The organism is Actinomadura sp. NTSP31, assembly GCF_041951385.1.
Classification (GTDB): Bacteria; Actinomycetota; Actinomycetes; order Streptosporangiales; family Streptosporangiaceae; genus Spirillospora; species Spirillospora napierensis.
Map to the genome: position 1 here is coordinate 1 of NZ_JBGNUT010000012.1, position 56,419 is coordinate 56,419.

Below are 56,419 nucleotides of genomic sequence, written 5' to 3' on the forward strand. Positions count from 1 at the left end.
TTCCACCGCCATGATCCACCTCGCAATGATCGACCTCATGAGCCGCCGCCTCACCGGCGAATCCACTCCCACATGGCGGGGCACCTGACCCGAAATCAAACGGAACTCGCAGGATGAAACGCCCAGTCAGTCAAGCGGTGTCGCTCCGCGAGTGCTTATGAAGTGCTTGTGTGCGGTCACTGTCGGAGGCATCGTCCAGGGCCGGCGACGATATCGTGCCGGCCCCCCGGGGGGCGGGGATGGGAGGCGCGGCGGTTCCGTCTTCGCCCCGTGTCGGGGCGAAGACGGAACCGTTTCGTGGCCGCTGGCTATCCTTGACCCGAGGGGCCAGCCAGATACGCGCAGGCTGGGCCCTCTTCTATGACGCCAACTGGGCCCGGGCTTCCTCGTATATCAATTTATCCGTCATGAAGCCATGAAGGTCTCAGAAACTCATCAGCACATTCCCCTGTCAAACTTTAACGAACAAAGGCGACTCCGTGAAAAATTCAACCTATTCCAAACGTCCCTCAATGGCCTCCATCAACGACCTGAAGATCAACTCGATCTCTTCAACCGGAACGTGGACGTTATCGAACTGCCCGTATTTATCACGTATTTCCGCCAATCCATTTCCAGTTCTCCTTATCACTACAGTAGTGAGATTTATGCCGTCATCGGCACGATCGTCAGCATTCTCAAGCCAAGCCTCCAGAGCGAGTTCGACGGGCCACACCTTAAATCGAAAGGAGAGCGCCAACGTCTCCACCGCACGCAACAGATTCACATCAGCTGCCGGGCTCCGAGAAGGCACCCAGTACTGCCCGGAATAGTTGAAAATCCACGCCCCGACATCCGAATTTGACATATCAACCACCATTCGGGAAGAACGTTGAAAGTTCCCCCTTTGACAATAGGCCAGTCATCGAAACTCCGCGATGCATGCCTGTCACGATGCTCCCGTTACGACTGTAAGTGCCATTGGCAAGAAGATCCTCACCTGCCGCAGCAATCTCCTCCGGCCCCCAGCCCTCCGGAAAGAAGGTATGGCCAATACTATTCTTCGCAGTAAGATTCCAACCTTCGTCGTATGATCCGACTGTACCGCGTACTGTCGCCGTGCCATCTGGATTCATCTCCAGTGTACCGTTGATAAAACGACCCGCTGGATACGCCTCAGGGTCGCTTCCGGGATGCATGTGCCAGCCACCGAACTCGCCATCTGTGTTGACATTTCCATGCAGCACGTGATTCATCGTCTCGTCCGAGATTTTCCCGCAGTTGTGGACGAGGACGGGGGTGGCGCCTGCTTCTACATAGTAGGTGTGGAGGCCGTCGATGGTGAGGTTGTAGGTCGTGATCGCTGCGGTGAAGGTGTGCAGGCCGGCGATCGTGACGTGTGGCCGTTGGCGGTTTGGAGCTGGTCGCCGACACGGAGGTGGTCGGCGGGGGTCCATGCGGAATTGGTGACGTCCCAGTAGAGATGGTGGGCTGTGCCGTGAATCGCCTGGGGGCCGGCGCGTGTGGGGATGGTTACGTCGGTGTAGTCGCGGTCGGTGTGGGTGATGTGTATGGCGGTGACCCTGTGGGCTTGGTCAGGCGCCGGGCTCCCAGCAAGCCCTATCGGTACGGCGGCGGCTATCTTGTCGCCTACCTTGATCTGGCTGATGGGTTTTGTGGCGCCGTCGGCCAAGCGCACGGGAGTCGCGCCGGAGAAACTGTCGCTTTTACCGAACCTTCGCGCAATGCGGGATACGGTGCGTCTGACTATGCCGGCGCCGACCGCCGCGCTCTCCTCTTCGCCGCCCGGGATGAGCGCTGGAGCAACGATTTCCGTGACGGTCTTAGTGATCTTATATGTGGGGCTCTTGGTATCACCTCCGAGATTGACGTGAACATTTAGGTGCTCGTCGATTTTCTTGTTTTGCGCGTTTTCGTTAGCTTCGGTATTTCCGAGGCATGCGCCCTGTACGGTTGGCATGCCAATGCATCCGAGTCCAACAAGGCTGCCGGCGAGGTTGGTGAAGAAGTGGCCGATTTCTTTGCCCAGGTCGGCCCCGACCTGGCCGACTCCATCGACAACGCCATTGCCCACGTTCCTGAGTTGACACATGACACTGCAACTGGGGCGCGGATGCGACGCGGCCCCGCCGCCGCCGCTGCTTCCGCCGCCGCCACTGCCGGCCCCGCCGCCGCCGCTGCTTCCGCCGCCGCCACTGCCGGTCCCGCCGTTGCCGTAGTTCCCTCTGCCGGAGCTACCGCCATTTCCGGTGCCGCATCCGGCTATGGTCCAGTAGGCGCATCCGCCGGCGGCGCCGTCACTGTGGCGGCCGGTTCCGCGGCGTTGGTCGGGGTTTGTCGGGCATCCGATGTCGGGTGCGCACAGGCCGCTGGGGTCGCTTTTGGCGATGGGGTTGTCGGCGGCGTAGGTGTAGCCGTTTTGCTGTTGGGTGTCGGTGGCTTGGAAGATGGGGTCGAGGCTGGCGAAGCGGCCGAGGTCGGGGTCGTACCAACGGGCGCCGATGTTGGTGAGGCCGGTGGTGTCGTCTTGCGGTTGGCCGAGGAATTCGTGGTTGTCGGGCCAGTTGGCGGGTTTGGTGCCGCGGGGGCCGCCGTAGGGGGTCTGCTGGCGCCAGGTGGCTGTGGAGAAGGCGGGGTCGATGGTGAGGTCGGCGGTGCCGTGCTGGTCAGCGGTCTGGAAGAAGTACTTGGTGCCGGTCGCGTCGGCGGTGCGGACGGCTTGGGCGCCACCGGGCAGGGCGTAGTAGCGGGTGCCGCCGATGGCGCCGGTGGTGGTGTTGAGGGTGAGTTGCTCTGCGGGCAGGTAGAGGGTGGTGGTTTTGGTGTCGGAGTCTTTTTGCAGGAGCAGTTGGCCGTCGGCGTCGTAGATGTAGCTGGGGCCGCCGCTGCCGTTGGTGACGGAGGTGAGTTGGCCGGTGTCGTCCCAGCCGAGGGTGTCCTGGTTCTTTTTCTCGTCCGCTTGGCCGGGGTCGCTGGTGGTGGTGCGTTCGAGGGTGTCGCCGGTCTTGTCGTAGGTGAAGGCCTGCGTGCGTGTGGTGGTGGGGGTGGCGCCGGGGGCCGCGGCGGTGGTGGTGCTGGTCGCGGTCAGCGCGTGGGGCTGGGGGTTGCCGGCGCCGTTGTAGGTGTAGGTGGTGGCGGTGTCGCCGGCGCCGCCGGTGCCGTGGCGGGTCTCGGTCTGGCGTTGGCCGAGCGCGTCGAAGGTCCAGGTGCTCCAGTAGATGCCGCCTTGGATGCCGGACCCGACGGTGGCCCCGTTGTTGCTGCTGGGGTCGGTCTTGCATGCGTCGGTGGCGGTCCATGCCTGGCTCAGTCTGTCCAGAGCGTCGTAGCCGAAGCATTGGGTTTCGGCTTGTGTCCCTTGGCGGATCGTGGTTTGGCTGGTGGGGTTGCCGGCCAGGTCGTATTTGTAGCTGGTCTGGTCGATGGGGACGGATGTGGCCGCGGGGTTGGTGAACTGGGTGTCGGTCAGCGCCTGGGTGTGGTCGTCGTAGGCGTTGGTGATGAACGCGTTGGTGCGCGTTGATCCGACTTTGGTCTGGGCGACCTGGCCGTAGGCGGTATAGGTCGCCTCGAGTGCGTAGGCGTTGTCGCCGCCGATGGAGGCGGGCAGGTCGAGCGGCCCGGTGTAGCCGTAGTCGACCTCTTCATCCGACAGCGTCCCCTTGCCCGGATAGAGGGCGTAGGAGGGTAGCCCGGTGGTGTCGGTGTAGCTCCGGGAGAAGGTGTAGTCCCCCGCCAAGCCCCCCTCGCTCTTGGGGAAGGTGACGGTGGTGCCGAGTGTGTTGCCGAAGGCGTCGAAGCCGTCGGTGATCTGGGAGGTGTAGCCGCGCTGCAGGCCTGTCTGGCCGTTGACGGTGGTGTTGCCGCCGGGCCCGTATGCGGTGGAGGAGGTCAGGTGCCCGATGGGATTGGTGAGGCCGGTGACGGCGACCGACCCGTCCGGGTTGCGGTTGTCGTAGGTCCAGGAGGCGATCTGCTGCGCGGGGGCGGGTTGGGCGGTCGCGGGGCCGTGGTAGGAGCCGGTCTTGCGGCCGAGTGCGTCGTAGGTGAACGACAGCGTGGCGCCCTTGGCGTCGGTGGTCTGGAGCAGGTTTCCTGTCAGGTCGTAGAGCAGCGTTGAGGTGCCGGCGTCCGGGTCCTTCTTGGTGGTGACCTGCCCCAGGTGTTGTAGTCGGCGTGCCAGGCGTCGCCTGAGGCGAGGCTGGTCACGTCCGTCTGGTGCCCGAGGGGGTCGATGGTGTAGGCGGTGCCCTGGGTCTTACCGTTGGCCGTCTTGGTGCTGCCACCGCTGATGGTCACCGTGGTGATCGGGGCGGAGCCGCCGCTGTTGGAGACGGTGACGTCGGGCAGGGTGGTGAACTGGTCAGCCTCGGTCGTCCGGCCGAGGGCGTCGGTGAGGGTCTGGGTCGCGACGCCGCCCTTGGGCGGGACGGTGACGGTCTTGTCGCCGTAGTAGGCGGTGGCGGTCCGCTCCCGGATCTGGGACTGGTAGTACGAGGTGGTCAGGATGGCCCTGCCGAGCCCGTCGTAGTCGGTCACCGTCTGGTTGGGCACCTTGGCGTCATCGATGCCGACCAGGGTGGTGTTGGGTGCGCTCCCGGAGTCCCACCAGGGGTTGTTGACCTTCCAGGTCCAGCCGCGGGTGTCGTAGTAGGTGTTGGTGACCAGTCGCCCGCTCTGCGGGGAGGGCGACTGGGTCTGTATGGGGCGCAGCATCGCGTCGTACAGCGCGGTCGAGGTGACGTAGCCGGCCGAGTCGTTGAGCGTCTGCGTGGTGACCGCGCTTGGTGCGGTGTCGGAGAGCCGGTAGGTGACCAGTGTGTTGTGGCGCACGAGACGTCCCAGCCGCTGATGCGGGCCATCGCCCAGGCCTCGGGAGCCATGGTCGCCGCGCTGCGCGGGGACCAGGACCGCGTGGAGAGCCTCTCGGCGGCGGCCGAGCAGGTGGCCCTGCCGGTCGGTGCCCGCCCGGTGCTGGCCACGGTGCAGCTGGCGCGTGGTCTGGCAGCGCTGGGTGAAGGACGCTATGCCGACGCCTACGACCACCTGCGAAGGATGCACGACCCCGCCGATCCGGCCTTCCACCTGGCGCTGCGCTGCTTCGCCGTCGCCGAACTCGCCGATGCCGCAGTGCACACCGGTCAAAGCCATGCGATCGCCGGCATCATGGAGGAACTGGAGACGATGGCTCTGACCACGCCATCGCCGGCTTTGCACGCCGACCTGCGCTACGCCCGGGCGGTCCTGGCCGATGAGGCCGCCGCGGAGCCGTTCTTCGAAGCCGCGCTCGCGGCGGACCTGCGGAGATGGCCCTTCGTGCGAGCCCGGGTTCAGCTGGCCTACGGCGAATGGCTCCGGCGCCAGCGGCGCACGGCCGAGTCTCGGGCGCCTTTGCGGATAGCCCGCGAGACGTTCGACGCCCTGGGTGTCATCCCCTGGAGTGAGCGCGCACGCCAGGAGCTGCGGGCCTCCGGCGAGAACAGCCGCAGCCGCGGCCGCCAAGCACGCGATGTGCTCACCGCACAGGAATTCCAGATCGCCCAGATGGCGGCCGACGGCCTGACGAACCGGGAGATCGGCGAGAAGCTCTACCTGTCGCATCGGACCGTCAGCTCCCACCTTTACCGGATCTTCCCCAAGCTGGCGATCACCTCGCGCTCCGAGCTGAGCACGGCCCTGCACACACCGGCCTGATCTCACCGAACGGCGCCCCCCTCGCTCGGGTGACGCTCAGTGACGCAGTCATGTGACGTACGCGAGGGGCGCGGGCGGCTTCCTACGGTGGGGCCATGCTCACACGGAGTTCGTTCAGAAACGGCAGCACACCGACCATCGTCCTGGTGCACGGCGCTTTCACCGACGCCTCAAGCTGGACGGACGTGATCGCTGACCTGCAGGCCGACGGGTTCGCCGTGACCGCGGTGGCCAACCCGCTGCGTGGACAGGCCACCGACGCCGCCTACCTCGCCGGCGTCGTCGCCGCGATCGACGGTCCCGTCCTGCTGGTGGGCCATTCCTACGGCGGTGTGGTCATCACCCGGGTCGGAGCCCAGGCGGGCAACGTGGTCGGGCTGGTCTACGTGACCGCATTCGCGCTGGAGGCAGGGGAGAGCGTGCTGGACGTCGCGGGCCGTTTTCCCGACAGCCTGCTGGGCCCGGCGCTGCGCCCGGCCACCTTCCGCACCGGCGACGGCGAGGAGGCAGTGGAACTGTTCCTCAAAACCGACCGGTTCGCCGCGGTGTTCGCCGCGGACCTGCCCGACCGTTTCACCGCGGTGGCGGCCGTGGCGCAGCGCCCCATCGCCGCCGTGGCGTTCGAGGAGAGCTCCCCTGACGCAGGTTGGAAGACCCTGCCGTCCTGGTACGTCGTGGCGACCGCCGACCAGGCGATCCACCCCGCCGCCCAGCGTCACATGGCCCAGCGCGCCGGGGCCGACACCATCGAGGTCGACGCATCACACGCGATCGCGCTGTCGCAACCGGCAGCCGTCGCCGGCCACATCCGTACCGCCGCGACCGCGACCCAGGCGATCAAGAACATCACCCAGTCATGACCAGCCGCATTCCGTACACCGACGAGTAACAGGAGCGACCGATGACCACACCGGCCACTCCCGTCATCTTCATCCACGGCCTATGGCTGCACGCCACCTCCTGGTCCTCCTGGGCCGAGCCGTTCAGGACCGCCGGCTATGAACCGATCGCTCCCGGCTGGCCGGGTGACGGCGAGACCGTCGAACTGTCCCGCAAGGACCCGGCGAGCATCGCCGACCATGGCATCGACGACGTCGTCGCCCATTACACGCAGATCATCACCGCTCTGGACGTCAAACCGATCCTGATCGGCCACTCCCTCGGCGGCATGATCGCCGAGAAGCTGCTCGGCCAGGACCTGGCCGCGGCCGCGATCGACGCCGCGCAGATCAAGGGAGTACTGCCGCTGCCCCCTGTCGGGGCTGCGCTCGACCCTGCCGGTGTTCAGGAACCCGGCCAACAAGCACCGAGCCGTCTCCCTCACCCTCGACCAGTTCGGCAACGCCGTCCCGGCACAGGAAGCCGCTGAGCTGTACGAACGCTGGACCATCCCCGCCCCCGGCAAACCGCTGTTCGAAGCCGCCGCCGCCAACTTCTCCCCCCGCTCACCTGCCAAGGCGACACCACCAACAACGACCGGGGACCGCTGCTGCTGATCGCCGGCGGTAAGGACCACACCGTCCCCGAGACCGTCACCAAGGCGACGCTCAAGCAGTACCGCAACTCCACCGCGATCACCGAACTCCAGAGGTTCCCCGACCGCGGCCACACCCTGACCATCGACCACGGCTGGCGTGAGGTGGCCGACGCCTGCTGGCCTGGCTCGCCGGAAACGGCCTCCAGGCGAGCTGGTAGCGACCCGCCGCGTAGCCCACCACCGGCGGCTCTGCGGTCGGTGCCGTCAGGAAGGGATCGAAATGGATTTGGGACCGCAGGGCAAAATCGCGGTGGTCACCGGCGCCGGCGGCGGAGGGAGCTACCGGGCAGGTGAAGTGGGGATGGCGTTGTCGATGAGGACGGCGGCGATGGCGGCGGCGGTGGGGAAGGAGTCGCTGTCGAGGACCCGGGTGCGGGCCGCGGCGCCGTCGAGGAGCAGCGCCAGTTGTTCGCCGAGTTGTTCGGGGTCGGTGGCGCCGGCTTCGCGGGCGGTTTCGGTGAGCCGCGCGGCGATGGCTGTCTTGTACTCGCGTGCGTACTGGGATGCAGGGTGTTGAGGGTCGTGGAGTTCGACGGCCGCCGCGATGTAGGGGCACAGGGGCGTGGACGCGGGCATCTCGAAGGCGGCCAGGAGTCGTTGGCGGGGTGTGAGGTCGGTGCGGTCGAACACTCCGGACATGACCTCGGGATCGAATCGCCGCAGGTATTCGGCGACGAGTTCGTCCTTGCCGGCGAAGTGCTGGTAGGCCGTGCGCTTGGACACCTGGGCCACGGCGCAGAGTTGGTCCATGCCGGTGCGGTTGATGCCCTGCTCGCGGAACAGCTGCTGTGAGGCGCTGATGATGCGCTCGCGGGCCCCCCGGCCGCGGCGGCGGCCCTGAGGGCCCTTCTCCAACTCCGTCATGCCTCCAGCATAGACCGTTCGGTACCAACCGGTGTACATAACTTGCGCTCCGGGCGGCCATCGGCTACGTTACGCACACTGCCTGGTGTACATAAGAGTCGGGCCGGTCCGGACACCCATCAGTTCAAGGAGTGATCATGGGAAAGCTCGATGGCAAGGGAGCGGTGATCACCGGCGGATCCACCGGCATGGCACTGGCCGGCGCCAAGCTGTTCGTCGAGGAAGGAGCGCACGTCTTCATCCTGGCCCGGCGGCAGGAGGCACTGGACGAGGCCGTCAAGCTGATCGGCCGCAACGTCACCGCCGTCCAGGGTGACGCATCCGACCTGGACGACCTGGACCGCTTGTACGACACCGTCAAGCGGGAAAAGGGCTCGATCGACGTGCTGTGGGCCAGCGCCGGGATGGGCGAACCCGCCGCCCTCGGCGAGATCACCGAGGAACAGTTCGACCGCGCGTTCTGGCTCAACGCGCGCGGCACCCTGTTCACCGTGCAGAAGGCACTGCCGCTGATCAACGACCACGGCTCGATCTTCATGACCGGATCCAACGCCTCCCTCGGCGCCTTCCCCGGCTGGAGCCTCTACGCGGGAAGCAAAGCCGTCCAGCAGGCCTGGGCCCGCGTCTGGCTCAACGAACTACGCGACCGCAAGATTCGGGTCAACGTCCTGACCCCTGGCCAGGTCGCCACCGCCAAACAGGAAGAACTGTTCGACGAGGCAACCAAGGCCGCATTCGAGTCCCTCATCCCCCGCGGAAAGATGGGCCGCCCCGAAGAAATCGCCACCGTCGCCCTGTTCCTCGCCTCCGACGACTCCAGCTACGTCAACGGCCTGGAACTGGTCGCCGACGGCGGCACCACCACCATCTGAACCACCTACCAGGAATGCAGAGCGACACCTCAAAACGGGAAGAGAGCACACCTCATGAGCAGCATCACCTTCATCGGCGCGGGAAACATGGCCCGTACCATTGGCACGCTCGCGGTGGCGGGCGGCAACACCATCGAGGTCATGGCACGCGATCAGTCCAAGGCCGATGCCCTGGCCAAGGCTCTGGGCGGCGGCGCGACGGCGGGCAAGTGGGGCGCCGTTCCGGCCGGGGACATCGTCATCACGGCCGTGTTGTACGCCGGTGTCGTTCCGGTCGTCGCCGAGTACGGAGACGCCCTCGCGGGCAAGGTCATCGTCGACATCAGCAACCCCTTCAACGCCGCGTTCGACGGACTGGCCCACGGCGAGGAGACCTCCATCGCACGGGAAGTCGCCAAGGTCGCCCCGGCCGGCGCCGCCGTGGTGAAGGCATTCAACACCATCTTCCGTGGTGTCCTGGAGAACGGCCGGCCCAACGTCTTCATCGCCGGCGACAATGCGCAAGCCAAGGCGGACGTAGCGACATTCATCGAGAGCCTCGGACTGCGCCCGCTGGACGTCGGCGGCCTGAAAATGGCGCACTGGCTGGAAGGAATGGGCGTGGTCACGGTGGGCCTCGCCGGCAACGGAGTCGGCCACGGCGACTTCGCCCTCGGCGTCAACGAGACCGCCGGCTGAGTCGCGATGAGGCTCGGTCTTGTCATTCCCGTTGCCGGGCCCTTCCTCAACGACACCCCGTGGGTCGGCGATCACCTGGTCACGCCCGTTGATACGGACAGCAGCCATCTGGCCCACGGGCCGCAGAACGACCCGCTCCCTCGATCCGATGCCGCTGTGGACCCTCGCTGCGGTGGCGACCAGCCGGATACGCCTGAACACCAGCACGCTCAGGTGATCGCGCGTACCGGCCGGTTGTGACCACCGAAAGAACGAACGAATCGGCTGCCACGGAAAGCATCGACACGCATGACGGGCGGGCATGCCGTTCATCTCAGAACAGAGAAAGAGAGCACGCACCATGAGCAGCATCAGTGTCATCGGCCTGGGCGGCATGGCCCACGCCATAGCCGCACGCGCGGTCGCCGGCGGCAGCTCCGTCGAGCTCATCGGCCGCGACGCGGCCAAGGCGAAGGACCTGGCCGCGACGCTCGGCGGCGGGGCCACGGTCGGGACATTCGGCGCCGTCCCGGTCGGAGACATCGTCGTCCTGGCCGTGCCATACGCCAGCGCCGTGCCGGTCGTCGCCCAGTACGGGGATGCACTGGCCGGCAAGTTCGTCATCGACATCTCCAACACGTTCAACGCCGACGCCACCGGGCTCGTCACCCCTGAAGGCACGTCCGGTGCGCAGGAGATCGCCAAGGCGGTCCCGGCGAGCGCGCACGTCGTGAAGGCGTTCAACACGGTCTTCGGCCACGTGCTGGCCCAGGGGCGCCGGCTGGACGTGTTCTTCGCCGGAGATGACGCGCGGGCCAAGGCCGACGTGTCGGCGTTCATCGAGAGCCTCGGACTGCGCCCGCTCGATGTCGGCGGCCTGGAAATGGCCCGCTGGCTGGAAGGGGTCGGGCCGCTGCTGATGGGCCTGGCCCGCAACGGAGCGGGGACCTTCGACATCGCCCTCGGCGTCGACCTCCCCGGCTGAGCGCTCCCCTGCCAGTAGCTCGCGGCGCTCCCCCCGCGGACTCTCCTCGAAGGAGTCATCGTGCGTCTGATATGGCAACTCTTGGCGGTTGTGGCGGTCTGGATCCTCGGCAATCTGGGCATCGCGGCGGTGAAGGACGACCCCTGGCCGGCGCTCGTCGCCGGCCTGCTGACGGCCGTCGTCGCGATCCCGGTCTACGGCTGGGTGGTGCGGCGCACCGAGCACCGGGCCCCCGTCGAGGTGTCACTGGAGGGAGCGGGCGCCGGGATCGGCTGGGGCACGCTGCTCGGCATCGCACTGTTCGGGGCGGTCATCGCGAACATCGCCTTGTTCGGCGACTACACGATCAACGGCCTGGGCTCGCCGGCGAGCGCCGTCGGCCTGCTCGGCATCATGGCGGGTGCCGCCGTGACCGAGGAGCTGGTCTTCCGCGGTGTCCTGTTCCGGAACGTCGAGCGCTGGACCGGAACCTGGATCGCGCTCGTGCTGACCGGCTCGCTGTTCGGCCTGCTCCACCTGCTCAACGCGAACGCCACCCTGTGGGGCGCCATCGCCATCGCCATCGAGGCAGGCGGGATGCTGACCGCCGCGTTCATCGCCACCCGCAAGCTGTGGGTGCCGATCGGTCTGCACTTCGGCTGGAACATTGCCGCGAGCGCCATCTTCAGCACCGAGGTGTCCGGCAGCAACACCCCGAAGGGCCTGCTGGACGCGACGATGTCGGGTTCCGAGCTGGTCACGGGCGGTGACTTCGGACCGGAGGGCAGTGTGTACGCCGTGGTGTTCGGCGTGGTGGCCACCGTCGTGCTCATGTGGCTGGCAGACCGGCGTGGTCACGTGGTCCCCGTCCGTCGCTCGGCCCGGGCGGACGTGGCCGCTGCGCTCGCCAAGTGATCGAACTCCGGCGGGTCCTGGACCGGTGATGGCAGATCGACGTCACCGGTCCGGGAGTGCCGCTCGCGTTGGGTGGCTGGAAGGAGTGGGCCCGCTGCTGATGGGGGCCCGGCCCGCCACGGCGCAGGGTTCAACATCGACCTCGGCGTCAACGTCTCTGGCTGAACGCGCCCGCGCCACCACTTCTCGCGCCACATTATTCACAAGGAGCAGTAGCATGCGCGTTTTCGTCGCTGGCGGGACCGGCCATTCCGGTTCGTACATCATCCCCGAGCTCATCGCAGCCGGGCACGAGGTCACCGGCCTGGCCCGGTCGGACACGGCCGCGGCGGCGGTTTCGGCGCTCGGCGCGAAGGTGCGCCGCGGCGACCTCGAGGATCTCGACGGGCTCATGGAGGCGGCCGCGGACTCCGACGGCGTCATCCACGTCGCGCACAGGCAGGACCTGCTTCCGCTCGGCGGGATGGACGCCGTGTCCGCCGCGGAGCTCCCGGTCATGCTCGCCTACGGCGAGGCACTCGCGGGAACCGGAAAGCCGCTGGTCGCGGCGGGGAGCATCGGCTCGTCCGGGAAGCTGGGCCGCCCGGCCACCGAGGAGGACCCGGCCCTTCCCGTCGGCGATGAGCACAAGGGCACCCTGCGGGTCCGCAATGTCGTGGAAACCGCCGTCATCGACCTCGCCGAGCGTGGAGTGCGGTCTTCGGTCGTGCGGATCGCCAACATCATGCACAGCACGGCCGATGCCGGCTTCCTCGCCATGCTGATCGCGCTCGCGAAGGACAAGGGCTTCGCCGGCTACCCCGGAGACGGCGCGAACCTGTGGAACGCCGTGCACGTCCGCGATGCCGCCTCCTTGTTCCGCCTGGCGCTGGAGAAGGGCCCGGCCGGCAGATTCTGGCACGCAGTCGAGGACGGGGGCATCCCGTTCCGCGAGATCGCCGAGGCCATCGGTAGCCGCCTGGGCCTGCCCGCCGTCAGCATTCCCGCAGACGAACTGATGGTGCCGGGATACTTCGGGCTCCTCGCGAACATCGTCACGCAAAGCTACCCGGCGTCCAACCTCATCACCCGCCGGACCCTCGGCTGGGAACCCGCTCAGCCCGGCCTGCTCGCCGATTTGGACAACGGCCACTACTTCCCCGCCAGCTGACGGCAGGGACCCGAATCACGACGAATTCGGCACCTACAATCATGCGGATCTTCTGAAGGGATGCTGAAAATATGACCACGGTGGGATTCATCGGAAGCGGAAACATCGGCAGTACCATCGCACGGCTCGCCATCGAGGCCGGGTACCGGGTCGTGCTCAGCAACTCGCGCGGTCCCGAAACGCTCGCGGACACGGTCGCGGAACTGGGGCCGCGAGCGTCCGCCGCGACGACCGGGGAGGCCGCTGCGGCCGGTGACATCGTCGTGGTCACGGTGCCGGTCACGGCCTTCCCTGACGTGCCCGCCGCGCCGCTGGCCGGGAAGACGGTCATCGACACGTGCAACTACGGCCCCGAGCGTGACGGGCACATCCCCGAGCTCGACAGCAAGTCGCTCACCTCGAGCGAACTGCTGCTGCGATACATCCCAGACGCCAGGGTCGTGAAAGCGTTCAACAACATCTTCTTCAAGCACCTGCTTTCACTCACCCGCCCGGAAGGGGCGGCTGACCGCTCCTACCTGCCGATCGCCGGGGACTCCGCGCCGGCGAAGGGCGGCGGTGACCGCATTCATCGAATCCATCGGGTACAGCGTCGTGGACGCAGGGTCGCTGGCCGACAGCTGGCGGCAGGCGACGGACACGCCGGTGTGGGGGACCCCATACGGGCCGCCCTCGAACGAGAAGGGCCAGACGGCCAGCGAGGACGCCATCCGCGCGGCACTGGCCACCGCAACGCGGTAACCGCGAGCTGCGGCGGGCGCGGTACGTGCCCGCCGCAGGTGCGAAGAGCCCGTTTGCCCAGGTGGGAAGTTCGGTGATGCTGAGGGCGAAGTCCAGGTTCCCCACCCCGTGGTTGGCGAGGCCTGCTGTGACCACGCCCGCTCCTCAGCAGGCTGCACACCACTATGCAACGTTGCACTGTGCTTCGAAGCTCAAGAGAAGAGAAGAAGGCAATGACCGCACCGACGACGCCGGCCTCGGCCCTCGTCCGCCCGTTCACCGTCTCGATCCCGGACTCGGAGATCGACGACGTGAAGCAGCGACTGGCCAGAACGCGATGGCCGGATCCGGAAACGGTGGGCGACTGGTCGCAAGGGGTTCGCGTAGAGAACGCCAGATCTCTGGTCGACTACTGGGAGCACGGCTACGACTGGCGGCGCTTCGAGTCCGAACTCAACCGCTTCCCCCAATTCCTGACCGAGATCGATGGGCTCGACATCCACTTCATCCACGTCAGGTCCAAGAATCCCAACGCGATGCCGCTGATACTCACGCACGGGTGGCCGGGCTCGATCGTCGAGTTCCTGAAGCTGATCGGCCCGCTGACCGACCCGGTCTCGCTCGGAGGAGACGCCGCCGATTCGTTCGACGTCGTCGTCCCATCGCTCCCCGGGTTCGGATTCTCCCAGAAGCCCACGGAGACCGGGTGGACCGTATCGCGCATCGCAAGCGCGTGGGCGGAGCTGATGAAGCGTCTCGGCTACACCAGATGGGCCGCACAAGGCGGCGACTGGGGTGCCGTCATCACCACCGCCCTCGGGGCCATGCAACCCGAGGGACTTCTCGGAATCCATCTGAACACCCAGTACGCCTTTCCCGCACAGATACCCGACACCTTGTCGCCCGAACAGCGCCACGCCGTGGAGACCCTCGCCCTCTACACCGGCTATCTCGGCGGGTCGAACCACCTTCAGGGCACGAAGCCGGAGACCGTCGGATTCGCCCTGGCGGACTCCCCCGCTGGTCAGGCGGCCTGGATCTACGAGAAGTTCCAATCCAAGACCGACAACCACGGGCTCGCCGAGGACACCCTCAGCATGGACGACATGCTCGACGCGATATCCCTCTACTGGTTCACCAACAGCGCAGCGTCGTCCGGACGCATCTACTGGGAGAACAGATCGGCCACTCTCGCCGGCCCGAAGCTGACACTTCCGGTCGCCGTGACCGTCTTCCCGAAAGACATCCCACGGCTGCCACGAAGCTGGATCGAAGACACCTACAGCAATCTGATCCACTACGGCGAGGCCGACAAGGGCGGCCACTTCGCGGCCTTGGAACAGCCCGAGATCCTGATCAACGAAATCCGCACCGGCCTGCGCACCCTTCGCTCCTGACACCAACGCCCGAACTCAGGAGCGCACGCGTATCACTCGGGCTTCACTGAATCGACCAAAAGCGCCGGGGGACCTCATGCCTTACCAAAGGCGTGACGCATAACTGTCACCGATGTCCTGATGCATCGCAAAGCCCGTACATGGATGTCATGTATCGGGGCATCGGTGACGCTTCTGCATCAATAGATCAGTGCCACTTCGGGGCCCTTACGTGGTGACACTTCGCCTCGATGTTTGAGGCATGGCCCGCTTCGACCCGGTTGATCCTCGTGTCCGTCTCGCGATCGCACAGTGGCCACCGGATGCGCCGCGGGGCGTGGTGAGTACGTTCTGCCTCGAGGGTCCAGCAGGGCACGGTCGAGGACCGTCGCTCGCACGAGGCCTTGGATACGGATCCGCCCCGCTCCAGCAGGTCCACCCTTGCCCCTGCCGAAAACCTCGTCTGTGCAGCAAGCGGCATGTTCGTACTCGTTGAGGATCCCGCCCAGACGTTGCCGTCTTCGGACGTTCAGGTAGGCGCTCTGGTTCGGTGATCGGTGGAGGCAGCGGCTTCAACGGGCGGGCGTTGGCGATGCCCTGGTGAGGCCGATGCTGGTTGTAGAAGGTCTCGAACTCACGAAGGGCGTGGAGCAGGTGCCGCTGGTTCCAGATCAACGTGTGGTCCAGGAGCTCCCGGCGGCAGGTCTGCACCCACCGGTCAGCACCGCCTGGACGCCGGCATCGGCCAGGACAGCGTCGAACAGATCGGGGAACTTACCATCGCGGTCGCGGATCAGGAACCGTGCCCGGCAGCCGGCGTCCTCCAGGTCCATGACCAGATTCCGCGCCGCCTGGGTCACCCACGCTGCGGTCGGGTGGCCAGTGGCGCCCAGAACCCGGATGCGGCGGGTGTGGTGCTCGATGACCGCCAGCACGTACATGCGGGCGCCAGTGAAGGTCACCGTTTCCAGGAAGTCACACGCCGGCAGCGCCTCGGCCTGGGAACGCAGGAACCCGGCCCAGGATGTGCCGGAACGCTCAGGTGCCGGATCGACGCCGGCGTCCTTGAGGATCTCCCGGAGCGTGGAAGGCGCCACCTTGACGCCGAGCACCAGTAACTCGCCGTGCACCCGCCGGTAGCCCCAGCCCCGGGTTCTCCCGCACCAGGCGAAGTACCAGCGTGCGGATGGAGCGGACGGTCGGTGGGCGACCCGGCCCGTTGGGTTTGGATCGGGCGGCGTGCCGGCCCGCGATCAGGTCGCGGTGCCGGCGCAGCACCGTGTCTGGCCGCACCAGTAACCGCATCCGCCGTAACACGCCGGGACGGAGTCGGTGCAGCAGCGCCGCAAGCAGTGCTCGGTCCGGAATGGTGAACCGCACCCGTTCACCGTCGAGCCGGCGCTCCAGCACGGTGATCTGGTGCCGCAGCACCAAGATCTCGGCGTCCTTCTCCCGATCGGTCATCGGAAGCAGACGCAGCACCGCGAAGGCGTTCGCCGCAGTCAAGTAGGCCAGTCGCAAGAACACAACCGCCCATCATCCCAGGGCGATGGCAGCGTCGTGGCATGTCCCACGACGGTTCCCAACCTGCACCGCCACCCACCGGACATTAGGGCTCTCACCTGTGCGGACGTACTTTTCGGCAAGCACAGGGCTCGGGGGCCGCGGCCATGACGGCCAACCTCACCGCACCCCACGTTCGGTCAACACCTTGTGCCGTCTGTCCAGGCCGAGATGTCCGCGGCACCCCGACGAACAACTTCTTCCGGGTCCCGGGCGAGCTTCCCGCAAGCTGCTGCGACGTCCGGCACACCGTCCGGTCCCAGCGCGTCATATACCCCGGTCTGCAGCCAGTCGGCCTGGTTGGCGTCCGCCCCGGCAACCGCGAGAGCGATGAGCCTTATGGCGGCCACCGACCCCACCCGGGCCAGGGCCTCTGCCGTCTGCCGAGTCACCGCAGTGTCCTCAACGTCCAACAGCAGCCCCAGCAGCGCTTCCGCAGCCTCTGGAACATCAGCGAAGGCGGCGAGGCCACGCCCGGCCCGGACACGTTGCCTCCACGAAGGAGACAACGCCTCAGCCAAGGCCCCCTCCAACCCCCTCATCCGCTCCGGCACGACCAGACAATCTCATGCACCTCAAAGAAGATCGAACCCCTGGCCGAAGCTGCCACTCGGCACTGCACGAATTGCTTCACGACGCGGCCGCCCAAGCGCTCAATCTCGCCACCAGAATGCTCATGGCCTCGACTTATTCTTCGGCTTCCCGAGAAGGGCCAGCGACGAGAACGCCGACCGTCCGCTTTTCAGAAGTAGCGACCACCCTGCGCACGGGACGTTCACCGACACCCGAGCTGCATGGGCTCGTGATGGCCGGGTGTGGCCGCTCGCCTGCCGAGGGTCTCGGACAGCGGGCCCGTCATCGTACATTGGCGTCACGTGTACAGATGGTCGCTCTCCGTGTTTTCACGGTATGTGGCTCTCACAACTCCCTATGCAGACGCGAACTGCCATCAGCCGAGGAGCCGAAGAGTGCAGCAGATGTCCAAGGGCGCCAACATCGACCTGTCCAGCCTCACCGCCGCGACCGGATCTCTGACTGTGGCGCTGAGTTGGATCGATCCTTCGGGAGAAGGAGAAGCCGATGTCTCGGTGCTCTTGGCCAACGTCGACGGCAAGGTCGGCAGCGACGCCGACTTCGTCTTCTACAACCAGCCCACGACTGCCGACGAATCAGTGCGGCTGCTGGGCAAATCACCTACTGCCACGGGCAGCGAGGATCGTTTCCTCGTCGATCTCGGCGCCCTGCGCCCCGATGTGCAACGCGTTGTCATCGCCGCCAGCCGCTATGCCGGAGCAACCTTCGGCGCCCTGGACGAGTTGTGCCTGACGATCTCCGACAGCACCGGCGCCGAACTGCTGGCCTTCCCCATCAAGGACGCCGACAGCGAAACCGCGTTCATCTTCGGAGAGCTCTACCGCCGAGAGGACAGCTGGAAATTTCGAGCCGTCGGCCAAGGGTATGCATCCGGACTCGCCGGACTGGCCGCCGACTTCGGCATCAGCGCCGACGACAGCGACGAGCAACAACCTGATCCGGTACCCGCACAGCCGGCCGATCTGCCCACCGCCGACGGACCCGAGCGCGCACGCCCCGCCGTCGCCGACCAGACAACCGCCGAAGCGCCCCCCACCGACGGCAAGCGCCCCCAGAGGGTCCGGACGGCCAAAAAGAAGATCACCGCACCCAAAGCAGCAAAGGTCAATCTGGCCGAAAACCCCTCCTGGCAGCATGCACGCCTGTTCCCGGTCACCGGACTGCGCAACGACCAGGAACGCGAAGCACGCGCCACGGCCACCCTGCTGGCGGTGATGGCCCAGGTCCCCGAGTTCGGCCGCCGCCTTACGGCGCGCTTCAATGCGCCGGCCGGCACCATCCAGACCTTCGCCGAGGCCAGCTTCAAGCACGGCGACGGCAAGGTCCGGCCCGACGGCGTGCTGCGTGTCGCCCGCGCGGGCAGAATTTGGACCGCTCTCATCGAAACCAAGACCGGCGGCAACCCCCTCAAAGCCGACCAGGTCGAGTCCTATCTGCAAGTCGCGGCCCGGCACGGCTACGAGACCGTGATCACCTTGTCCAACGACCTGGCCCTGACCAACGAGCATCCTCTACAGGTCGACAAACGGCTGCTGCGCAAGGTAGCGCTACGCCACCTGTCCTGGGCCGAGGTCGCACACGAAGCCGACATGCTCTGTCACCACGACGGTGTGGTCAACCCCGTCCACGCCTGGCTGCTCAGCGAACTGCTGCACTACCTGCGCCAGGACAACGCGGGCTGCCAAGGCTTCCGCGACATGGGCGCCGCCTGGGTCCCGGTCCGCAACGCCATCACCGCCGGCACACTGCGCCTGGGCGACCGCCGCGCCATGCACGTCGCCGAAAGCTGGGAGAAACTCATACGCCAACTGTGCCTGCGCCTCAGCGGCCAGACCGGCCTGACCGTAGCCCCCGTCCTACGCAAACGACGGGACGGTGACGCATCAGTACGCCGCCTGCAGACCGTCACCTCGCTGGTCGAGGCCGGACGCATGAGCGCCGAAATCCGGATCCCCAACGCCGGCGGCCCCGTCCTCCTCGAAGCCGACCTGCGCACCGGTCAGATCGAGACCACCGTGGAGATCCCCGCCGCAGCCCGCGCACGCTCGCTCACCCGCGTCCAATGGCTACTGCGCCAACTCGACCAAGCCCCGCCCGAACTCCGCGTCGAAGCGCTCACCCCCGGGCACAACACCGGCCCGTGCGACCTGCTGAAGAACCTCATCGCCGAACCCGGCCTCCTCGTCCCCGACGACACCGAGCAGATCACCTCATTTCGACTGACCTTGTCCTCCGGCATGGGCACGAAACGAGGCACCGAAGAGACCGGTTTCGTCCGCAGCATCGACCTGGCCATGGACCGCTTCTACCAGGAGATCCTGCTCGTACTGAAACCCGACACCACACAGTAGATCCGCTGATTTTCACGCAGGCAGCCAGCCATGTGTAAGGGGTCCGGCGAGGCCACCAGCGCGGAGGCCTTGGCGCGCTGATTGAACACCCAAGAGGTGAACTGCCCCATGATCGGAGTGGATCAAGGTGCTGGGGTCGGGTCGGCGGTTCTGGGTAGCCATGCCCAGGTCATTGGTGCCCAGCGTGGCGGTCTACGTCGAATCGATGGACCATCCGACCACTTCGCGCGAGGATCCGGCGGGCTTCACGATCCGCCCTCGCAACCGCCGCACCCACCCCGCCCCCGAGCCCTGCCTTCCACTACCCGCCGCAACGGAGCACCAACCCATGCAGCGGTTCGCTCCATAACTTTCCATCCTCCGACATTATGGAATGAGCGCGAAAGCCGAGAGCGCGGAGATTCCATGTTCGCGCCGTGTTGATGTCCTCATGAGCGAGGGAGATGGCATGCCAGTCGAGGTAGGGCTGTGGCGGGTGGACAGCGGCAAACCGCAGCGGATGAACTCGACCGCTATCGAGCTCGAGAAGCAACTTGAGGACCTGATCGAGCAGGATCCGGCCATCCTCGGATATCCGCTGCTCATCATCGGCCGCCAGGTTCAGACCAAGACCGGCGGCACCATCGACCTGCTGGGCATGGACGAGGAAGGCAACCTGCACGTCCTGGAACTCAAACGTGGGCGCACACCCCGCGAAGTCGTCGCCCAGGCACTCGACTACGGCTCCTGGGTCTCGGGCCTCACCCACAAGGACATCAAGGCCCTCTACGAGGCCTGCAAGCACACCGTCCCGTTCGAGGCCGCGTTCTCCAAGACGTTCGGCACCAGCCCGCCCGACGAGCTGAACTCCTCCCACACGCTGACCATTGTCGCACACGATGCCGACGCCGCCACCGAACGCATCGTGACCTACCTCAGCGCCTTCGACGTGCCGGTCAACGTGGCGTTCTTTCGCTATTTCACCGACGACGGCCGAAAGTATCTGGCCCGCACCTGGCTGGTCAGTGAAAACGCCATCACCGCTCAGACCAGCTCAGCAAAGAAGACCAGAGAGCGATGGAACGGCCAGGATTGGTACGTAGCCTTCGGCGTTGACAACACCGGCATCCGTGTCTGGGACGACGCCCGCCAGTACGGATTCATCTCAGCTGGCGGCGGTGTCTGGTACAGCAAGACCCTCCGCAAGCTTCCCGTTGGTGACCGCGTCTTCGTCCACATCCCGCAGAGCGGTTATGTCGGTGTCGGCACCGTGACCCGCCAAGCCCAGCCGTTCACCGAAGCCGTGGTCGATTTCGACGGCCAAGAACAGCGTCTCCGTGACCTGGACCTCCAAGGCACCTACGTCCACAGCACGGACAAGGACGAGGACATCACCGAGTACGTGGTCGCCGTCGAGTGGGAGCATATCCGTCCTCAGGCGGACGCGTTCTGGGTCGCTGGCCTGTTTGCCAACCAGAACAGCGCCTGCCCCATGCGCAGCAGCTTCACCATCGACACTCTGACCAAGAAATTCCAGCTCGACACCTAACGCCCGCGTCCCAGACAATGATCGCGCCCGCGCCGACAGCGCACGGCACCCGGATGTTCGCTCGTTGTTTGCTCGTATGTCGTGGAACGGCGCGGCAAGGGACGGCACAGGGCGTCATCAGTGTTGGCCGTGCGGCGGACAGAGCGCCACAGAAGCGCACGGGTCGGCGGGCGGCGGCACGGGGACTGTGGCTATGCAGGGGTCTTCTAAACCGACGGTCGCGGGTTCGAATCCTGCCGGGCGCGCCACCCCTGACCTGCATAAACACACGCTTACACGCCAAGACCCACGCCCGGTACGTCCGCGTGTCAGTTCGGATGTCGCCACCGTGTCGCCGGCACCACCCAGCTGGGCGGCGGCCCGCATCATCACCTCCTCCAGGCAGCGCCCCCTCGTTCGGGAACTGCCGTTCACCGCGCCCGGTCCCGGCGGCGGCGTTTCCCGGGACTGCGGCCTGGCCCACGTCGACCGGGGTCCTCCTCGTCCGCGGCGGCCAGCACGGCCGGTCAGCGCCGCCGGAGGAAGATCCTGATCGTGCGGATCTCGTAGCGGTCCGGGTCATAGGGGTTCATACGGACGACCAGCAGGCGCCGGCTCCAGGTGAGACGCAGGATCACCACGCGCTCGTCCGGCTCGGGGCCGGAGGGGGCGAGACGTTCGAGGTCCATGTAGCGGATGCGGCGGCGGGGATGGCCCACCGCGACCGCGGCGCGGATGGCCGCATGGACGACCTGCGCGTCGGTCATGAGCGGCCGGACCGGTTCGCTGTCCCGCGGCGGTCGGTGGCGGCGCAGCAGCCACCGGACGGTCGTGACCACGCCGGCGTCGGCGCGGTTGCCGAGGACGCCCCCCACGATCGCGGCGTTGGCGAACCCGACGATCTCCCACAGCAGGTCGGGGCGGGACAGGGACGGGACAGGTAGAGGATCGGGGCGTGGAGCGTCCGCCGGGGGCGGGTCCTCGGACGGCGGGCTTGGGGACAGTGGGTCGGTCACCGGGGCTCCTGGTCGGCCGGGCCCGCCTTCGGGGAGGGTCCTCAGGGGGCGCAGCGTACAACTGCTACTCGACCAGGTTGCGGCCTCGGCTCTGAACGCGCCGCGCCATGAACCGCAGGGCCAGCTTGCGGATGCGCCCGACGAGGGGCAGGCCGATCGCGGCAACGCTCATGTTCGCGATGGGCACCGAGATCAGCGGCAGCGCGTCCATCACCGGCTCCCCAGGGACGGGAAGATGGTCCCGGGCCCCCAGCCGGGACGCGCCGTGCGGTCGGCGGGGCGCAGCGCGTCCGGGCGGCGCTGCTCGGTCACGGCGAGGGCGCCGGCCGCGCCTTCGTCGGTGAGCCGGTAGAACCGGCGGCGGATCTTGCCGGGGACCGGCTCCTCGGTCTCCCAGCGGCGGGTGACCCAGCCGTCGGCCAGGAGGCGGTAGATGGTCGGTGCGTTGCGCCCGGTCCTCTTGATGATCTCGTAGCCGTGCAGCTCGACGTCGTCCTGCCGGGCGAGCGCGAGCGCGACCAGCGCATTAGGGATTGGACAGAGTCTGACCAGGAACGTCGCCCGCCGCCGGACGGGACGGCCGGGGCCGTGATCGCGGCGAGCTCGTGCAGCGCGTCGGGACGGTGAGGGGCGCGGTGAGCTCGTAGCGCAGCACGGCGCAGCGGCGCGCGGGACGGCGGAGCCGCTCGTCGACCTCGGCGGGCCATGGTTCGTCGCCGGCGGAGCACAGGTGGGTAGCGCCGGCGGCGACGGCCCGGTCCGGCAACTGCGGCTCACCACAGCCGGCCAGGCCCTCCGCAGGCTCCCATGAGGGGGCCGGCGGGCAGATGATGTGTCCGGGGTGCGGCCTGTAATCAGGGACCTGGATCCGGCCATAGGGGGAAGAGGCTGGAAACAGCCGGCCGAGAGGACGGGCGATTGGCTGCCGAGGAGCTGTTCACGGCCCTGTACCGGGCGCATTACGAGGCTGTCCTGCGGTATGCCCTGCGGCGTACCGACCACGACGCGGCGAAAGACGTGGTCGCCGAGACGTTCCTGGTCGCCTGGCGCCGCTGGGCCGAGGTGCCGAATGACCGCGAGCAGGCCCTTCCATGGCTGTACGGGGTGGCCGGGAAGGTGCTCGCCGGGACGCGTCGATCGAGGATTCGGCGGCACCGGCTCATCGCGCGGCTGTCCTTCGAGCCGCGAGCGGAAACGGGAGACCTCGCGGGAGGCGTGGTCTCGGTGCAGTGCCTGCTCGAAGCGCTGGAGCGCCTGCCGCTGAAAGACCAGGAGATCTTGCGACTGGCCGGTTGGGAGGAACTCGACCTGGCGGCCATCGCCGTCGCGGTGGACTGCTCCAAGAACGCGGCCGCGGTCCGCCTGCACCGGGCGCGCAACCGGCTGGAGATCGCCCTGACCAGGGCCCAGGACGGACACAACGACGGCCGGCACGAGCTGGCCGAGGGCCGGGAGCAGAGATGAACCCAGAGATCGACGACACCGGACGGGTGCGGGCCCTGATGTCGGCCGCCAATCCCGTACGCGCGGACGCGCCCGTCAGCGGAAGCCGCAGCCCTGAGGCGCAGGACTCCCTGACCATGATCCTCACCAAGCGGACCTGGCGGCATCGCCTGCCACAGCGCCGCGGCGCGCCGCTCCTGGGTGTCGCGGCGGCTGTCGCCGCGGCGGCCGCCGTGGTGCCGATACTGCAGCTCACGGCGGATCACCATGCCGCACCCACCACCACACCTTCCCCCGGTCCTCGTCCCACCGCCGCCGTGCCTGCCGAGCGTCCGACCACGGCCGCTCGGCCGCCCTCGCGCTCGGCCGCGATCCGGGAATTGCAGGACTTCCTCGACAGCTGGAGGAAGGACGGCTACGTCCGGGCGAGCCGCACCTATCTCGTCCCTGACCAGCAGGCCGCCAGCGACGCCGACGCGCCGGTGCTCACGAGCGGCCGGGTCGCCAATGTGCGCAGCGCGTCACGGAAACCCGATGGCGATCTCGTCCTGGACAAGGTGTGGGGCGCCTCGTGGACGCCCGATAACGGGCTCCTCCTGTACGCGGATCTCGAACTGAAGTTCCGGGGGAACCGGGCAGCCTGGGGCAAAGGCATCAACAGTCGCTTCGTGACATTCACCCCGAATACCGGCGCAGTGCCGTTCGTCATGGACCTGGCCACAGGTCCGTAGAAATCCAAGCCGGCGACGCGGGCTTCTTCTCCGCCACCGGTCCGACGTCCGCTCGCGGTCGTAGAGGTCGACGTGGCTCGCGCCGTCCACCCCAGTGGATCTCCCGCGGGCCGATCAGCGGGACGGAGGCGAAGGCGTCGAAGGCGGCGATCCGGTCGACGCTGGTCCAGTCGAGGACCGCCGCCGAGCGCGGGTGCGCGGCGCGCGGGGTCCGGTAGTAGGCGAAGCCTTCGGCGCCGTGCTCGCCGCCGAGCCGGCGGGCCTCCTCGGCGGTCGCGGGGAACAGGGGCAGCGCTCCGGGGTCCTCGCCGCGGGCGGTGGCGGGCAGGGCGTAGCCGCCGGGGGCGCAGATGCCGAGCGCGGCGATGCGTCCGGTGTCGATTTCCGGCCGCGTGGTGAGGAACGAGACGGCGGCCTTGAGGTCCTCGATCCGCTGGGTCGGGTCCCCTGGGCGACGGGAGGGCCGGGCATGACGGCGGTGCTGGGCTCGGGGTGTGGGCAAGGGGGTGGTCAAGGGTGGGCGCTGCCCGTTCCAGGATCAAGGTCCGGGCGGAGGCATCGGGGGTGGCGTGGGAAGGGGGCTGGCGACGGACATACTTCGTGACCAGGGGAAACGGTATGACGGGACCCGGTTCTTCTCAAGAGCGCGACGCGCGGTTGCAGGGGCGAACGGTGGTGGTGATCGGCGGAAGCTCCGGCATCGGGCGAGAGACGGCTCGCCTGGCGCGTGCCGAGGGCGCCGATGTCGTGCTCGTCGGTCGTGATCCCGGACGGCTGCGGGAAGCGGCGTCCGACGTGGGCGCGGCGAGCAGCGAAGCGTTCGATGCGACCGATCCCGAGCGTCTCGAGCGGTTCTTCGAGGGCTTGCCGGGCCCCGTGGACCATGTGATGGTGACGGCTGGGAGCAACTACTACGCGCGCCTGGCCGACCTGGACTTCGCGCAGGCGCAGCGGCAGGTCGATGAGCACTTGTGGCTGCCGATCCGCATCGCCCGCGCGGCGGCGGGACGGATGCCGGCCGGGGGGTCGCTGGTGTTCATGGGCGGGACCGGAGCGCGGCGTCCGGCCCTCGGCCTGGCGGTGTCGTCGCCGCTGACGGTGGCGCTGCCCGCACTCGTCGCCGTGCTGGCGCTGGAGCTGGCACCGGTCCGGGCCAACCTCATCGCCGCCGGCTTCGTGGACACTCCGCTGTCGGCGCGGCTGCTGGGCGACCAACTGGAACAGCGACGCGAGCAACTGCGCGATTCCCTGCCGATCGAACGCGTCGTACAGCCGGACGACGTCGCGGAGCTGGCCGTGCATCTGATGGCCAACACCGCGGTGACCGGCGCGACCTACGACATCGACGGGGGCCAGCAGTTCGCCTCGCGTGCATGACCCTCGCTCGCCCGGCTTAGCAGGTTGGTGCTGGTTTGCCAGAGTTCGGCGGCCTTGTGCCGGTCGTACGACTCCTCGGAGGAACGGGCCGCCTTGCGGCCCTCGAAGTAGCCGCCGGTGACGTCGTTCAGTGCCGGGGCGGTGATGAGGCCGGCCAGAGCCTTGCCGGAGGTGCGTCGGGTGTGGACGTTGATGGGAAGAAGGGTCGCCGCCGGCAGGAGGTGGCGCCACACCAGGCGTTGGAGGGGGCCGTAGTCGCGGGCCAGGCCGGAGCCGGGCATGAGGCCGGGGTCGAAGGCGTTGACGCGGATCGTCGGGTCGCCGGGGACCGTTCCGGCTGCCAGGCGGCGGGCGAGTTCGTAGGTCGTGAGGACGTTGCACAGCTTGGAAGTGGTGTAGCGGCGACGTCCGGCCGTGGTGGCGCCGTCGGCGGACTCGGGCGGGTCGGCGAGCGTGGCGGCATCGGCGTAGTGCGGTGCGGGCATGCCGGTGCGCCGTTGGGGGTCGTGGGTGCCGCTGGCGACCAGGATGATCCGGGACTGTTCGGCGAAATCCGGTAGCAGCAGGTTGATGAGCAGGAAGTGTGCGAGGTGGTTGACGGCGAAGGTCTCCTCGAAGCCGTCTTCGGTGCGGGTCAGGCCGCCGACGACCTGGACGCCGGCGTTGCACACCAGTCCCCGCAGGGGCGGCAATCGCCGGGCGGCGAGTTCGCCGGGGAACCGGCGCACGGACGCCAGTGATGCGAGATCGAGCGGCATTCCCACGATCTCGTTGCCGGTCTCCTGGCACAGGCGTCGTGTCGCGTCTTCGGTCCTGCGCTCGTCCCGGCCCGCGACGACGACCAGCCATCCGGTGCGGGACGCCGCGACGGCCCTGGCGGCCTGGTAGCCGAGCCCACCGGTTCCGCCGGTGATCACCACCGTCTTGTCGTTGTTCACCGGAGCACGGGAAGGGTTCGAGACTGATCACGGACATAGTGGATTCCGGTAGTGCTGCTCACGTTCACTCCTCTGGTTCGCGGCGAGCGGTGATCTCAGCGACGACGGCCGCGCCGACGGCCTGGAGGGCGAGCACGAGCTGCCCATAGAGGCGGCGGATGTCGGCCTCGTTCGGTTCTAGTTGAAGCGCGAAGAAGAAACCGTCGGAGGCGGCCACCGCGAAGCGCGACAACTCGGCTGCGGCCGCGCTTGCGATCTGCGGGTCGTGGTCGAGCGCCAGGACCCTCTCCACCGCGTCCTGGAAGTAGCTGAAGGCGCGAGCCCGGACCGTCCGCACGAGCTCGCTCACCTGCGCGTCGCTCCCGTCGTCCAGGGCCAACAGGTAGAACAGCCGCAGGAAGCCCGGATGACCCGCCACGGCGTCGGCGCCCGCCGTCATCAGCGCCGCGACCCGATCAGCCGGATCGCCTTCAAGGCTCTCCCAACGCGGCAGAGCGGCGAACCATCGTGCGGCCCCGCGCTCCATGACCGCCGCCAGAAGCCCCTCCTTGCTGTTGAAGTGCCAGTAGATCGACGTCGCGGGCAGCCCCGTCTCCTTGCAGATAGCCGAGATCGACGTGGCGGCGTACCCCCGTGCCGCCATCAACCGCTCGGCGGCGTCCAGGATCGCCTCGCGAGATCGCTCGCCCTTTCGACTCGCCTTGCTCGCTCCACCGGCCATGAAGTCACTGTAGGGAGCGTTACATATATTCACAAGCCGGCGGAGCGACCGGGACGACGCCGCATCAGCTCTTGACGCCCCGACAAGACCGCCTCTAGTCTCTTGTCACAACGACAAGAGAGGAAAGCCGATGGAGATCGATGGCAGGCGGGTCCTGGTGACCGGGGCCTCCAGCGGGATCGGCTGGGAGACGGCGCGGGCGTTCGCGGCGGCGGGCGCCGAGCCGATCGTGGTGGCCCGCAGAGCCGAACGTCTCGAGCGGCTCAAGGAGGACATCGGCGGTCCGGCAACGGTGATCGTGGCGGATCTGAGCACGCCGGGCGCGGCCGCCCGGGTGGCCGAGCAGGCCGGGCCGGTCGACATCCTGGTGAACAACGCCGGCAGCGAGACCGGCGGCTCGGTGTGGGCGGTCGGCGACCGGCCGGAGGCGCGCCGCATGTTCGAGGTGGACTGGTGGTCACCGCTGGCCCTGATCGCCGCGCTCGTGCCCGGCATGCGGGAGCGCGGCGCCGGAGCCGTGGTCAACGTGACGTCGATCCGGCAGGTGCTGGCGTGGCCGTCGCTGGGCCACAGTGCCGCGGCGAAGTCGGCGCTCGCGCAGATCACCGAGACGCTCCGCCTCGAACTTGGTGGAACGGGAGTCAGCGTGACCGAGGTGATCCCGGGGCCGGTCGACACCGCCGCGCTGGGTGCCAGCCGTCTCCTGCCGGGCCTGGTCGAACTCCTGGACGACACCCTGGGCACCGGTACGGCGGCGGAGCTGGCCGGCCTGATCGTCTCGGCCGTCCACAGCGGCCAGGACCGCGTCTTCTACCCAGCCGCCACCGTCGAGCGGGCGTACGGCCACCCCGCCGAGTTGCGCGCCACGATCGCCGACGCGGTCGGCCGGATCACCCGCCTGCCGGACGAGGTGACCGACGGCCTCGTCGTGGGCCCGGACCACCCGATGATCACCGAGGCCAAGGCCGCCTGGGAGCACGCCCGCTGAGGTAACTTCCGTGGCATGCCACGCAACCGGCAGGACGTCGAGCGGGAGATCAAGGTCGCCGAGATCCGTCGCGCGGCCGTGGACCTCCTGCGGGACGGCGGCTACCCCGCCCTGTCGCACAGCGCCGTCGCCAAGGCCCTCGGCCTGGCCCGCGCCGCGATCTACTGGTACTTCCCCACCAAGGACGATCTGTTCGCCGCGGCCATGGCCGACGTGTACGCGCAGGACCTGGGGACGCCCCCCGACGACCCCGACGTCATGGCCCGGCTGCGGTGGGCCGTCGAACGCCTGACCGTCCTGCAGCCGCTCACCCACGCCCTCCACGAACGGGCCCGGCAGTCCGAGGTCGCCGCCGAGCTGGAGGCGGCCCTCCAGGAGACGCTGTGCTCGCGCCTGCGGGACCTGCTCGCCCCGCACGTCCCGCCCGACCGGCTCGACCAGGTCGCGACCGCGATCATCGTGTTCGTCGAAGGCCTGCTCACCCAGCCCAGGAGCACGGACGAACGCCTCGGCCTCCTGGAATTCCTCGTCACCGAACTCACCCGAGCCTGACCCCGCCGCTCTGACCCCGGCACGGGTCTTGGCCGCATCCCAAGCCCCACGTCGAACTTAGGTACCCCTATGCACGAATACGAGCCCAGCCCGTTCACCTCGATCCGCGACCAGGTCGCCCTTTACGAGGCCACCGATGGCCGGGAGGGCGGCACCCTCAACGGCAGACCGGTCGTCATCCTCACCACCCGAGGAGCCCGCACCGGACGGATCCGCAAGACGCCCCTGCTGAAGATCCGGCACCAGGACGCCTACCTCGTCGTCGCCTCCTACGGCGGCGCGGACGTCCATCCCGCCTGGTACCACAACCTGGTGGCCGACCCGTCCGCCCGGATCCAGGACGGCGCGGCCGTCCTGCGGCTCCGGGCCCGCGAGATCACCGGCGCGGAGAAGGCGCGCCTCTGGGAGGTCGCCGACGCCGCCTGGCCCGACTTCCCCGCCTACCGCGCGGCGACCCGGCGCGAGATCCCCGTCCTCCTCCTGCGATGAGGGCCCGGGCCGGATCCGGTCATCCCCTGGCCGAGCAGGGCGGGTAATCGTACGTTTGGGTTATCCAAACGAGCGATTGGACGGCTCATGGCCGACGGCACCCGCGAACGGATCATCACCGAGGCGCTCCGCCTGTTCGCCGAGAAGGGATACGCCGCGACCTCGATCGGGGCGATCGAGCAGGCGGCCGGACTGTCCCCGCGGTCCGGCGCGCTCTACACCCACTTCAGATCCAAGGAGGAGGTGATGTCGGCGGCGGTGGACGACGCCGTCCGCCTCGCCGAGACCGGTTTCGCCCTGGCGCCGATGCTGCCGCTGGGCGACCTCAGGGCCGAACTGACGCTGGTGGCCCGCGGGTCGCTCGTCCTGATGAACAACTGGCGCCACCTCATCCGGGTCATGACCAAGGAGAGCGACCAGTTCCCGGCGGTGATGACCGACGCGCGCACCCGCCTGTTCGCCCAGTCCTACGACTTCCTTGCCGGATGGCTGGCGTCCAAGGCCCCCGATGCGCCCGGCCTCGACTTCGAGGCGCTCACCGTGCTCTGGCTGGGGGCACTGGAGAACTACTGGCTGAGGTGCGACCTGCACGGCGGCCCGCCGTTCGGCATGGACGAGGAACGATTCGTCCGGCAGTGGGTCGAGTCCCTTCTGCTCGTCCTGGGAGCCGGGCGATGACCCGGGCCGGGTTCGACCTCGGCGCCCCCGGACTGATCGCGGACCCCTACCCGCACTACGCCTGGCTGCGCGAGCATGCGCCCGTCCACCACGACCCCGGCCGGGACCTGTGGGTGCTCAGCCGGCACGACGACGTCGCCACGGCGGTGCGCGACGCCGGCCGGTTCTCCTCCGACACCGGCGGCCCCTGGTCGGACCTGTCGGCCAACCCGTTCAACCCGGCGGTGAAGGTGCCCGGCGCGGTGGCCCGGGCGGCCCGGCGGCTGCCCGCGCCCCGCGTCCTGCTGACCAGCGACCCTCCCGACCACACGATGCTGCGGCGCAAGGTCGCCCGCGCCTTCACCCCGCGCCGGATCGCGGCGTGGGAGCCGCGCGTCCGGGAGATCACCGAGCGGCTGCTCGCCGGCATGACGGCGCGGCACGCACCGGTCGACCTGGTGCGCGACCTGGCGTCGCCGCTGCCGACCACGGTGATCGCCGAGATGATGGGGGTGCCGTCGCAGATGCAGGACCGGTTCAAGCGGTGGTCGGACAAGGCGATCGACGGCCTGCTGACCCAGGGGCCCGTCCGCAACACGCTGCACGGCGCGGGGGCGATGGCGGCCTATTTCGCCGGCGCCGTGCGCAAGCGCCGCAGGAACCCGCGCGACGACCTGATCAGCCTGCTGGTGGCCGAGGGCGCCGACGACGACGAGGCGCCGCTCGGCACCGGCGAACTCATCACGTTCTGCATCCTGCTGCTGGTCGCCGGCAACGAGACGACGACGAACCTCATCTCCAACACCGTGCTGGCCCTGCTGGACAACCCGCAGGCGCTGGAGGCGGTCCAAGCCGACCCTGGCCTGGCCGGAGCCGCCGTGGAGGAGACCCTCCGCTACGACGGACCCGGCCAGGGACTGCTGCGGATGACCAGGACCGCCGTCACCTTCGGCGACGTCACCATCCCCGCCGGGCAACGCGTGCTGCCGCTCATCGCCTCCGCCAACCGCGATCCCCGGCACCATCCCGACCCCGACGCCTTCCGCCTCGACCGCGGCCGGATCGACCACCTGGCCTTCGGCACCGGCATCCACTTCTGCATCGGGCACGCCCTGGCCCGCCTGGAGAGCACGGTGGCGATCGAGTCGCTGTTCCGGCTCGGGCTGACGCCCCGCGCGGCGGGCGAACCCGAGCGGATCAACAGCCCGGTACTGCGCGGCCTGCGCACATTCCCGCTGACCCTGACCTAGCGAAGTGGACGCGGTCTGACCGTTCGGGACCAGCCGGCCCCGGTCGGTGGAGCATGATGGTGGAAGATTGGCGACGCCCTTCGAGAACCACTACCGAAACACGAGGACCGCATGGGCGCACTGTTCGAAGAGCTCGACTGGCGCCCGACGCCCATGGGCGCCATCAGCCTGCGGCGCCGCAGGGATCCTCTCCTGCGCGTCGAGGTGTACGAGATCAAACTCGATGACGAGTTCCTCATGTCGAGCCTCTGGACGGCCGGCGAGACCGAACTCGCACGGCTCGGCCTGGCCGCGCTCGAGGGCACCGGTCTCGACATCGCCGTCGGAGGACTCGGGCTCGGCTACACCGCCGGCGCCGTCCTGGAAAGCCCCCGCGTGCGTTCGCTCGTCGTCATCGAGACGCTCGGCGAAGTGATCGAGTGGCACCGTGAAGGGCTGATCCCGCTGGGCGAGCGGCTGACGGCCGACGACCGCTGCCAGTTGGTCCAGGGCGACTTCTTCGCCATGGCGGAGGAGCCGGTCGGCCAGGAACCGCCCGGACCCCGCTTCCACGCCGTCCTGCTCGACATCGACCACTCGCCGAGCCACGTCCTCGACCCGCGTCACGCGTCGTTCTACCGGCCCGAGCCGCTGGGCAGGCTGGCCCGGCGGATCCACCCCGGCGGCGTCTTCGCGCTCTGGTCGAACGAGCCCCCCGACGAGGCGTTCACCGCCGTCCTCGAAACGGTCTTCTCCGAGGTCACGGCGCACGTCGTCGAGTTCCCCAACCCACTCCAGGACGGCACCGCCGCCAACACGGTGTACATCGCGCGCACGCCCGCCGAGGCCGATTCAAACGTACGGTCATGACCGACCGGGCTCGATCGCGGTGGTCTGCGACAGGACCGATCACCCGCCGGGACGCGGCCGCCGCCGGAATGCCGGCGGCCGCGCCCGGCGCGGGAGAGGGTCAGGCCGTCTCGTCGTCGGTCACGACGAGACGGGCGAAGCCGTCGCCGATCTCGGCGTTCTCGGGTGCGGACGCGACCACCTGGTAGGACTGGACGGCCGCCGCGGCGGTCGTGTCACCGGCCAGCGGCACCTCGAAGGAGGCCGACGTCGCCCCGGCGGGGACGACGACCTGCCGGGCGACCTGCGCGATGACCGGTGCCGCGCCGCTGGTGATCGACTGGACGTTCACCGTCACCGGGACGGTGCTCGTGCGCGACAGCGTGAGCGTCATCGTCGCGGTGCCCGGGCCGTCGCCCTCGGGAACGGTCAGGTCCCCCACCGACACCTGCGGCAGCGCCGACGCGTCCGCCTTGCCGGTGTCCGCACCGGTGAAGGCCAGGTCGGCGAGGTACACGCCGCCGGTGCCGCTCGCCGCGGAGACGCGGACGGAGGCGACCGAGGACAGCTTGACGCCCTTCAGCGCGGACGTCGGGATCCGCACCGTCCGCAGCCAGGTCTTGGGCAGCGGCGAGACGGTGCCGGGGAACGGGGTGAGCGCGTCGCTCACGTCCGACAGCCGGACGCTCTTGCTGCCGCCCTTGTCGTCCGCGACGGTGACGGTCAGGTCCGCCGCGGTGGTGGATTCGTCCAGCGCGGCGCGGAACGTCAGCGCGTCGTACCGCTTGACGTTCCCGGACTTGGCGGGGACGGCGGCGTTGACGTATCCGGTCGGGTCCGTCCAGGTGAAGTGCAGGACGGGCGTGGACGGCACGTTCGGCGCGTAGGTCGCCGGCGTCCACGAGGGCGCCTGCGAGGTGGTGAGCCGGGTCGCGCAGGACGGCAGGCCGCTCTGAATGGAGCGATCCAACATGCTCGCGCAGATCGCGCCGGTGGCCGCGCCGCCGACGGTGACCGAGCCCGGCAGCGAGGTGAACGAGGCGACGTCGGAACGTTCCTTCGCCGGGGCCTGGGCGACGGTGTGCACGACCGCGCGGCCCGCCGAGGCGGCGGTGCCGCCGCTGCCGTCGAACAGCGGGAGGAACGCGTCCTCACCGCCCTGGACGAGCCGGAAGAACCCGGCGATGTAGGCCGTGCCGACCTTGTACTGCTCGGCGGCCGACAGCCGGGTGGGCGCGGTGTTCCCGCAGACCGGGTCCGCGTTGTTGGACCAGTCGTCGCCCGCCGGGAAGTGCGCCGTCCCCGGCGTCCACTCGGTGTTGAAGAAGTTGTGGTCGGCGCCCATGACCAGCTGGGCGGCGCGGAACGAGCGGTCGCCGGCGTCGGCGTACCGGGTGTCGTCGTAGAAGTGCTGCCCCTGCTGGTTGGAGACGTCGCCGTCGCAGTACGGCAGCAGCACCGCCATCGGGATGTTCGGCAGCGTCGCCCGCGCGAAGTCGGTGGGCGCGAGCGGCAGCACCGCGTTGATGCCGTAGGGGTGGTCGCGGCCGTCGTTGAGCAGGGCGGCCTTGACCACGCCCTCACCGCCGCGCGAGTGCCCCATCAGCCCGATGTCGTTCATGTCGAGCCGGTTGTCGAAGATCGCGCCGAGCGGGCCCTTGCCCTTGGTGCCCTGGGCCAGCAGGTCCAGGTGGCGCATCACCAGCTCGCCGCGGGCGAGGGCGCCGCGGTCGTCGCTGTAGGGGTTGTCGGCCGCGTTGACGCCGTTCGCGCTGATCGACACGACGGTGTAGCCGTGGCTGGCCAGGACCTTCGCGGGCTCCTGGTATCCCTTGTAGCTGTCGATCGGCTTCTGCCCGGCCGGGCAGGGCCACTGGGAGTTCGACGTCGTCCAGGCGACCGGGTCGTAGCAGGCCGAGTGGCGTCCGTGCAGGAACACCACGAGCGGCCCCTTGCCCCGCTTGTCCGGCAGGTACGCCTCCGCGCGGATCTCGGCCTTGCGGCCGCCGAGACCGGACAGCTCCATCGCGGTGTCACCGAGGTCGTAGCCGGTCACCTTCACGCTGTACGGACCGGGATCGGCCGGGTCGACCGGAAGCTTCCCGCCCTTGGCGGACGGCGCGGGCGCCGGCGCGGCCTTGGCCGACTTCGGCGCCGCGGTCGACGGCACCTCGCCGTTCCAGGCCACCTTGACCGACGACGGGTCGGCGGCCTCAGGGGCGGCGGTGACGATGGTCAGGGTCCTCCCGTCGGGGGACTCCTGCGCCGGGCCGAGCGACCTCCCGTCCACGGCCAGTTCCGGGATGGCGTCGCGGACGGGCAGCGGCGCGTCCAGCCGGAGGGTCAGGCGGTGCCCGCCCTGGACCTTCTCGACCGTCCAGGACGGGGGGGTCGGTGCGGCGTTGACCGGGGAGACGGACAGGACGACCGCCGCCAGGGCCGTCACCGCCACGGCGGCCTGCCGGCCGCGTCTGTGCACGCGCATGCGGTGCCTTTCGAGGACAGAACCCCGAAACATCGTGCGACGGGAGGGTTGCACGATGTCAGGAGGGGTTTGTGAGGTTTGCCCTCGCATGGGACCGCACCCACCGGCGCGGTCGCGTTACGCGATCATTGCCGCCCCGTTAACCTCGCGACCGCCCGCCGGGGTCACTTGCCGATCCTGGCCTGCGCGGGGACGGCGCTCGGCTCCGCGGTCCGGCCGCCGGCGGCGGCGGGGCGGGCGGCGGGGATGGTGGCCGCGACGAGCGCGGACAGCAGGGCGATGCCGCAGCCGATCAGCAGGCCGGTGCGGAAGCCGTTCTCGGAGGTCAGGGTGTGGCCGCCCATGGTGGTGGTCAGCTGCGCCAGGACCACGCCCATCACGGCGGCGCCGACCGAGGTGCCCAGCGAGCGCATGAGGGTGTTGAAGCCGTTGGCGGCGGCGGTCTCCGAGAGCGGCACCGAGCCCATGATCAGGGCGGGCATCGCGCCGTAGGCCAGGCCGACGCCGCTGTTGATGACCATGAGGGCGAGCATGATGCCCCAGGCCGAGCCCATCAGCGCCAGCGACACCCCGTATCCGGCGGCCAGCACCAGGACCCCGGAGATCAGCGTGAACTTGGGTCCGCGGACGTTGGTGAGCTTGCCGCCGAGCGGGGAGACCAGCATCATCATCACCCCGCCCGGGGCCATCCACAGGCCGGCGGCGAGCATCGACTGGCCCAGCCCGTAGCCGGTGGCCTTGGGGAACTGCAGCAGCTGCGGCATCACCAGCATGGCCGAGTACATGCCGACCCCGACGAAGATCGAGGCCAGGTTGGTCAGCAGCACCCGCGGACGGGCGGTGCTGCGCAGGTCGACGATCGGCTGCCGGGTGCGCAGCTCCCAGGCGCCCCAGGCCAGCAGCGCCACGACGGCGGCGGCGAACAGCCCGAGCGTGGCGGCCGAGCCCCAGCCCCAGTCGGCGCCCTTGGAGACCGCGAGGAGCAGGCACACCAGCCCGATCCCCAGCCCGACCGCGCCGGGGACGTCGAAGCGCTCGCCCCTGGCGCCGGCGGGCACGTCGGGGATCAGCAGGAAGATCAGCACCGCGACGGCCAGCGCCAGGCCCGCCGAGCCCCAGAACAGCACGCGCCAGCTGGCGTACTGGGCGATCGCGGCGGCGATCGGCAGGCCGAGGCCGCCGCCGATGCCCATGGACGCGCTGACCAGCGCGATCGACGGGCTGAGCCGTTCCTGCGGGACGACGTCGCGCAGCAGCGCGATGCCCAGCGGCACCATGCCCATGCCCATGCCCTGCAGGCCCCGTCCGATGATCATCGGGACGACCGAGGACGACAGCGCGCACACCACCGACCCCGCCACCAGCGGAGCCGAGCACACCAGCAGCATCCGGCGCTTGCCCACCAGGTCGCCCAGCCGGCCGAAGACCGGCACGCACACCGCCGCCACCAGCAGCGTCGCGGTGATCACCCACGCGGAGTTGGACGAGGAGGTGTGCAGGATCGCGGGCAGGTCCGCCAGCAGCGGGGTCACCAGCGTCTGCATGATCGACGCGGTCACGCCGGCGAGCGCCAGCGTGGCGACCACGCCGCCCGCCCGGCTCGCGGGCGGGGAGGCCGTGGATGGGGAGGCGACCATGGAAAAGCTCCTCGTCATGGAGTCCGTGTCGGGTTCGGGTGCTTCGGAGGCGACATATGCATCATGCACTCGAAGTGCATCATACATATCATATGCCCGATACATATGCTGTGGGATGATGGACCCAGGCCGCCGCCGCGCCCCGGGTGCGCGGGCGGCCCGGCAGGAGCAGGAGGCACCGAGCATGACCAAGCCGACCCACCGGCTCGAGTACGAGCAGATGCTCCTCAGCCGGCACGAGTTGCTGCGCCACCGGTCGGGAGCCCTGGACCGCAGCGCCTACGTCCTGCTCAGCCGCATCCGCGTCCAGGGCCCGATGTCCATCAGCGAACTGAGCGAGGCGTTCGGGCTCGACTCCTCCACCCTCAACCGGCAGACCGCCGCGGCGATGCGCTCGGGACTCGTCGAACGCATCCCCGACCCCGAGGGCGGCATCGCCCGCAAGTTCCGCATCACCGCCAAGGGCGCCCGCCTGCTCGACCAGGAGCGCGACAGCATCATCAGCGGCCTCGACAAGGTCATGGCCGACTGGACCGACGAGGACATCGCCGCCTTCACCGCCTACCTGCGGCGCTTCAACACCGACATCGAGCGCCTCTCCGGACGCACCTGGCCGCGCCCGTGAAGACCTCCCGGACGTGCCGGAACGATCAGGGCGGGTAGGGGCCCCACGCGTCCCGCCCGGAGGTGGAGGGCCTGCGGCCCAGCCTGCCCGAGCGCACCTGGACGGCGAGGCTGTCGAGGACGATCCGGCTGCTCAGCAGGCAGGTCGTCTCGGCCCAGTCGTAGGGCGGCGAGCACTCGACGACCTCGATGCCGGCCAGGCCCGGTTCGGAGACCATCCGCACCAGGTTGAGCGCCTCGCGGGGCAGCAGCCCGCCGGGCTCCGGCCAGCCGGTGCCCGGGACGAACCCGGCGTCGATCACGTCGATGTCGAAGGAGAGGTAGACGGCCTCGGCGCCCTTCCAGGCGATCTCCAGGGCCGTCTCGGCGACCTTCTCCACACCGACGCGTTCGACGTCCCCGACCGTGATGACCGTGGTACCGCGCTCCCGGCCCACCTTGACGCCGGCGCGCGGCGACTGCCAGCCGCCGATGCCGATCTGGACCAGGTTGGTCGCGGGGGCGTTCTTGATGTTGGTGGCATGGAACCAGGGGGTGGTGTGCATGCGCTCGTCGAGGTCGGTCTCCTGCGTGTCCACGTGCCGGTCGAAGTGGATGATGCCGACGTTGCCGTCCAGATGGGGCGTCAGCCCGCGGACGGTGGGGAACCCGATCGAGTGGTCTCCGCCCAGGACGACCGGGAACACCCCCTCGGCCACCACGTGCGACATCGCCTGGCTGATCTGGTCGAAGGACTTCTCCAGGTTGCCGGGGATGGTGAACACGTCCCCGATGTCGACCATGTTGAGCTGCTCGCGCAGATCGACGCCGAGTTCGTAGCTGTAGGTGCCGAACAGGCCGGTGCAGCGGCGGATGCCCTGCGGGCCGAACCGGGTGCCCGGCCGGTAGGTCGCGCCGGCGTCCAGCGGGACGCCGAACACGGCCACCTCCGCGTCCCCCACGTCGTGGACGTCCTCCACGTACGGGCACTTCAGGAAGGTGCCGGTCTCGCCGGCGAAGTGCGGGATCTCGCCTCTGGCGAAGGTCGGGATCGTCCGGTCCCCGATCGTGGGAGCGGCGTCCAGCCCGTGGGCCAGACGCCGCTCGACCTCCTCCTGGTGCCTGCGGGCGGGCAGCTCGGCCTCGGCCCGCTGGGCCCACGCGCCCTCACGCTCGGTCTGCTCGGCCACGAACGCCTCCCCTGTCGCGTCGAGGGGGGCATGCAAGCGTTACCCGGCGAGCACCGGCGCAAGCTCGCGGAACTCGGATTTCCTCCGGTCTCAGCGCAGCGGGGCTTCGGCGTACGGGGTCAGGACGACGGGGCCCATCAGGCCGGTTCGCTGATCGGGCGCGCGGTAGGTGGCGCCCCCGGTGGCGTGCACCGCGTTGTAGAGGGTGGTCGCGACGGTGACGGTGATGGTGTTGGAGCCGGGGCGCAGCCGTCCGCCAAGGTCGATGCGGCTGATGTCGCTCTGGTCGATGCCGTTGACGGCTTGGCCGTTGACCTCGACGCGCACGGTGTCGGCCGCCTTGCCGAGATCCAGGTAGGCGCCGTTGCGCCCGGTCCAGCCGGCGGGCAGCACGACGGTGGTCGTATAGGCGCCGATGCCGGAGGCATGGCCGAGGCCGGTGATCTCGTTCCAGGGCGGTAGGGCACCGTCCTGCCCGGCGGTCAGCTCGGTCGCGGGCAGTGTGGTCTTGGTCGTCTTGTCCTGGCCGGCTCCCGGTGTCCAGGACTCGGCGGAAAGCCGCCACGACGTCAGCGTCTGCCGGGACGCGACGCTCTTGATGACGGTGGAGGCCGTGCGGCCGTTGTCGAGGGCGGCGGTGTAGGTACCGGCGCCGGTGGCACGCGCCAGAAGCGAGCCGTCACCGCTGTACCGGACGTCCGTCGTCGCGCTGACGGCGTGCCGGGTGCCCGGCTCGGCGCCGTCTCCCTTGCCGCTCACCGCGAAGACGGTGACGCCGTACGGGCCCAGCTTCGCAGGGACCCTGACCGAGTCCCGGTCCTTGGAGTAGGCGGCGATCGGCTCGACGGCGCCCTTCCAGGTGTCGAGCCGGTAGGGGCGTCCGCTGCCGTTGAGGGAGATCGTGGTGTCGACTCGAGCGGCGGACCGGTTGTAGACGAAGTAGTAGTCGGTGCCGTCCGCGCTCCGGTGCACCGTCTCGAGCGCGCCCGGAGCCGAGGCGGCCTTGGCGTCGGGCCGCAGGCCGGCCTCGTCCAGCGCGGCCGGCAGCTCGGCTTCGCTCGTGAGGCGCCGGACGCTCGGCTGGCGCAGCAACCGCGCGGTCAGAGCCTTGACCCGTGCGTCCTGGCCGACGGAGGCCGCGCCGGGCACGGCCGACGGGGTCGCGCCGATGACGAAGACGGGCAGGCCGCGGCGGGCGAGCGCGAGGACGCGCTCGGCGCCGTCGGTGGTGATAGTGGTCTGGTCGTTCAGCACGAGCCCCTTGTAGGCGGCCCCGTCGGGGAAGAGGCGGTGGCCCTTGTAGGCGGCGCCGGCGAGGGTGTCAGGCGTCAGGTACTCGTAGGTGTAGCCCGCGGCGGCGGTGGCCGAGTCGACGCCGAGCATGTGCTCCGGTGCCTCCTGCGGGCTGACGCTCTGCCCGGCGAGGCCGAGGTCCTGGTAGTAGACGGCCAGGTCGAGCCGCGGGCTGCCCTGCCGCAGGACGAGCTGGAGGCGGGACAGGTGGTCGTTGACGGACCGGTAGTCCTGCCATTGCGGGATGCGCGGCCCGAACAGCTCCCCCACGTTGAGGTAGCCGCGGATGTTCCACGGGTTGTAGCCGGGCCACGCGCCGCCCTCGCCGGGATTCGGCGAGGCGAGCCCGGCCGGTGCGTCCTTGTAGGCGAAGCCGTGCCAGACGACCTGGGTGACGCCACCGGCGAACGCCTTGTAGGCGGTGTCGAGGTTGCCGTTCCGGGCGTCGCCGTTGACCCACGGCTGGGCGGTCTCGATGTCCTGGTTCAGGTCGCGTCCGGCGACGGTGGACCGGTAGGCGCCGTTGAAGACGGCGCAGCACTCGGTCGAGACCCGCGTCGTGCCGGCGGTGTGGGCTCCGCCCGCGAGCACCTTGTAGTCCTGCTCGGCGCCGTAGGCGTTGGGGCTGCCGAAGTTGAGCGACTCGCCCTCGGGGACGCCCGTCACCTGGGCGGCCCTGCCGGTCTGGATGGGGTTGCCGTAGGGCTGGGCGCGGTAGTCGAGCCCGTGCGACTCGGCCCAGCGCTGCAGGCCGGTGACGTACCGGTCGATGTAGAGGTCGCTCCAGGTCTGGCGGTAGTCCTGCCGGTAGCGGGCCCCGCTGCCGTCGCCGAAGTCGAACCCCGGTGTCGCCGTTCCCTGGGCGCCGACGCCGGTGAGGGCCGGCAGCGCGTCGACGACGGAGTAGCCGCGGCGCTTGGTGAACTGGCTCGCGAAGTCCCACGTCCAGAGCTGGTTGGAGCCCATCTCCAGGGAGTCCTCGAAGATGGAGCCGCGCCCGTTCATGCGGTCGATGAGCCGCTGCGTCCCGGGAGTGAGGATCGCCGAATTCCAGAAGGAGGCGACCGCCTTCGCTCCGGTGCCGCTCAGGTGGTCGACGACGTAGTTCGGCGAGGTCGCGGACAACGCCGTCTTCGTCAGGCCGTCCGCCGTCTGGTAGAAGGCGAGCAGCGCCCAGGTGCCCGAGCCGGCGGGCGCGGTCCAGGTCAGCTCGCCGTTCTTCACCTGCCTGGTCAGGTCGGTGACCGTCGAGCGATCCAGCTTCCGTGAGGCGCCTTCGGGGAGGGGGCACCCGTCCTCAGCGCACTTGGCGGCGGCGACGGCGACCAGAGTCGTCTTCGCTCCGGCCGGCACGCCCGCCCCGGGAGCGGGCAGGTTCCCTGTGAAGGCCGCCCCTGCCTTCACGAACGCCGAGCCGTACACCAGTTGCTGGGCGGCCGCCGGATCGTTGACGTCCTTGACGGTGGGCACGGTCGGCGGGTAGTGGGGACCCATGTTCTGGTCCACCGTCAGGCCGTGCTTGTTCGCCTCGGCGAGGATGACCTGCAGCTTGTGCGTCCACAACGCGGTGCCCCAGCCATAGGTCTTCAGGAAGCCGGCCTCCTGGTTCCCGGCTCCCGGCACGCCGAACGGGGCCACCTCCACACCGCCCGCGCCGGAGTCCGCGATCTGCTCGACCTCCGCGCGCAGCTCGCCGTCGTCGGTGTCGGCGAGCGGCACCCACCACCGGTACTTGGGCCGGACGCTCGCGGGCGGATTCTGGAAACTGGCGGCTGTCAGGGCCGGTACGCGATCCGGTGCGCCGGCGGCGGTCCTCGGCGGGGACGACGGGGCCGCGGCGACGGCACCGGCCGTCAGGACGATGCTCATGCCGGCGGCCGCCGCTCCTGCGACCAGCACCTTCGCGGTGCCACGGCCAGGCAGGGACGCCCTCGGCCGGGTGGTGCGCGCGGTACGTCGGCGGAGCCCGCGCCGCCGGGGTGGGGGGACGGCCGTCACGTGCCACTCCTCATTAAAACGTTTTAATAGCCGGGTGTGCCGAACAGGTGTTCAGCAGGCTGGGAGGGGCCATGTCTAACATCCCCGGCGAAAGCCCGTCAACAGGTCCCGGCTCCGGAACCGGCGCGGTCCGGCGTCAGCCGCCGAGCGCGTCGGCGGGCTCGGTTCCGGCGCGCTGCGCGTCGCGGCGCGGCACGCGGCCCCGGGACTCGCGCGTCGCGATTCCCGCCGCCCGGACCAGCCGGCGGCCGAGGGCCAGGACCCGGTCGACGCGGACCGGCTCCCCGGATCCGGTGATGCTGAGCGCCAGCAGCGCCCGGCCGGTCGGGTCGAAGACCGGTGCGGCGATCGCCTTGAACACGATCTCGTCCGAATCCGCAAGCCCGTCGAAGAGCACGAGCATCTCGTCGGCCGCCTGGAGGACCTCGGTGAGGTTCTGCTCCGCGCCGTCATCGGTCGGTTCGGCGCGCAGCCGGCTCATGGCCTCGACCACCGCCGGCGCCGCGATCGCGGACGTGGCGACGCTGTAGCCGTGGGCGCGCACCTGGGCGAGGATGCGCCGGTAGAGGGCGTCGAGCGGCGGCGCGACGGCGGCGCGCTCCAGCCAGGCGGTGACGGCTCCGTCGTCCGCCCACGCCAGGAACGGCGCGCCCATCGGGGCGAGCAGCGGCGACCGGTCGCCGGGATAGCCGATGCCCGACATGGCCGGCTCCGGGCCACGCTGGGCGAGGATGACGATGTCGCGCCCGGCGACGGCCGTGACGCCGGTCTCGCATTCGAGTTCGGCGGCGAGCACTTCGGCCTGGGCGATGGCGGCGCCGATCGACGGGTGCCGCTCCAGTGCCGCGAAGCCCGTCGCCGCCAGCGCCGGCCCCAGCGCGTACGTGCGGTGGACGGGGTCCCGCAGGACGAACCCGCAGTCGCTCAGCACGGCCAGCGTGGCGTGGGCCGAGGCGATGTTCATCCCGAGGTGCTGGACGAGCTGGCTGATCGTGAAGCCCTGCAGGGGATGCGCGGTGAGGAAGGAGATGATCGTCGCCGCGCGGGTGGACGCAGGCGCAGGACGAGCCATGGAGCACAACCTACCGGATTCCGGGACGGTCTCCGGCTCTTGACTGCAAAGAACTTTTTGTTATAGCAATGCGAAGGATCGGTTCGATCAGCGGCCGCGACGCAGCACGCAAGCGCGTCGCCGCGCGCCGGCATGGAGCGGGAAGGGCCGAGAAGCAGTGGGACAACTGGACGGCAAGGTCGCCTTCATCACGGGTGCGGCACGCGGGCAGGGGCGCAGCCACGCGGTGCGCCTGGCCCGCGAGGGCGCGGACATCATCGGCGTCGACATCTGCGCGGACATCCCCGCCAACAGCTACGCGATGGGCAGCCCCGAGGAGCTGGCCGAAACGGAGGCGCTGGTCAAGGAGCAGGGCCGGCGCATGATCGGGAGCGTCGCCGACGTGCGCGACTTCCACGGGCTGCGCGCCGCGCTGGACGCCGGCGTGGCCGAACTGGGCCGGCTCGACATCGTCTGCGCCAACGCGGGCATCGCCCCGATGGCGTTCCGCGAGCTGACCATCGAAGAAGAGCTCGAACACTGGGACGCCGTCGTCGGGGTGAACCTGTCGGGGACGTTCAACACCCTCAAGGCGGCGATGCCGCACCTGGTCGAGGGCGGTCGCGGCGGTTCGGTCATCATCACCAGCTCCACCGCCGGGCTGCGCGGCTTCGGCGGCACGCAGGGCGGCGGGGTCGGCTACGCCGCGTCCAAGCACGGCGTGGTCGGGCTGATGCGCACCTTCGCCAACGCGCTGGCGCCGCACAGCATCAGGGTCAACACGGTGCACCCGACCGCCGTCCGGACGATGATGGCCGTCAATCCGGGCATGACCGAGTGGCTCGAGCAGAACCCCGAGGGCGGCGGGCCGCACCTGCAGAACCCGATGCCGATCGACATGCTGGAACCCGGCGACATCAGCGACGCCGTCGCGTTCCTCGCCTCCGACCAGGCCAAGTTCATCACCGGCGTGGCGATGCCGGTCGACGCCGGCTTCAACAACAAGCTCTGACGGGACGGGCGGCACGATGTCTGGACGCGTGGCGGGAAAGCGGGTACTGGTCACCGGGGCGGCGCGCGGCATGGGGCGCAGCCACGCGGTGCGGCTGGCCGAGGAAGGTGCCGACCTGGTCCTGGTCGACCTGTGCGAGTCGCCGCCCGGCCTGGAGTACGCGCTGTCCACCAAGGAGGACCTCGAAGAGACCGCCCGCCTGGTGCGCGACCAGGGCCGCCGCGCGGTGGCGAAGGTCGCCGACGTACGCGACGCCGAGGCGATGCGCAAGGCCGTCGCCGACGGGGCGGCCGAACTCGGCGGCCTGGACGCCTCGGTCGCCAACGCGGGCGTGCTCACCGCGGGCACCTGGGACACCACCACGCCCGAGCAGTGGCGCCTCGTGCTCGACACCAACCTCATCGGCTCGTGGAACACCTGCGTCGCCGCGATCCCGCACCTCATCGAGCACGGCGGCAGCCTGGTCAACATCAGCTCCGCCGCCGGCATCAAGGGAAGCCCGCTCACGACGCCCTACACCGCGTCCAAGCACGGCGTGGTCGGGATGAGCCAGGCGCTGGCGAACGAGCTGGCGGCGCAGAGCATCCGCGTCAACACCGTCCATCCCACCGGCGTGGCGACCGGCATGGCGCCGGCCTCGCTGCACGGCCTGCTCGCCGAGCAGCGCCCCGACCTCGCGCCCATCTACGCCAACGCGCTCCCGGTCCCGATGGTCGAGGCCCGGGACGTGAGCAACGCCGTCCTGTTCCTGGTCTCCGACGAGTCCCGGCACGTCACCGGCCTGGAGTTCAAGGTCGACGCCGGTGTCACCATCAGGTAGCCCGGGGGCCGCCCGGCCGCCGTCAGAGGTACGGCGGCCAGGTCGTACCGGGCGGTGCGTCCTCCAGGGCGGCGAGCGCCGCCGGTGACGCCGGGGCCTGGAGGAATCCGACGAGGCCGTCGAGCAGGTCCGCGACGTGCAGCGCGAAGGGCACGACCGGGTAGCCGTTCACCTGGGCCCGTTCACGGTCGGACGCGGCGTCCACGCCGAAGGACACGACCTGGCCGATGCGGTGCGGCCGCAGCGGCTCGGGGAGGTGCGGAAGCAGCGCCGCGACGCGCTCGCCGAACTCGTGCGTCGACGCCCGGAACTCCTCGGGCAGCCGCTCGAACACGTCCTGGCGGTTGTGATGCCGCAGCATGGTGACGAAGGCGAGGTACCGGCTGCCCTCCCGTTCGCCCTGCTCCAGGAGCGGAAGCACGTAACACTCGACCCACGTCCGCAGGTCGCGGGGGCGGTGCTGGGCGACGAGTATCCGGCGCCGCTCGTGGATGTCGGGCAGGCGATGCTCGCAGATCGCCTGGAGCAGGCGCTCCTTGCTCCCGAAGTGGTACTGGACGGCCGACTTGTTCCCGTTGCCGGCCTCGGCGCCGATCTGGCGGAGCGACACCCCCTCGATGCCGTGCTCCGCGAAGAGGCGTTCGGCGGCGCGGATGATCTCCGCTTTCGTGGACGACGTCGAGACCGGCATGGTCAGCGGCTCCGTTCGGCCCATATCGCGTCGGCGGTGCTCCCGAGCGCCTCGCCCTTGGCGAAACCGTAGTAGGCGGCGAACTGCAGCACGATCTCGTCCATCTCCTCCTTGGAGACGTCGCCGGAGTTCAGCGCGGCGCCGACGTGCGACCGCAGCGGCGTCGGCGAGTCGCAGACGGCGACGCTCGCCACGGTGATGATGCGGCGTTCGCGGCGGGTGAGCCCGGGCCGCTGCCAGACGTGCCCGAAGACGAAATTGAGGATCCCGGCATGGATGTACGGGGTCTCGGGCCTCGGCGCCTGGATCAGGTTGACGTCGACGAACTCCTCGGCGCCGCGCTTGATGCGCTCATCCCAGTCGCCGATGCCCAGGGTCTCGTTGCCGAGCACCGGCAGCGGACCGGGTTCCTCCCCGCGCTCCTGCAGGATGCGGGCCCACTGCCGGCGGATCACGCCTTCGATGTGCGAGGCCTTCGGCCAGCCGCAGTAGACGGCGAACTGCAGCACGAACTCGAGCATCGCCTCCAGTTCCATGTCCCCGCTGTTGAGGGCGGCGTAGACGTGCTCGTCGATCGGCTCGGGCGCGTCCGCCGCGCCGACGCAGGTCAGCGTCACCCAGCGGCGGTCCCGCCGGCTCAGCCCGGGTCGCCGCCACACCTCGCCGAACACGAAGTCCCGGGTCGCCGCCTCGAGCGGGGTGGCCGGTGCCGGCGCCTCCCGGGTCATGACCTCGCGATACGTCCTGTCGGCGAGTGCGTTGCCCATGCCACGTCCTCCGGTCGGCCTTGCAGAATCCGAACAGCTTAACTTTAAGTCGCAGGACTTCACTAGACAAGAGAATCACGTTCTGCATCGAACTTCGGCACTGAACAGTGCGGACTTAGGCCTGTGAACTGCACTGATGTATGCGACTGGATATTAAGTCGGTTGACTTCGGCTTCGCGGCATGGTTCGATGCCATCGTTGGTGGTAGCGAGGTTCTCAGAGCTGCAAACTCTCCTCTCCTCCGCCCGGCGGCGACACCCGCCGGACGGGACCGGAGCGCCGTTATGGACAAGGCGGGATCCGCACGATGACCACATCCCAGACCACCCCGGACGACGACCTCGGCGTCACCGGAGCACTCATCGACGGCACGTGGCTCGACCGCTCGTCCCTGGACGCGGCGGACCACGTCGACCCCGCGACCGCCCGGGTGAACGGCTCCGTCCTGCAGAGCGGGCCGCAGGAGGTGGACGCGGCGGTCGCGGCGGCCAAGGCCGCCGCTCCCGGGTGGCGGTCGATGTCGCCCGACAAGCGGCGGCGCATCCTGCAGCGGGTCGAGGAGCTGATGGAGGCCCGGGTCCCCGAGCTCGGCCGCCTCACCACCCTCGAGATCGGCGCCCCCGCCCTGATGTCGGCGGCGCTCGCGCATCTGGCCGCAGGCTGGTTCGGGTACTACGCCGGCTGGACGGACAAGATCGAGGGCGCGACGATCCCGCTCAGCCCCGTGCTCGACACGGGCTTCGACTACACCCTCCCCGAGCCGTACGGCGTCGTCGGCGTCATCGTGACGTGGAACGGGCCGATCACGTCGATCGGCATGAAGGTGGCGCCCGCGCTGGCCGCGGGCAACTGCGTGGTCGTCAAGACGTCCGAGCTCGCGCCGTACACGGTGGCCCGCTTCGCGGAGATCGCCCTGGAGGCGGGCCTTCCTCCCGGGGTCCTGCACGTCCTTCCCGGCGGCGCGGAGGCGGGCGACCGGCTGGTCCGCCATCCGGACGTCGGGAAGGTGTCGTTCACCGGCGGGATCCCGACCGCGAAGAAGATCCTGGACGCGGCCCGGCACACGTTGAAGCCGGTACTGCTGGAACTGGGCGGCAAGTCGGCGAACGTGGTGTTCCCCGACGCCGACCTCGACGAGGCGGTCGCCCTGACGGTGCGGTCGTGCTACATCCTCGCCGGTCAGGGCTGCAATCTCGCCACCCGGATGCTGGTGCACCGCGAGGTGTACGAGGAGGTGGTCGAGTCGACCCGCCGGCGCGTCGCGGACCTGCGCACCGGCGATCCGTTCGAGCCGGGCACGGCCGTCGGCCCCGTCATCGACCAGGCCGCTCGCGACCGCGTCCTCGGGGTGATCGACCGGGCGCGGAAGGACGCCCGGGTCGTGATCGGCGGCCACGCCGTCGACCGGTCGTCCCTGCCGGCGCGCGTGCGCGACGGCTACTTCATCGAGCCGACGGTCCTGGCCGATGCGGACCCGGCGAGCGAGGCCGCCAACCAGGAGATCTTCGGCCCGGTGCTGTCGGTCATCCCCTTCGGCAGCGAGGCGGAGGCGGTCGAACTGGCCAACTCGACCCCCTACGGCCTGGGCACCTACCTGCAGACCCGCGACGTGTCACGGGTGCACCGGATCGTGCCGCTCCTGCGGTCGGGCAGCGTGCAGGTCAACGGCGTCTCGGGTCAGCCGCCGGGTGCGCCGTTCGGAGGATACGGGCAGAGCGGCAACGGACGTGAGGGAGGCAGGGAAGGACTCTTCGAGTTCCTCCAGACCAAGAACGTCTACATCCGCGCGTGACATGCGGGCAACGCGTCCCCGTGCGCCGCCGCCGGGCGTGCCGTGGCACGCCGGGGCAGACCTGCGCCTCGTGTCCTCGGACGGTTCACTCCGTCTCCGGGGCAGGAGCGCCGTCGATCTTCTGAAGGTATTCCTCGACCAGTGCCATCGCTTCGTCATGGCCCATGGTGAGCCCCATGGCGTCCTCCATTGTGAGGGCTCGGGAGACCGTCGATATCAGAACGGTGAGAGCGAGCGGAGGAAGAGCCTCGGGGTCGATTCCGCGTGCTCTCAAATAATTGGCGAGCGCCTCTTTCTGGAGTTCGCGAGCTCGTTCGGCATAGCTGACGAGTTCGGCGCGCACCGCTTTGCGGTGGTTCGACAGCGCGATGAATTCGACGTTCAGCGCGGCTCCCCTGGGATGGCTGTTGTAGGCCCACAGGGAGTGCAGGAGCCGGCCGGACTCCAGTGCGCGCGTCTGGGCTTCCAGCTCCTGCTCGGAGCGTCGCCGGATCAGGGCGAGGAACAGGTCGTCCAGGGTCCGGAAGTAGTAGTGGATCAGTGCCGGCGTGACGTCGGCCTCCCGCGCCACGCGCCGGATCCCGACGGCGGCGTAGCCCTCCTCCAGCATCAGCCGCTCGGCGATGTCCAGCAGCAGGAATCGGGTTTTGGAATTCTCCGGCCCCATACGGCGAGGCGAACTCATGTCTCAGTCTCCTTGACGGTCCACGGCACGGGTGTTAAACAGTCGTTTAGCACAGGATGCGGCCCTTCGAACCATCGGCCTCCGAGCAGAACGGAGAAACTGCTTGATGGCACTGAACGCGCCTTCCCGCGTCAATCGACCGGCGGCGATGACCGGCGGCGTCCCGGCATGGGCGAAACGGTGAGCGGGCCTGCGGCCGCCGCCCGCTACGCGGGCGCACGGACGCCTCGGGTGGAGGATCCGCGGCTGCTGACCGGCCACGGGACGTTCGTGGACGACGTGGTGCGGCCGGGCATGCTGCACGCGCACTTCATCCGCAGCCCGCTGGCACGCGCCCGCGTCCTCGGCGTCGACGCCTCCGAGGCGCTGGCGCTGCGGGGCGTCCACGCCGTCTTCACGGCGGCCGACCTCAACCCGGACGTGCACGAGCCGTGGTACTCGCTGATGGGCCCCGACGTGCCGGACACGCCGCGCCCGCCGCTGGCCGAGGGCGAGGTGCGGTTCGTCGGCGATCCGGTGGCGCTGGTGGTCGCCGACGACCGCTACCTCGCCGAGGACGCCGCCGAACTGGTCGTCGTCGACTACGAGCCGCTGCCGCCGGTCGTCGACTACAAGACGGCGCACGAGTCCGCGGAGCGCGTGCACCCCGGCTATCCCGGCAACCTCGCCGGGGAGCTCGCCGGGCGCCCGGCGGACGACCTCGCGGAGCTCTTCGAGCGGGCGGCCCACGTGGCGAGGGAGACCATCTACCAGCAGACCTACGCCGCCGTGCCGATGGAGACGCGCGGCCTGATCGCGGAGTGGTCGGCCTCCAGCGGCGAGATGACGATCTGGGCGTCGACCCAGACACCGCACGAGACGCGGCTGTTCTGCGGCCGGCTGCTGGGCCTGGACGAGCACCGCATCCGGGTCGTGATGCGCGACACCGGCGGCGGCTTCGGGCAGAAGGCCGTGCCGCAGCGCGAGGACATGTGCGTGATGCTCGCCGCGCGCAAGGTGCCCGGGCCGCTGAAGTGGATCGAGGACCGGCAGGAGAACCTCATCGCGGCCGGGCAGGGCCGCCACGAGCACGGCGACGCCCGGATCGCGTTCGACCAGGACGGCCGGATCCTGGCCGCCGCGATCGACCATGTGCAGGACGCGGGCGCCTACCCGACGCCGTGGCCGGTGCAGACGACGATGGTCGTCGGGCTGCTCTTCCCCGGCCCCTACCGGGTACCCGACGCCACGTTCACCTGCAAGTCGGTGTTCTCCAACACCACCGGCCGCACCGCCTACCGCGGCCCCTGGCAGTTCGAGTCGCTGGCGCGCGAGATGCTCCTGGACATCGCGGCGCGGGAGATGGGGATCGACCCGGTGGAGCTGCGCCGCCGCAACCTGCTGCGCCGCGACGAGCTGCCGCTGACCAACCCCAACGGGATGCCCTACACCGAGGTCACGCCGCTGGAGACGTTCGAGCGCGCACTGGAGATCCTGGACTACGAGGCCTTCCGCGAACAGCAGGTGCGGGCCCGCGCCGAAGGCCGCTACCTCGGCGTCGGAACGTGCACCTACATCGAGCCGACCACCAGCGGCATGGGATTCCACGCCACCGAGGGCGCGACGATCCGGATCGAGCCGTCCGGCAAGGTCAACGTGTACGTGGCGGGCGGGTCGAGCGGCAACAGCATCGAGACCACCGTCGTCCAGCTCACCGCGGACGCCCTCGGCGTGGACATCGCCGACGTCAACACGATCCAGGGCGACACCGCCGTCACGCCGTTCGGCGGCGGCACCGGCGGAAGCCGGTCCGGCTCGATGACCGCCGGAGCCATCGCCGAGACCGCGTCGGTCCTGCGGGAGCGCATCACGGCGATCGCCGCGCACCGCCTGGAGGCGGCCATCGGGGACATCGAGCTGGCCGGCGGGCGGGCCTGCGTCCGCGGGACGCCCGACGCGGGGCTGTCCTACGCCGAGATCGCCTCCATCGCCTACTTCCAGCCGGAGCACCTGCCGTCCGGTGTGCCTCCCGGGCTGGAGGCCAGCGGCCGGTACCGGGCGCAGAGCATGGCGATCTGGGCCAACGCGACGCACGTGTGCACGTGCGAGGTCGACGTCGTCACGGGCGGGGTGAAGCTGCTGCGGTACATCGTCGCGGAGGACTGCGGACCGATGATCAACCCGAATGTGGTGGAGGGGCAGATCGCGGGCGGCACCGTCCAGGGGATCGGCGGCGCGCTCTACGAGCACTTCGCCTACGACGAGGACGGCAACCCCCTCACCACGACCTTCATGGACTACCTTCTGCCCACCAGCACCGAGGTGCCCACCCTAGAGTACGGACACGTCGAGTCCCCGGGGCCCGGAGCGGGCGGCTACAAGGGCGTCGGCGAAGGCGGCGCGATCGGCTCGCCGCCCGCGGTGGCGAACGCGGTCGCCGACGCGCTGGCGCCGCTCGGCGTGAAGATCACCCGGCTGCCGCTGTCCCCCGCGTCGATCGTGGAATCGGTCGACGCCGCCTCGTCGGGGGCCCGCTCATGAAGCCCGCGTCGTTCGAGTACCACGCCCCGTCGTCCCTCGACGAGGCGGTCGCCCTGCTCGCCGAGCTGGGCGAGGACGCCAAGGCCATCGCCGGCGGGCAGAGCCTCGCCCCCATGCTCATCCTGCGGCTGGCGGTCTTCGGCCATCTGGTCGACCTGCGGCGCGTGCCGGGCCTGCGCGGCATCGAGCGCCGCGACGGCTCCGTCCGGATCGGCGCGGGCACGACGCAGGCCGCGATCGGACGTTCCGCCGAGATCGCCCGGAGCGTCCCGCTGCTGGCCCGCGCCACTCCCCTGATCGGCCATTTCCAGATCCGCAGCCGCGGCACCATCGGAGGGTCGATCGCCCATGCCGACGCCGCCGCCGAGTACCCGGCGGTGGCGCTGGCCCTCGACGCCCGGCTGGAGGCGTTCTCGCCGCGGGGGCGGCGGACGATCCCCGCCGCCGGGTTCTTCACCGGGCTGTGGAGCACCGGCCTGGCGGAGGACGAGCTGCTCACCGGGGTCACCTTCCCCGCCCGGGGGCCCCGCAGCGGGTTCGCCGTCGAGGAGTTCGCCCGCCGGCGCGGGGACTTCGCCCTGGCGGGCGCCGCCGTCGCCGTCGAACTCGATGAGGACGCCCGGGTCCGGCGCTGCGGCATCGGCCTGTTCGGGCTCGGCCCGGCCGTGCAGCGGGCGCCGGCCGCGGAGGCCGCCGCGACCGGCGCCGAAGCCGCCGGGATCGACGCCGCCGAGGTCGGCCGCACCGCCGTGTCCCGGCTCGCGTCCATCCCGTCGGACCTGCACGGATCCGCCGCTTACCGCACGCGCGTCGGCGCGGCCATGGTCGCGCGGGCCTGGCAGAAGGCCGTCGAGGAGGCCAAGGGTGACTGACGTCGACATCGAGATGAAGGTCAACGGCGCCGTGCGGCGCGGGACGGTGCAGCCCCGGCTCACCCTCGCCGACTACCTCAGGGAGCACTGCCGGCTGACCGGCACGCACCTCGGGTGCGAGCACGGCGTCTGCGGCGCCTGCACGGTCCTCCTCGACGGGGAGGCCGTCCGCGCCTGCCTGGTGTTCGCCGTGCAGGCGGACGGCTCCGAGATCACGACCATCGAGGGGATCGCGTCCCCGGACGGGACGCTCTCGCCCGTCCAGGCCGCTTTCCGCGACCACCACGGCCTGCAGTGCGGCTTCTGCACTCCGGGGTTCGTCATCTCCGCCACCGCGTTCCTCAACGCCAACCCCGACCCCACCGACGAGCAGATCCGGGACGCCCTGTCCGGCAACCTGTGCCGCTGCACCGGCTACCAGGGCATCTTCAAGGCCGTCCGCGCGGCGGCCGGACCACCGGCGGCGGAGAAGGACCCGTCCGAGTAAAGCCGCCCAGACGCAACCGTCGAGAAGGAGAGACACCATGCCCGGAAGAGTCGAAGGCAAGGTCGCGTTCATCACCGGCGCCGCCCGCGGCCAGGGCCGCAGCCACGCCGTGCGCCTCGCGGAGGAGGGCGCCGACATCATCGCCGTCGACGTCTGCAAGCAGATCGACAGCGTGCCCACCCCCATGTCCACCCCCGAGGACCTGGAGGAGACGGTCGCGCAGGTCGAGAAGGCTGGCCGGCGGATCCACGCCGTCCAGGCCGACGTGCGCGACTACGCCGCGCTGAAGGCGGCGGTCGACGAGGGGGTGGGCCGGTTCGGCCGGCTGGACATCATCCTGGCCAACGCCGGCCTCGCCGCCGCGGGCGACGCGATCCAGAAGATGAGCGAGAAGCTGTGGCGGGACTCCATCGACGTCAACCTCACCGGCGTCTGGCAGACCGTCAAGGCCGCCGTCCCGCACGTCATCGAGGGCGGCCGCGGCGGTGCGATCGTGCTGACCAGCTCCGTCGGCGGGCTGAAGTCGCATCCGAACATCGGCAACTACATCGCGTCCAAGCACGGCGTGGTGGGGCTGATGCGCAGCATGGCGGTCGAGTTCGCGGAGCACGGCATCCGGGTCAACTCGGTGCACCCCACGCAGGTCAACAGCCCGATGCTGATGAACGACATGACCTACCGGATGTTCCGGCCCGACCTGGAGAACCCGACCGCCGAGGACATGGCGCCGATCTCGCAAATGATGAACACGCTGCCGGTCCCCTGGGTCGAGCCCGTGGACATCAGCAACGCGATCCTCTTCCTGGTCTCGGACGAGGGCCGCTACGTCACCGGCGTCCCCCTGCCGATCGACGCCGGCGCGATGCTCAAGTGAACACCCGAGACCGAGGACCGCGATCCGCAGAAGTCCGGGAGGAGCAGAAGGTGGAGACCAGCGGCGAGATCTACTGGGACCCCTACGACGCGGGCATCGCCCAGAACCCCTACCCCGTCTACCGCCGGCTCCGCGAGGAGATGCCGCTCTACTACAACGAGAAGCACGACTTCTACGCCCTCAGCAGGGCCGCCGACGTCGAGCGCGGCCTGCCGGACTGGCGGACGTTCTCCTCCGCGCGCGGGGACATCCTGGAGATCGTCCAGTCCGGCCTGGAGATCCCGTCGGGCACCGTCATCTTCGAGGACCCGCCCACCCACGGCATCCACCGCCGCCTGCTGTCCCGGCTGTTCACCCCCCGGCGGATCGGCATGCTGGAACCGAAGGTCCGCGACTTCTGCACCCGCACCCTGGACCCCCTCACCGGCGCGGACGGCTTCGACCTCGTCGCCGCCGTCGGCGCCGAACTGCCGATGCGCGTCATCGGCATGCTGCTCGGCATCCCCGAGGCCGACCAGCCGGCGATCCGCGACATGGTCGACGACTCGCTCCGCACCGAGGACGGCGGGCAGATGGACCTCGACGGCGGCGCCCTGCTCAACACCGAGGCGTTCGGCGAGTACATCGACTGGCGCAGGGAGCACCCGTCCGACGACCTCATGACCGAGCTGCTGACCGCCCGGTTCGAGGACGAGAACGGGCGGACCCGCACCCTCACCCGCGACGAGGTGCTGACCTACGTCTCGGTCGTCGCGGGGGCCGGCAACGAGACGACCGGGCGGCTCATCGGCTGGGCCGGGGCCGTCCTGGCGCGCCATCCCGAGGCCCGCCGCGAACTGGTGGCCGACCCGTCGCTGATTCCGGGCGCCATCGAGGAGATCCTGCGCTACGAGCCGACCGGGCACTCCATCGCCCGGTACGTCACCGAGGACGTGGAGCTGCACGGCCGCACCGTCCCGGCCGGAAGCGCCGTCGTCTTCATCGTCGCCTCCGCCAACCGGGACGAGGACCGCTACTCCGACCCCGACCGCTTCGACGTCCACCGCAGCATGGGCCACCTGCTGACCTTCGGCCTGGGCGGGCACTACTGCCTCGGTGCCGCGCTGGCCCGCCTGGAGGGCCGGATCGCGCTGGAGGAGATCCTGAAGCGCTTCCCGGCCTGGGAGGTGGACTGGGACAACGCGAAGCTGGGGCAGACCTCGACCGTCCGCGGCTGGGAGACCCTCCCGCTGATCCTCGGCTGAACGGGCCGCCGGTCCCCTCCGCCCGGCGCCGTGCGCGCGGGCGCCGGGCGGGGGCGGACAATGTCGGTGCCATCGCCTTTAATCGAGGAGTGGACGTTGAAGAGCGCATCGCCGAGCTGACCGCCGAGGTCAAGCGGCTGAACGACCTGTACTACGGCACCGGCGACAGCCCGCTGCCCGACGCGGACTACGACGCGCTGAAGGACGAGCTCGCGGCGCTCGTGGCCGAGCATCCCGAGCTCGAACCGGCCGACAGCCCGCTCGGCAAGGTCAACGCGCCGGCGGAGCTGACCGGCCCGACCATGCGGCACGCGCGCCCGATGCTGTCGCTGGCGAAGGCGACGAGCGAGGAGCAGATCCGCACGTTCTGCGAGCGCTTCGGCGGCCAGGTCTTCCGCGTCTCGGAGAAGCTCGACGGGCTCTCGCTCAGCGTCGTCTACAACGACGGCGAACTCGACTACGTCGCCACGCGCGGCACCGGCACGGTCGGCGAGCTGGTGACCGAGAAGGTGCGCCACGTGATTCCGGGCCTGCCGGCCGAGATCCAGGCGCCCGGGCGCGTCGAGGTCCGCGGCGAGGCGGTGATGCTGCGGTCGGTGTGGGCCGCCTACAACGAGGCGCACCCGGACAAGACGCTGACCAACCCGCGGTCGGGCGCCGCCGGGACGCTGGTGCTGAAGGACCCCGGGGCGGCCGCGCAGGCCAAGCGACTGCTGCGGTTCTATGCGTTCGGCGCCGACCGCGACGGCGACGCGCTGGACCTTCCGGCGGGCTTCGAGCCGGTCGCCCAGTACGTGTGCGCCGGTGCCGATGAGGTGGTGGACGCGATCGCCGAGATCGGGAGCCGCCGCGACGGGCTGGACTACGACATCGACGGCGCGGTCGTGCGGCTGCACGAGCCGGCGGCGTTCGACGCGGCGGGCTTCAACAGCGCCGAGCCGCGCGGCGCGATCGCGTTCAAGTACCCGCCGGAGGAGAAGCTGACGACGCTGCTGTCGGTCGAGTGGCCCGTCGGCAAGATCGGCCGCGTCCCGCCGCGCGCGAAGGTCGCGCCGGTGTTCGTCGGCGGCGTGACCGTGGAGAACATCACGCTGCACAACCCGCGGCTGATCCGCGAACGGGACCTGCGGATCGGCGACACGGTCGCGGTCGTGCGGCGCGGCGACGTGATCCCGTTCGCGGGCCGCTCGCTGCCGGAGAAGCGGGACGGGAGCGAGGTCGAGATCGTCCCGCCGACGCACTGCCCGTCGTGCGGTTCGGAGCTGGAGGTCCGCGGCACCGGCGAGGAGCGCTGGTGCCTCAACCTGCAGTGCCCGGCGCAGGCGACGCGCCGGCTGATGCACTGGGCCTCCCGCCAGGCGGCCGACATGGAGGGCGTCGGCGACGTCTGGATCGAGAAGCTCGCCGAGGACGGCGTGCTCAAGCGCCGCAGCGACTTCTACGACCTGACGGCCGACCAGCTCCTCGGCTACGAGCGGATGGGCGAGGTCAGCGCCCGGAACATGGTCGACTCGATCGCGTCGTCCACGGGCATGGGGCTGCGGCGCGCGCTGATCGGGCTGGCGATCCCGATGGCCTCCGAGGGCACGGCCAAGCGGCTGTGCCTGGCCGGCTACGAGCGCATCGAGGACATCGCGGCGGCGACGGCCGAGGACCTGGTGGCGATCCGCGACATCGGGCCGAAGGTCGCCGAGAGCGTCGTGGCCTTCTTCGCCCGCGCGGACGTCCGGGAGGAGATCGCGGCGCTGCGCGAGCGCGGCGTGAACCTCGACGTGCTGCCCGAGGACCGGCCGGTCGACGCGGCGGCCGCGGGCGACTCGCCGCTCAAGGGCAGGTCGGTCGTCATCACCGGCGCCTTCACCGACCCGCGCTCCGGCGCGAAGATCAGCCGGCCGGACGTCACCCGCCTGGTCGAGCAGGCGGCGGCGGCGACCGCCTCGTCGGTCTCCGCCAGCACCGACTACCTGCTCGCCGGCGCCAACGTCGGCGCCGCGAAGACCGGCAAGGCCGAGAAGCTCGGCGTCACGGTCGTCCACCAGGACGAACTGTGGCGCTGGCTGGCCGAAGCCGGCGTCATCTGAACGCGTCCGCCGGGGCGCGAGGCCGCCGCGCGGGGGCGGCGGCAGCCTCGCGTCCTCGCTCGGGACGCGTCCATTGGCGTAGTCTGGTGGTACCGAAGGCGCTTCGTGCGCGGGCCGTCAGGCCCGCGCCGTCCTCGGCGATCTGCGACACGGCCCGCGACGGGCCGGGAATGGGGCCTTCGACATGGCCCGCAGCGCCCGATCCACGGATCCTTCCGCCTCGCCCCTGCTCCCGCCGCCGACCATGTCCCGGCTGCGGTTCGCGCCGGGCGACGCCGGACGCGGAGTCATGGACGGCGGCTGGTGGCCCCGTTCGCGCGACGCGGCCGCCGAACTCCCCGAGCTGGTGATCGCCCTCGTCGAGAGGCTGGGCATGGTCACCCGCCTCACCATCGACTTCGACGACTGGGACCACGTCCCGCTCCGTATCACGGTCCTGGACCGGGAGATCAGGGTCGGCTGGCTGCCCCACCTGGACCGCATGGTCGCGGTCACCTGCGGCCGGGCGGAGCCGGTCCTGCTCCTGGTCGTCCCGCCCGAGACGACCCGCTCCTGCGCGGAGG

Annotated in this window: 54 protein-coding genes and 1 pseudogene (1 of these 55 cut by a window edge); 32 read left to right on the forward strand and 23 right to left on the reverse strand. The window is 69.8% G+C overall.

What is annotated here, in order from left to right:
* Window positions 1-493: 493 nt before the first annotated feature.
* The 5 genes and pseudogenes from ACA514_RS20980 to ACA514_RS21000 all read right to left on the reverse strand — a co-directional run bounded on the left by ACA514_RS20980 (window position 494) and on the right by ACA514_RS21000 (window position 4,833).
* Window positions 494-859: a hypothetical protein gene (locus ACA514_RS20980; RefSeq protein ID WP_375042883.1), complete on the reverse strand. Its 366-nt coding sequence runs from the start codon at window positions 857-859 to the stop codon at window positions 494-496.
* Entirely contained in the window at window positions 849-1,370 is a 522-nt protein-coding gene (locus ACA514_RS20985; RefSeq protein WP_375043120.1) for an EndoU domain-containing protein, read from the reverse strand. Before ACA514_RS20985 ends, ACA514_RS20980 begins: the two co-directional genes overlap by 11 nt.
* Complete coding sequence (locus tag ACA514_RS20990) at window positions 1,292-3,739, reverse strand: RHS repeat-associated core domain-containing protein (protein ID WP_375042884.1); 2,448 nt, start codon at window positions 3,737-3,739, stop codon at window positions 1,292-1,294. Before ACA514_RS20990 ends, ACA514_RS20985 begins: the two co-directional genes overlap by 79 nt.
* A gap of 312 nt (window positions 3,740-4,051) precedes the next feature.
* Window positions 4,052-4,114 (reverse strand): annotated as a pseudogene (locus ACA514_RS20995) (hypothetical protein); the annotation flags it as partial.
* A complete protein-coding gene (locus ACA514_RS21000) occupies window positions 4,099-4,833 on the reverse strand; it encodes a hypothetical protein (protein ID WP_375042885.1) in 735 nt (244 codons plus the stop codon). The pseudogene ACA514_RS20995 and the gene ACA514_RS21000, both read right to left, overlap by 16 nt.
* Between ACA514_RS21000 and ACA514_RS21005 the strand changes: the two genes are divergently transcribed.
* The 3 genes from ACA514_RS21005 to ACA514_RS21015 all read left to right on the forward strand — a co-directional run bounded on the left by ACA514_RS21005 (window position 4,825) and on the right by ACA514_RS21015 (window position 7,063).
* Window positions 4,825-5,694 carry a LuxR C-terminal-related transcriptional regulator gene (locus tag ACA514_RS21005; protein ID WP_375042886.1) on the forward strand — a complete coding sequence of 290 codons (870 nt, stop codon included), beginning with the start codon at window positions 4,825-4,827 and terminating at the stop codon, window positions 5,692-5,694. The two genes, ACA514_RS21000 and ACA514_RS21005, sit on opposite strands and share 9 nt — an antisense overlap.
* Window positions 5,695-5,789: 95 nt before the next feature.
* Window positions 5,790-6,554, forward strand: a complete 765-nt coding sequence (locus tag ACA514_RS21010; protein ID WP_375042887.1) for an alpha/beta fold hydrolase — start codon at window positions 5,790-5,792, stop codon at window positions 6,552-6,554.
* 41 nt (window positions 6,555-6,595) lie between these two features.
* Window positions 6,596-7,063 (forward strand): alpha/beta hydrolase, encoded by a 468-nt coding sequence (locus tag ACA514_RS21015; protein WP_375042888.1) that lies wholly within the window; start codon window positions 6,596-6,598, stop codon window positions 7,061-7,063.
* A gap of 447 nt (window positions 7,064-7,510) precedes the next feature.
* On the opposite strand, the gene ACA514_RS21020 is transcribed toward ACA514_RS21015, so the two are convergent.
* Complete coding sequence (locus ACA514_RS21020) at window positions 7,511-8,095, reverse strand: TetR/AcrR family transcriptional regulator (protein ID WP_375042889.1); 585 nt, start codon at window positions 8,093-8,095, stop codon at window positions 7,511-7,513.
* A 137-nt stretch (window positions 8,096-8,232) separates the two neighbouring features.
* Here ACA514_RS21020 and ACA514_RS21025 point away from each other — a divergent pair, with 137 nt between their 5' ends.
* The 7 genes from ACA514_RS21025 to ACA514_RS21055 all read left to right on the forward strand — a co-directional run bounded on the left by ACA514_RS21025 (window position 8,233) and on the right by ACA514_RS21055 (window position 14,770).
* Entirely contained in the window at window positions 8,233-8,967 is a 735-nt protein-coding gene (locus tag ACA514_RS21025; protein ID WP_375042890.1) for an SDR family NAD(P)-dependent oxidoreductase, read from the forward strand.
* A gap of 54 nt (window positions 8,968-9,021) precedes the next feature.
* Window positions 9,022-9,645, forward strand: a complete 624-nt coding sequence (locus tag ACA514_RS21030; RefSeq protein ID WP_375042891.1) for an NADPH-dependent F420 reductase — start codon at window positions 9,022-9,024, stop codon at window positions 9,643-9,645.
* Window positions 9,646-9,985: 340 nt separating this feature from the next.
* A complete protein-coding gene (locus tag ACA514_RS21035) occupies window positions 9,986-10,609 on the forward strand; it encodes an NADPH-dependent F420 reductase (RefSeq protein WP_375042892.1) in 624 nt (207 codons plus the stop codon).
* A 60-nt stretch (window positions 10,610-10,669) separates the two neighbouring features.
* The gene (locus tag ACA514_RS21040; RefSeq protein ID WP_375042893.1) at window positions 10,670-11,503 is read left to right on the forward strand and encodes a lysostaphin resistance A-like protein; all 834 of its coding nucleotides are present in this window, start codon (window positions 10,670-10,672) and stop codon (window positions 11,501-11,503) included.
* Between the two features lie 85 nt (window positions 11,504-11,588).
* On the forward strand, window positions 11,589-12,653 hold the full coding sequence (locus ACA514_RS21045; RefSeq protein ID WP_375042894.1) for an SDR family oxidoreductase: 1,065 nt from the start codon (window positions 11,589-11,591) through the stop codon (window positions 12,651-12,653).
* Between the two features lie 71 nt (window positions 12,654-12,724).
* Complete coding sequence (locus tag ACA514_RS21050; protein WP_375042895.1) at window positions 12,725-13,471, forward strand: NADPH-dependent F420 reductase; 747 nt, start codon at window positions 12,725-12,727, stop codon at window positions 13,469-13,471.
* Window positions 13,472-13,606: 135 nt separating this feature from the next.
* Entirely contained in the window at window positions 13,607-14,770 is a 1,164-nt protein-coding gene (locus ACA514_RS21055) for an epoxide hydrolase family protein (protein ID WP_375042896.1), read from the forward strand.
* Between the two features lie 207 nt (window positions 14,771-14,977).
* Here the strand turns inward: ACA514_RS21055 and ACA514_RS21060 are convergent, their stop codons facing one another.
* The 3 genes from ACA514_RS21060 to ACA514_RS21070 all read right to left on the reverse strand — a co-directional run bounded on the left by ACA514_RS21060 (window position 14,978) and on the right by ACA514_RS21070 (window position 16,866).
* A complete protein-coding gene (locus ACA514_RS21060; protein ID WP_375042897.1) occupies window positions 14,978-15,460 on the reverse strand; it encodes a hypothetical protein in 483 nt (160 codons plus the stop codon).
* The gene (locus tag ACA514_RS21065) at window positions 15,421-15,861 is read right to left on the reverse strand and encodes a hypothetical protein (protein WP_375042898.1); all 441 of its coding nucleotides are present in this window, start codon (window positions 15,859-15,861) and stop codon (window positions 15,421-15,423) included. The genes ACA514_RS21060 and ACA514_RS21065 overlap by 40 nt, the downstream gene beginning before the upstream one ends.
* Window positions 15,862-16,452: 591 nt before the next feature.
* Window positions 16,453-16,866: a hypothetical protein gene (locus ACA514_RS21070; protein WP_375042899.1), complete on the reverse strand. Its 414-nt coding sequence runs from the start codon at window positions 16,864-16,866 to the stop codon at window positions 16,453-16,455.
* Between the two features lie 423 nt (window positions 16,867-17,289).
* Here ACA514_RS21070 and ACA514_RS21075 point away from each other — a divergent pair, with 423 nt between their 5' ends.
* Window positions 17,290-19,257: a TerD family protein gene (locus ACA514_RS21075; RefSeq protein ID WP_375043121.1), complete on the forward strand. Its 1,968-nt coding sequence runs from the start codon at window positions 17,290-17,292 to the stop codon at window positions 19,255-19,257.
* A gap of 448 nt (window positions 19,258-19,705) precedes the next feature.
* Complete coding sequence (locus ACA514_RS21080) at window positions 19,706-20,785, forward strand: endonuclease NucS domain-containing protein (RefSeq protein WP_375042900.1); 1,080 nt, start codon at window positions 19,706-19,708, stop codon at window positions 20,783-20,785.
* A gap of 506 nt (window positions 20,786-21,291) precedes the next feature.
* Here ACA514_RS21080 and ACA514_RS21085 read toward each other — a convergent pair.
* The 3 genes from ACA514_RS21085 to ACA514_RS21095 form a co-directional block, all read right to left on the reverse strand.
* Window positions 21,292-21,780 (reverse strand): hypothetical protein, encoded by a 489-nt coding sequence (locus ACA514_RS21085; protein WP_375042901.1) that lies wholly within the window; start codon window positions 21,778-21,780, stop codon window positions 21,292-21,294.
* Between the two features lie 64 nt (window positions 21,781-21,844).
* On the reverse strand, window positions 21,845-21,991 hold the full coding sequence (locus ACA514_RS21090; protein ID WP_375042902.1) for a hypothetical protein: 147 nt from the start codon (window positions 21,989-21,991) through the stop codon (window positions 21,845-21,847).
* Complete coding sequence (locus tag ACA514_RS21095; protein WP_375042903.1) at window positions 21,991-22,560, reverse strand: PadR family transcriptional regulator; 570 nt, start codon at window positions 22,558-22,560, stop codon at window positions 21,991-21,993. The genes ACA514_RS21090 and ACA514_RS21095 overlap by 1 nt, the downstream gene beginning before the upstream one ends.
* Window positions 22,561-22,698: 138 nt before the next feature.
* Between ACA514_RS21095 and ACA514_RS21100 the strand changes: the two genes are divergently transcribed.
* Window positions 22,699-23,244 (forward strand): RNA polymerase sigma factor, encoded by a 546-nt coding sequence (locus ACA514_RS21100; protein WP_375042904.1) that lies wholly within the window; start codon window positions 22,699-22,701, stop codon window positions 23,242-23,244.
* Window positions 23,241-23,954, forward strand: a complete 714-nt coding sequence (locus tag ACA514_RS21105; RefSeq protein WP_375042905.1) for a hypothetical protein — start codon at window positions 23,241-23,243, stop codon at window positions 23,952-23,954. Before ACA514_RS21100 ends, ACA514_RS21105 begins: the two co-directional genes overlap by 4 nt.
* On the opposite strand, the gene ACA514_RS21110 is transcribed toward ACA514_RS21105, so the two are convergent.
* Window positions 23,929-24,456 carry a hypothetical protein gene (locus tag ACA514_RS21110; protein WP_375042906.1) on the reverse strand — a complete coding sequence of 176 codons (528 nt, stop codon included), beginning with the start codon at window positions 24,454-24,456 and terminating at the stop codon, window positions 23,929-23,931. The two genes, ACA514_RS21105 and ACA514_RS21110, sit on opposite strands and share 26 nt — an antisense overlap.
* Before the next feature lie 116 nt (window positions 24,457-24,572).
* On the opposite strand from ACA514_RS21110, the gene ACA514_RS21115 reads away from it, so the two are divergent.
* On the forward strand, window positions 24,573-25,331 hold the full coding sequence (locus ACA514_RS21115) for an SDR family oxidoreductase (protein ID WP_375042907.1): 759 nt from the start codon (window positions 24,573-24,575) through the stop codon (window positions 25,329-25,331).
* Here the strand turns inward: ACA514_RS21115 and ACA514_RS21120 are convergent.
* Both ACA514_RS21120 and ACA514_RS21125 read right to left on the reverse strand, forming a co-directional pair.
* Window positions 25,289-26,269, reverse strand: coding sequence for an SDR family NAD(P)-dependent oxidoreductase (locus tag ACA514_RS21120; RefSeq protein WP_375042908.1), 981 nt, complete (start codon window positions 26,267-26,269; stop codon window positions 25,289-25,291). The two genes, ACA514_RS21115 and ACA514_RS21120, sit on opposite strands and share 43 nt — an antisense overlap.
* Window positions 26,270-26,333: 64 nt before the next feature.
* Window positions 26,334-26,990, reverse strand: coding sequence for a TetR/AcrR family transcriptional regulator (locus ACA514_RS21125; protein ID WP_375042909.1), 657 nt, complete (start codon window positions 26,988-26,990; stop codon window positions 26,334-26,336).
* 130 nt (window positions 26,991-27,120) lie between these two features.
* Between ACA514_RS21125 and ACA514_RS21130 the strand changes: the two genes are divergently transcribed.
* From ACA514_RS21130 to ACA514_RS21155, 6 genes are all read left to right on the forward strand, one after another.
* A complete protein-coding gene (locus ACA514_RS21130; protein ID WP_375042910.1) occupies window positions 27,121-27,978 on the forward strand; it encodes an SDR family NAD(P)-dependent oxidoreductase in 858 nt (285 codons plus the stop codon).
* A 15-nt stretch (window positions 27,979-27,993) separates the two neighbouring features.
* Window positions 27,994-28,530, forward strand: coding sequence for a TetR/AcrR family transcriptional regulator (locus ACA514_RS21135; protein WP_375042911.1), 537 nt, complete (start codon window positions 27,994-27,996; stop codon window positions 28,528-28,530).
* Between the two features lie 69 nt (window positions 28,531-28,599).
* Window positions 28,600-29,019 carry a nitroreductase family deazaflavin-dependent oxidoreductase gene (locus ACA514_RS21140; RefSeq protein WP_375042912.1) on the forward strand — a complete coding sequence of 140 codons (420 nt, stop codon included), beginning with the start codon at window positions 28,600-28,602 and terminating at the stop codon, window positions 29,017-29,019.
* An 87-nt stretch (window positions 29,020-29,106) separates the two neighbouring features.
* Complete coding sequence (locus tag ACA514_RS21145; protein WP_375042913.1) at window positions 29,107-29,697, forward strand: TetR/AcrR family transcriptional regulator; 591 nt, start codon at window positions 29,107-29,109, stop codon at window positions 29,695-29,697.
* Window positions 29,694-30,926, forward strand: a complete 1,233-nt coding sequence (locus ACA514_RS21150) for a cytochrome P450 (protein ID WP_375042914.1) — start codon at window positions 29,694-29,696, stop codon at window positions 30,924-30,926. The genes ACA514_RS21145 and ACA514_RS21150 overlap by 4 nt, the downstream gene beginning before the upstream one ends.
* A gap of 111 nt (window positions 30,927-31,037) precedes the next feature.
* Window positions 31,038-31,775, forward strand: coding sequence for a spermidine synthase (locus ACA514_RS21155; RefSeq protein WP_375042915.1), 738 nt, complete (start codon window positions 31,038-31,040; stop codon window positions 31,773-31,775).
* A 100-nt stretch (window positions 31,776-31,875) separates the two neighbouring features.
* Here ACA514_RS21155 and ACA514_RS21160 read toward each other — a convergent pair whose 3' ends face one another.
* Together ACA514_RS21160 and ACA514_RS21165 are read right to left on the reverse strand one after the other, a co-directional pair.
* Window positions 31,876-34,239 carry a hypothetical protein gene (locus ACA514_RS21160; RefSeq protein ID WP_375042916.1) on the reverse strand — a complete coding sequence of 788 codons (2,364 nt, stop codon included), beginning with the start codon at window positions 34,237-34,239 and terminating at the stop codon, window positions 31,876-31,878.
* Between the two features lie 164 nt (window positions 34,240-34,403).
* On the reverse strand, window positions 34,404-35,876 hold the full coding sequence (locus tag ACA514_RS21165; RefSeq protein WP_375042917.1) for an MFS transporter: 1,473 nt from the start codon (window positions 35,874-35,876) through the stop codon (window positions 34,404-34,406).
* Window positions 35,877-36,060: 184 nt separating this feature from the next.
* Here ACA514_RS21165 and ACA514_RS21170 point away from each other — a divergent pair, with 184 nt between their 5' ends.
* Window positions 36,061-36,501 carry a MarR family winged helix-turn-helix transcriptional regulator gene (locus tag ACA514_RS21170; protein WP_375042918.1) on the forward strand — a complete coding sequence of 147 codons (441 nt, stop codon included), beginning with the start codon at window positions 36,061-36,063 and terminating at the stop codon, window positions 36,499-36,501.
* 25 nt (window positions 36,502-36,526) lie between these two features.
* Here the strand turns inward: ACA514_RS21170 and ACA514_RS21175 are convergent, their stop codons facing one another.
* The 3 genes from ACA514_RS21175 to ACA514_RS21185 form a co-directional block, all read right to left on the reverse strand.
* Entirely contained in the window at window positions 36,527-37,669 is a 1,143-nt protein-coding gene (locus ACA514_RS21175; RefSeq protein WP_375042919.1) for an agmatinase family protein, read from the reverse strand.
* Between the two features lie 90 nt (window positions 37,670-37,759).
* Entirely contained in the window at window positions 37,760-40,831 is a 3,072-nt protein-coding gene (locus ACA514_RS21180; RefSeq protein ID WP_375042920.1) for a glycosyl hydrolase, read from the reverse strand.
* 265 nt (window positions 40,832-41,096) lie between these two features.
* On the reverse strand, window positions 41,097-42,032 hold the full coding sequence (locus tag ACA514_RS21185) for a helix-turn-helix domain-containing protein (protein ID WP_375042921.1): 936 nt from the start codon (window positions 42,030-42,032) through the stop codon (window positions 41,097-41,099).
* A 157-nt stretch (window positions 42,033-42,189) separates the two neighbouring features.
* Between ACA514_RS21185 and ACA514_RS21190 the strand changes: the two genes are divergently transcribed.
* On the forward strand, window positions 42,190-43,023 hold the full coding sequence (locus ACA514_RS21190; protein ID WP_375042922.1) for a mycofactocin-coupled SDR family oxidoreductase: 834 nt from the start codon (window positions 42,190-42,192) through the stop codon (window positions 43,021-43,023).
* A gap of 28 nt (window positions 43,024-43,051) precedes the next feature.
* Entirely contained in the window at window positions 43,052-43,843 is a 792-nt protein-coding gene (locus ACA514_RS21195; RefSeq protein WP_375042923.1) for a mycofactocin-coupled SDR family oxidoreductase, read from the forward strand.
* Window positions 43,844-43,865: 22 nt separating this feature from the next.
* On the opposite strand, the gene ACA514_RS21200 is transcribed toward ACA514_RS21195, so the two are convergent.
* On the reverse strand, window positions 43,866-44,534 hold the full coding sequence (locus ACA514_RS21200; RefSeq protein ID WP_375042924.1) for a TetR/AcrR family transcriptional regulator: 669 nt from the start codon (window positions 44,532-44,534) through the stop codon (window positions 43,866-43,868).
* A 2-nt stretch (window positions 44,535-44,536) separates the two neighbouring features.
* Window positions 44,537-45,301, reverse strand: coding sequence for a carboxymuconolactone decarboxylase family protein (locus ACA514_RS21205; protein ID WP_375042925.1), 765 nt, complete (start codon window positions 45,299-45,301; stop codon window positions 44,537-44,539).
* A 307-nt stretch (window positions 45,302-45,608) separates the two neighbouring features.
* On the opposite strand from ACA514_RS21205, the gene ACA514_RS21210 reads away from it, so the two are divergent.
* Complete coding sequence (locus ACA514_RS21210; RefSeq protein ID WP_375042926.1) at window positions 45,609-47,093, forward strand: aldehyde dehydrogenase family protein; 1,485 nt, start codon at window positions 45,609-45,611, stop codon at window positions 47,091-47,093.
* Window positions 47,094-47,178: 85 nt separating this feature from the next.
* Here ACA514_RS21210 and ACA514_RS21215 read toward each other — a convergent pair whose 3' ends face one another.
* The gene (locus ACA514_RS21215) at window positions 47,179-47,778 is read right to left on the reverse strand and encodes a TetR/AcrR family transcriptional regulator (RefSeq protein ID WP_375042927.1); all 600 of its coding nucleotides are present in this window, start codon (window positions 47,776-47,778) and stop codon (window positions 47,179-47,181) included.
* 168 nt (window positions 47,779-47,946) lie between these two features.
* Here ACA514_RS21215 and ACA514_RS21220 point away from each other — a divergent pair, with 168 nt between their 5' ends.
* The 7 genes from ACA514_RS21220 to ACA514_RS21250 all read left to right on the forward strand — a co-directional run.
* Window positions 47,947-50,298 carry a xanthine dehydrogenase family protein molybdopterin-binding subunit gene (locus tag ACA514_RS21220; protein ID WP_375042928.1) on the forward strand — a complete coding sequence of 784 codons (2,352 nt, stop codon included), beginning with the start codon at window positions 47,947-47,949 and terminating at the stop codon, window positions 50,296-50,298.
* Window positions 50,295-51,170, forward strand: a complete 876-nt coding sequence (locus ACA514_RS21225; RefSeq protein WP_375042929.1) for an FAD binding domain-containing protein — start codon at window positions 50,295-50,297, stop codon at window positions 51,168-51,170. Before ACA514_RS21220 ends, ACA514_RS21225 begins: the two co-directional genes overlap by 4 nt.
* A complete protein-coding gene (locus tag ACA514_RS21230; protein WP_375042930.1) occupies window positions 51,163-51,657 on the forward strand; it encodes a (2Fe-2S)-binding protein in 495 nt (164 codons plus the stop codon). The genes ACA514_RS21225 and ACA514_RS21230 overlap by 8 nt, the downstream gene beginning before the upstream one ends.
* A gap of 37 nt (window positions 51,658-51,694) precedes the next feature.
* Window positions 51,695-52,531, forward strand: coding sequence for a mycofactocin-coupled SDR family oxidoreductase (locus tag ACA514_RS21235; protein ID WP_375042931.1), 837 nt, complete (start codon window positions 51,695-51,697; stop codon window positions 52,529-52,531).
* 50 nt (window positions 52,532-52,581) lie between these two features.
* Window positions 52,582-53,775 carry a cytochrome P450 gene (locus ACA514_RS21240; RefSeq protein WP_375042932.1) on the forward strand — a complete coding sequence of 398 codons (1,194 nt, stop codon included), beginning with the start codon at window positions 52,582-52,584 and terminating at the stop codon, window positions 53,773-53,775.
* Between the two features lie 89 nt (window positions 53,776-53,864).
* Window positions 53,865-55,856, forward strand: a complete 1,992-nt coding sequence (ligA, locus tag ACA514_RS21245; RefSeq protein ID WP_375042933.1) for an NAD-dependent DNA ligase LigA — start codon at window positions 53,865-53,867, stop codon at window positions 55,854-55,856.
* Window positions 55,857-56,100: 244 nt separating this feature from the next.
* A protein-coding gene (locus tag ACA514_RS21250; RefSeq protein WP_375042934.1) for a DUF5994 family protein crosses the window boundary here: on the forward strand, window positions 56,101-56,419 show its 5' portion. 89 nt of this gene lie beyond the right edge of the window; 319 of the gene's 408 nt are visible here — the first part of the coding sequence; it begins with the start codon at window positions 56,101-56,103; the stop codon falls past the right edge of the window.

Excerpts from the sequence above, each read along its gene's own strand:
- ACA514_RS20980 (WP_375042883.1), bottom strand. The coding sequence starts at position 859 with ATGGTGGTTGATATGTCAAATTCGGATGTCGGGGCGTGGATTTTCAAC.
- ACA514_RS21010 (WP_375042887.1), top strand. The coding sequence starts at position 5,790 with ATGCTCACACGGAGTTCGTTCAGAAACGGCAGCACACCGACCATCGTC.
- ACA514_RS21015 (WP_375042888.1), top strand. The coding sequence starts at position 6,596 with ATGACCACACCGGCCACTCCCGTCATCTTCATCCACGGCCTATGGCTG.
- ACA514_RS21020 (WP_375042889.1), bottom strand. The coding sequence starts at position 8,095 with ATGACGGAGTTGGAGAAGGGCCCTCAGGGCCGCCGCCGCGGCCGGGGG.
- ACA514_RS21025 (WP_375042890.1), top strand. The coding sequence starts at position 8,233 with ATGGGAAAGCTCGATGGCAAGGGAGCGGTGATCACCGGCGGATCCACC.
- ACA514_RS21030 (WP_375042891.1), top strand. The coding sequence starts at position 9,022 with ATGAGCAGCATCACCTTCATCGGCGCGGGAAACATGGCCCGTACCATT.
- ACA514_RS21035 (WP_375042892.1), top strand. The coding sequence starts at position 9,986 with ATGAGCAGCATCAGTGTCATCGGCCTGGGCGGCATGGCCCACGCCATA.
- ACA514_RS21050 (WP_375042895.1), top strand. The coding sequence starts at position 12,725 with ATGACCACGGTGGGATTCATCGGAAGCGGAAACATCGGCAGTACCATC.
- ACA514_RS21055 (WP_375042896.1), top strand. The coding sequence starts at position 13,607 with ATGACCGCACCGACGACGCCGGCCTCGGCCCTCGTCCGCCCGTTCACC.
- ACA514_RS21075 (WP_375043121.1), top strand. The coding sequence starts at position 17,290 with ATGTCCAAGGGCGCCAACATCGACCTGTCCAGCCTCACCGCCGCGACC.
- ACA514_RS21080 (WP_375042900.1), top strand. The coding sequence starts at position 19,706 with ATGCCAGTCGAGGTAGGGCTGTGGCGGGTGGACAGCGGCAAACCGCAG.
- ACA514_RS21090 (WP_375042902.1), bottom strand. The coding sequence starts at position 21,991 with ATGGACGCGCTGCCGCTGATCTCGGTGCCCATCGCGAACATGAGCGTT.
- ACA514_RS21105 (WP_375042905.1), top strand. The coding sequence starts at position 23,241 with ATGAACCCAGAGATCGACGACACCGGACGGGTGCGGGCCCTGATGTCG.
- ACA514_RS21115 (WP_375042907.1), top strand. The coding sequence starts at position 24,573 with ATGACGGGACCCGGTTCTTCTCAAGAGCGCGACGCGCGGTTGCAGGGG.
- ACA514_RS21125 (WP_375042909.1), bottom strand. The coding sequence starts at position 26,990 with ATGGCCGGTGGAGCGAGCAAGGCGAGTCGAAAGGGCGAGCGATCTCGC.
- ACA514_RS21130 (WP_375042910.1), top strand. The coding sequence starts at position 27,121 with ATGGAGATCGATGGCAGGCGGGTCCTGGTGACCGGGGCCTCCAGCGGG.
- ACA514_RS21135 (WP_375042911.1), top strand. The coding sequence starts at position 27,994 with ATGCCACGCAACCGGCAGGACGTCGAGCGGGAGATCAAGGTCGCCGAG.
- ACA514_RS21140 (WP_375042912.1), top strand. The coding sequence starts at position 28,600 with ATGCACGAATACGAGCCCAGCCCGTTCACCTCGATCCGCGACCAGGTC.
- ACA514_RS21145 (WP_375042913.1), top strand. The coding sequence starts at position 29,107 with ATGGCCGACGGCACCCGCGAACGGATCATCACCGAGGCGCTCCGCCTG.
- ACA514_RS21150 (WP_375042914.1), top strand. The coding sequence starts at position 29,694 with ATGACCCGGGCCGGGTTCGACCTCGGCGCCCCCGGACTGATCGCGGAC.
- ACA514_RS21155 (WP_375042915.1), top strand. The coding sequence starts at position 31,038 with ATGGGCGCACTGTTCGAAGAGCTCGACTGGCGCCCGACGCCCATGGGC.
- ACA514_RS21160 (WP_375042916.1), bottom strand. The coding sequence starts at position 34,239 with ATGCGCGTGCACAGACGCGGCCGGCAGGCCGCCGTGGCGGTGACGGCC.
- ACA514_RS21165 (WP_375042917.1), bottom strand. The coding sequence starts at position 35,876 with ATGGTCGCCTCCCCATCCACGGCCTCCCCGCCCGCGAGCCGGGCGGGC.
- ACA514_RS21170 (WP_375042918.1), top strand. The coding sequence starts at position 36,061 with ATGACCAAGCCGACCCACCGGCTCGAGTACGAGCAGATGCTCCTCAGC.
- ACA514_RS21180 (WP_375042920.1), bottom strand. The coding sequence starts at position 40,831 with ATGAGCATCGTCCTGACGGCCGGTGCCGTCGCCGCGGCCCCGTCGTCC.
- ACA514_RS21185 (WP_375042921.1), bottom strand. The coding sequence starts at position 42,032 with ATGGCTCGTCCTGCGCCTGCGTCCACCCGCGCGGCGACGATCATCTCC.
- ACA514_RS21200 (WP_375042924.1), bottom strand. The coding sequence starts at position 44,534 with ATGCCGGTCTCGACGTCGTCCACGAAAGCGGAGATCATCCGCGCCGCC.
- ACA514_RS21205 (WP_375042925.1), bottom strand. The coding sequence starts at position 45,301 with ATGGGCAACGCACTCGCCGACAGGACGTATCGCGAGGTCATGACCCGG.
- ACA514_RS21210 (WP_375042926.1), top strand. The coding sequence starts at position 45,609 with ATGACCACATCCCAGACCACCCCGGACGACGACCTCGGCGTCACCGGA.
- ACA514_RS21215 (WP_375042927.1), bottom strand. The coding sequence starts at position 47,778 with ATGAGTTCGCCTCGCCGTATGGGGCCGGAGAATTCCAAAACCCGATTC.
- ACA514_RS21220 (WP_375042928.1), top strand. The coding sequence starts at position 47,947 with ATGGGCGAAACGGTGAGCGGGCCTGCGGCCGCCGCCCGCTACGCGGGC.
- ACA514_RS21225 (WP_375042929.1), top strand. The coding sequence starts at position 50,295 with ATGAAGCCCGCGTCGTTCGAGTACCACGCCCCGTCGTCCCTCGACGAG.
- ACA514_RS21235 (WP_375042931.1), top strand. The coding sequence starts at position 51,695 with ATGCCCGGAAGAGTCGAAGGCAAGGTCGCGTTCATCACCGGCGCCGCC.